This window comes from Buchnera aphidicola (Rhopalosiphum maidis) (assembly GCF_003671935.1).
In the GTDB taxonomy this organism is placed as follows: Bacteria; Pseudomonadota; Gammaproteobacteria; order Enterobacterales; family Enterobacteriaceae; genus Buchnera; species Buchnera aphidicola_AL.
The window spans coordinates 57,672-115,342 of the sequence record NZ_CP032759.1; the positions used below are offsets into that span (position 1 = coordinate 57,672).

Below are 57,671 nucleotides of genomic sequence, written 5' to 3' on the forward strand. Positions count from 1 at the left end.
GAAATACACCACGGTGTTAAAATTAAAAAATTATTCGAAAAATCAGATTGATTGGAACTTTTTAATAATTTAACAGGAGGATTTTTATCTTTTTGAAAAAAAGATTCATTAACAACATATACGCTATCCCCTCTCATTTTGGAACAACCTATTGCTTCGCATACTAAATTTTTAATCTTTTTTATTTGCTCTACATTTAAAGGAACTAATTTTCCATTTTTATCTTTAATAAAATTAACTATAACTGCAGCTGATAATCTTTTTACTTCTCCTATATTCATTTTAGTATGAGATAAACTATGATTTAATTCATAATTGATTGTATCATCATGACTAATAACAGAATTTGAATTTAAAACGTTGTTGTTTAAATCCTGATTATTTTTTAAAATAGATTTTTTAACTTTTTTATCGCCATACGCTTTAGTATTTAAGTTATTGTTTGAAAAAAAACTATTTTGAGAAAACAGTTTTTCTGGTTTGTTTTCTTCTGTTTTATTTTTTATTTCGTCATTAATAGTACTTTGACGAGATCGTATTGCTTGGTTTTTATAATCTGTATTAGGTGTATATTTTTCTTGTGTTTTTTCTTGAGAATTAAAATCTATTTGTGCAGTAACTTGAGCATAAACATTATTAAATCCTAATAAAGGTTCTAAAATGTTTTTAATTCTATTTCTATAACGAGACTCAATTTCTTCAGAATATTTTAATTTTAAATCATCAATTTGATTTAAACCTAATGATGAATTGTTTAATAATTTTCCAAACTGATCTACTATCGTTATGTTTTCTACAGATAAATCACATATACTGCTAGAGATAAGATGCAGTATAGCATTTACTTGGCTAGGATCTAATCCTCGATCAGATTTTAAATTTAAAATAACAGAAACTGATGGTTTTTTTTTATCTTCTAAAAAAAGAGAATTTTTTGGAAATGCTATATGTATTTTTGCATGTTTTACAATGTTAATTTTTTCTATACTACGAGCCAATTCCCCTTCTAAAGCACGTTGATAATTAATTTGCTCACCAAATTGACTAACTCCAAATCTTTCTTTATCTAAGATTTCATAACCCATATTTCTATGAGGAGAATTATTTTCAGAAAAACGTAAACGAAGTTCATAAACTTTGTTTTTTGGAACTAACAATTGAGTAGAATTTTCAGAGAATTTATAGGGTATTTTCATCTGATTTAATTGATCAATAATTACTTCTCCATCTTCTTTAGATAAATTGTTGTATAAAATTTGATAATCAGGAGATTTTCGCCATATAGAAATCGAAACAGTGGTAATTACAGCTAATACAAATAAAATAATTAAAACACGGGAATTTTTAAAAAAATAAGATAAAAAATTATTAAATTTTTTTTTCTCTTCTGAAACTGATTCTTCTATAGTACTGAAATTCATAACATCTTCCTAATCTAATAGTTAATCCTAACTATAATAATTGAATCAAAAATAATAAATTTCACTTGAAATAAAAACATTTCCTGATAAATTAAACATATATAAAACATTTATATTCATATTTGAAGATACAAAAATGCTTTAAAATTGTTAAAATTAAAAAAAAAATGCAGAGGAAGATATGTTTATTGATAGTATTGATAATCAAAATATTTATACAAAGATTAATTTTTTAGATACAAATAAACAAAAAAACAAAGAATCTAACAACTTTGTCAATTTTTTTAAAACAGCATTAGAAGAAATAAGCAACGTTCAAAATAACTCAAAAAAAAATATTAAAAAATTTCAATTAAATCATTCAGATATGTCTTTAAATGACATAATGATAAATCTACAAAAATCTTCTATTTCTATGGAATTAGCTATTCAAGTAAGAAATAGAATTATTTCAGCTTATAAAGAGATAATGAATCAACAAGTTTAACTTAAAAAATACTGTGCTAAATTTTGCACTATTTAGCACAGAATTTTAGATTTTTAATTTTCTGATATTAAAAAAACAAAAAAATTATAGTATTCAAAAAAATAATTTATTAAAAAGGAATATAATTCTTCAAAAAAATATATAATATTTTTTGGAGCTAGGCGGAATTGAACCGCCGACATCTTACATGCCATGCAAGCGCTCTACCTCTGAGCTATAGCCCCGAAAATATTACAATATAAAAACACATTAGTTCTGTCAATTTATTTTTCTATTAAAATGCATAATAAAAACTAAATAAAGTATTTTTTAAAAAAAAATTGAAAATATTAAAAATATAGTATATAAAAACTTAAACATAATCTTATTAAAAATAAGATGTGTCAAATTATTTATAACTAAATTTACAATAGATTTTAAATAAAAATAGTTTGTTAATTTTTTTAATTAATAGTTATTTTATTTTTCTAAATAATTTGTATTATTGATTTTTTCAATAAATAAAATTGCTCTTTTTAATCTTAATAAAGTCTTCTCTTTTCCAATTAAAAAAATTACAGAACTTATATTTGGTGAAGACATATTACCTGTTAATACAACACGTAATAACATACTTATATTTTTTAATTTAGTTTCAAGTTTGACAGATACATTATTAATCAACGTAGATAATTCTTCGTTATTCCAAACAGATATTTTTTTTATACTATTATATAAATATTTCAAACTCACATAATTTTCTGGAATTAAATATTGATCAGCAGCTAATTTTTCAAAATCTTCGAATTCTTCATAAAAATATTTAGAAGATTGAGCAATTTCTTTTAAGGTATAACAACGATTTCTTAATAAGATTAAAACAGATTCTAAATTAGGTCCATTTTTTATATTAATATTTTCATAATTTATGTGATATTGTAAAAGATTAGAAATATGACTCAACGGTAAATTATTAATATAATATTTATTTAACCAAAAAAGTTTTTTCATACTTACAGCACTAGAAGATTTACTAATTTTTTTTAAATTAAATAATTTTTTCATTTGTGAAACACTAAAAATCTCTTGATTACCGTAAGACCAACCCAAACGTATTATATAATTAAGTAAAGCTTCTGGCAAAAAACCATCTTTATAGTATTCTAAAATGTTTAAAGCATCGTTTCTTTTAGAAAATTTTTCCCCTTCTTCATTAAGAATCATTGAAACATGAGCATAAATAGGTATTTTAGCATTTAAGGATTTTAAAATATTTATTTGACGAGGAGTATTATTAATATGATCTTCACCACGAATAACATGAGTAATCTTCATATCTAAATCATCTATTACTACACAAAAGTTATACGTAGGAATTCCGTTAGAACGTTGAATGATCAGATCATCTAATTCTTCATTTTGAAAAGTAATCGTTCCTCTAATTTTATCTTCAAATATTACTTTACCAGAAATTGGATTTTTAAATCTTACTACATAATTTTTATTAAAAATATTTCTCTGATCTAAATTTCTACATGTTCCACTGTATCGTGGTTTTTCCCCTTTCGAAATTTGTTGCATTCGTTCATTTTCTAATTTTTTTGACGAACAAAAACATTTATAGGCTTTGCCTTCTTCTAACATAATTTTAATAACATCTTTATACCTTTCTAATCTTTTACTCTGAAAATAAGGGCCTTCATCCCAATTTAACCCCAACCATTCTAATCCATATAAAATAGATTTAACAGATTTTGAATCGTAACGTTCAAAATCTGTATCTTCTATACGAAGAACAAATCTTCCATTATAATGACGTGCAAACAACCAAGAATACAAAGCAGTACGAATGCTACCAATATGTAAATTTCCAGTAGGACTAGGCGCAAAACGAGTTTTTACTTTCATGTTTTCCTTAGCTAAAAATTTTTATTTAACTTATTCATACATTCTATATTTTTTTTAAATTTTATGAATTAATTTTATAAATATTAAATTATAGATAGTTATTTCATCACAACGATTAAATTTACAACAAACAAATACTCTTTTAAAAAAAAAGATTGACTCTATTTTTCTTACCTTTACAATAAAGCTATAAAAATAATTACAGGGTGATTAGCTCAGTTGGTAGAGCTCCTCCTTTACACGGAGGAAGTCGGCGGTTCGAGTCCGTCATCACCCACCAAAAAAAATCGGGTCGTTAGCTCAGTTGGTAGAGCAGTTGACTTTTAATCAATTGGTCGCAGGTTCAAATCCTGCACGACCCATAAAAATAAACTTAATTATTTAATTAATAAATTAAATTCCAACTCACTCATCATTTTAATTTTTAACTCAGTTGCTTTGAAAATTTTACGATCACCTGTCTTTTTTCCATAAATTAATAAATCAGTATTTTTAGAAACACTATTAGATAACTGAGCCCCTGATTCAATCAATATTTCTGATAACTCGCTACGTGAAAAAGAAATAAATTTTCCTGTTAAAACAATTCTTTTATTAAAAAAAAATTTATTTTTTACATCATGTTCTCTACTTTCAAAAAAGTCTATTTTTTTAGAAAGATTGTTAATTAATTCTCGATTTGAAACAATCGAAAAATAATTAAATATACTATTAGCAACTACTTTTCCTATACCATTTATAGATTCTAATTCCAATAGTTTTGCATTAACTATTTTATCTAATGTTTTAAAACTTATAGCTATTTTTTTTGCTATTACTTCACCTACCAGGGGAATTCCTAAAGCAAAAATTAAACGTTTTAAACTAGTTTTTTTTATTTTTAAAATAGCATTAATAATGTTTAAACTCTTTTTTTCTTTTATTTTTTCTAATTTTTGTAAATGAAATTTTGTAAGATAAAAAAAATCTATAGGATTTGTAACAATTTTTTTTTCGATTAATTTATCAATAATTTTTGGTCCTAGACCCGATATGTTTAATGCGTTTTTTGAAAAAAAATGATGTAATGCTTTTTTTTTCTGAGCGTTACATGTTAATCCAGCATGACAACGTATTATTTTATCTTCTTTATTTTCCATTAATTTTGAATTGCAAACTGGACAAAAAACAGGAAAAATTACTTTTTTTTGATTTTCTAAAGATTTTTTTTTAATAACACTAACAACTTTAGGTATGACATCACCAGAACGACGTATTAAAATAAAATCGTTAATACATAAATTTAACTTTTCAATTGAATTTTTATTATATAAAGAAGCTTTTCTAATAATAACTCCGGATATACAAATTGGATCAAAGTATGCTACTGGAGTAATTACTCCGGTTCTACCAACTTGAAATTTTACATCACGTAATCTAGTGATTTCTTCTCTAGAAGTAAATTTAAATGCAATTGCCCATCTAGGGAATTTATTATTAGAACCTATTTTTTTTTGTAATTCAATTGAATCTATTTTTACAACGATGCCATCTACATCAAAATTAAAAAAATGACGTTGTTCTTGAATTTTTTTATAAAAATTAAATATTTCCACGTGATTTGAACAAATTAACATTTCTTGATTAACTGGCAAACCCCATTTTGACAGTTGTATCAATCTTTTATAATGACTTTTAAAATGTTCCATTCCTTCAAATAAACCGCATCCATGACAAATAAAAATTAACTTTCTTTTAGCAGTTATTTTTGAATTAATTTGGCGTAAAGATCCAGCTGCTGCATTTCTAGGATTAGAAAAACATTTTTTTTTACTAATATAAAATTCTTTATTTAACGATAAAAAATCAGATTTTAACATAAAAACTTCACCTCGGACTTCTAACCTTTTAGGTATAGATAATCCTTTTAATTCTAATGGAACTGATTTTATAGTTTGTATATTATTTGTTATATTTTCTCCTATATAACCATCCCCACGAGTTGCAGCCCGAACTAAAATACCTTTTTCGTAAATTAAACTAACAGCTATACCATCAAATTTTAACTCACAACAAAAATTTATTGACTGATTTTTATCAAAAAATTTTTTAATTCTATTTTCAAATTCTAAAAATCCATCTATATCAAATGTGTTTTCTAAAGATAACATAGGAGAAAAATGTACTATTTTTTTAAATTTTTCAATTAAGTTTGAACCTACTCTTTGAGTAGGGGAATCAGAAGTAATAAATTCTTTATTTTTTAATTCTAAATTATACAATTGATTTAACAAATAATCATATTCAGCATCAGAAATAATAGGTTGATCTAAACTATGATAAAAATAGTCATATTTTAAAATTTTTTTACGTAATTTATCAATTTGCTTTTTAACTAGTTTCATAAGTATATTAGTTATCTAATTAACAAAAAATAAATATTTAATTATTACAAAATTTTTAAATTAATAATATTAATATTTTTTTATATAGTTTTTTATCATAATATAAAAAATTACCTCGATAAAATTATTTAAACTATTAAAATTATTTTTTTAAATACGTATTCAATTTTTATAAAAATTAATGTTTAAAATAAAATTAAAATTTTAAATTATTTATGTTTTATAAAATACATTATTCTGATAATTGTCAAAAAAAGTATAATAAAAAATATTTAATAAAATGTTAAAATTTTTTAAATAAAAAATTCAAATTTTGTTGAAAATAAAAATCGGCATTAAGGAAAAAAATGAATAAAATATATGAAGATAATTCTTTAACTATTGGAAATACACCACTTGTCCGTTTAAACAACATAGGAAATGGAAAAATTTTAGCAAAAATCGAATCTAGAAATCCAAGTTTTAGTGTGAAATGTAGAATTGGTGCTAATATGATATGGAATGCAGAAAAAAAAGGACAATTAAATAAAAATATAGAGTTAATTGAAGCAACTAGTGGTAATACAGGAATAGCTTTAGCATATGTCGCAGCAGCAAGAAATTATTTATTAACTCTTGTAATGCCTGATTCTATGTCTATAGAAAGAAGAAAATTACTACAATCTTTAGGTGCTAATTTAATACTAACAAATGGAAAATATGGTATGAAAGGTGCTATATCTAAAGCAAATGAAATTGTATCTTTAAATAAAAAACGCTATCTTTTATTAAAACAATTTGAAAATCCAGCTAATCCAGAAATACATCAAAGAACTACTGGCCCAGAAATCTGGAAAGACACTAAAGGAAATATAGACATACTAATTTCAGGCGTAGGTACAGGAGGAACAATTACAGGAATTACAAGATATATAAAAATAGAAAAAAGAAAAAAAGATTTAATTAGTGTTGCCGTTGAACCTTTAGAATCACCTGTAATTACACAATTTTTATCAGGAAAAGAAATGAAACCTGGATTACACAAAATACAAGGAATAGGAGCAGGTTTTATTCCTAAAAATTTAGATTTATCATTAATTGATAGAGTAATTACAGTATCGAGTGAAGAAGCAATACTCAGTGCTCAAAAAATAATGAAAAAAGAAGGAATATTATCAGGTATTTCTTCAGGTGCAGCTTTATCAGCCGCTCTAAAAATACAAAAAGAAAAGAATTTTGAAAATAAAATTATAGTAGTTATATTACCTTCTTCTGGAGAACGTTATTTAAGTACAGAATTGTTTTCTACATCGCCGCAAAATCGGCAAAATCATTAAAAATACAACTTCTTTAATAAAAAAGTTAAATTAATTTTTATTATAGAAGTTGTATTTTCATATTTTAAATTAAGAATTCATTTTAAAATATATTAAAAACTATTTTATAAATTTAATTTTATATAAGGAAAAGAAATGTTTCAAAAAGAAATTAAAATTAATGCATTACATGGTTTGCATACTCGACCTGCAGCGGAATTTGTAAAAGAAGCAAAAAATTTTATCTCTGATATTTACATTATCCATAACGGAAAATCCATTAATGCAAAAAGTTTATTTAAAATTCAAACATTAGGTTTAGTTAAAGACAGCGTCATTACATTATCTGCAGAAGGTGAAGATGAAAAACAAGCCATTGAATATCTATCTAAAATAATGACAGAACTAGAATAAATTATTATTGAAAATAATTTATAAAATTTATAAAAAATACCGGAGGTTTTATATTACTTCCGGATTTATTTTGCAAAAATAATATATTCGCCTGACATTCTATGCTTTCCCCCTCTAAACAAAAAAACTTTATAATTAAGGTAATGTTATGATTTCAGGCATTTTAGCATCACCGGGTATCGCTTTTGGCAATGTACTTTTGTTAAAAAATGAAGAGATTGTCATTAACCGGAAAATCATTTCTACTAAAAATATAAAAACAGAAATAAACAAATTTTTTGACGGTAGAAAAAAATCAGTAGAACAACTAACAGAAATAAAAATAGCAACAGGCGAAAAATTTGGCAAGAAAAAAGAAGGTATCTTCGAAGGTCACATAATGCTTCTCGAAGATGAAGAGTTAGAAAAAGAAATCATTGATTTAATTACAGAAAAAAAAATATCTGCTGCAGAAGCAACTAAATTTATTATTGAAGGACAAGCTAAAGCATTAGAAAAAATAAAAGATGAATATTTAAAAAATAGAGCAATTGATGTAAGAGATATTGGTTCTCGTTTACTAAAAAATATACTTAATATTAATATTGTTGATTTAAACAATATAAAAAATGAAGTTATTTTAATTTCAAAAGATCTTACTCCCTCAGAAACAGCGCAAATTAATTTAAAATATATTTTAGGATTTATTACAGATTTAGGTGGCCCAACATCACATACATCCATCATGGCAAGATCGCTTGAAATACCAGCTATTGTAGGTACTGTAAATATAACTAAAAAAGTAAAAAATAACGATTTTATTATTTTAGATTCCATTAATAACGAAATTATTATTAATCCATCTGATCGACTGATAAACGAAAAAAAACAAGTAGAAAAAAAGTATTTTTTTAAGAGAGAAAATTTAAAAAAATTAAAAAATTTATATGCAACTACTACTGATGGACGTAACATTAAAATTGGATCTAATATCGGTAATATTCAAGATGTTGATTCAGCAAAAAAAAATGGAGCCGAATGTATAGGTTTGTATAGAACAGAATTTTTATTTATGGGCAGGAATACACTTCCTACTGAAAATGAACAATTCCAAGCGTATAAAAAAGTTGCAGAATTAATGAAAGATAAAGCAGTTATTATCAGAACTATGGACATCGGTGGTGATAAAGACCTGCCATATATGAATCTACCAAAAGAAGAAAATCCTTTTCTAGGATGGAGAGCAATACGTATTTCAATAGATCGTAAAGACATTTTACATGCACAATTAAGAGCAATTCTTAGAGCTTCTGCGTTTGGAAAAATTTATATTTTATTTCCTATGATCATATCAGTAGAAGAAATTAGAATTTTAAAAATTGAAGTCCAAAAATTGAAAATTGAATTAAACAAAAATCATCTGATATTCGATAAAAATATTAAAATCGGAATCATGATAGAAACTCCTGCGTCAGCTATAATAGCAGAACATCTAATAAAAGAAGTTGATTTTTTTAGTATTGGCACTAATGATTTAACACAATATACCTTAGCTGTAGATAGAGGAAATGATTTAATTTCACATCTTTATAATCCTATAAGCCCCTCTGTTCTACAATTAATTAAAAAAGTTATCGATATATCGCATTTACATGGAAAATGGACAGGTATGTGTGGAGAACTAGCAGGAGATGAACGCGTTACAGCTCTTTTGTTAGGAATGGGTTTAGATGAATTTAGTATGAGTTCAACAAGTATTCCCAAAATTAAAGAAATTATTCGTAAAATATCTTTTTCAAAATCTCAAGAATTAGCTAAAAAGGTATTAAACGCAGCGACTACAAAAGAAATTTTAGATCTATTAAATAAATTTATTATTTAAGGAGAAATAAGAATTTTAAAAATACAAATTTAATTTATAGAAAGAATTAGGAGAAAAAAAATGAGTTTCTTATCTGATTTTTTTAATAAAAAAAAATCTAAATATTTAAAAAAAATAGATATTTTAGCACCTTTATCAGGCGATATAATAAATATTGAAGACGTGCCAGACGTTGTTTTTTCTAAAAAAATAGTAGGTGACGGAATAGCTATCAATCCTTCCGGAAATAAAATACTTTCGCCAATTAATGGTACAATTGGAAAAATATTAAACAGTATGCACGCTTTTTCAATTATTTCAGAAGACGGAGTAGAATTATTCGTACATTTTGGAATTGACACAGTAAAATTAAAAGGAGAAGGTTTTAAAAAAATAGCAAAAGATAATCAAAAAGTAAAAATAGGAGACACTATAATATTATTTGATTTAAATTTATTAAAAGAAAAAGCCCATTCTATTTTAACACCAGTTGTGATATCTAATATAGAAAAATTTAAAAAAATAGAAAAGTCATCAGGTAAAATTATTGCTGGAAAAACAGTTATTATGTCTTTATATAATTGATTTTTTAATGTAAAAAACGGTGCTATTATTTAGTACCGTTTTAAAATAAAGGTAAAAAAAAATGTTTTTTCTTCATAAGATAATTATTTCTATATTCATAGGAATAACACAAGGAATAGCAGAATTTTTTCCTATTTCATCTACAGGACATATGATTATTTTCATTCATTGGTTAAATGTAGAAAACAAAGAAACTCAAATGTTAGAAACATTTGTTCAACTTGGATCTACTTTAGCAGTTTTTTTATTTTTTTATAAAAAAATACTAAAATTATTAAAATTAAAAACAAAAAAAGAAAAAAATAAAACAAAGAAAATACATATTCTTCTTTCTATTTTACCAACTATTTTTTTAGGAATAATTTTTTACAATAAAATTAAATTATTATTTAATTATATTAATGTGATGTATGCATTAATATTAGGTGGTTTTTTCTTAATTATCTCTGAAAAATTTAAACCGAAAAAATCAAAAACTAATTCGATAAAAGATATAAATTTAATACAATCGTTAATTATTGGATTTTTTCAAACTTTATGTTTATACCCAGGATTTTCAAGATCTGGAGCTAGTATAGCAATATCTATGTTATTAGGTTTAAAACGTTCAGTTGCAATCAACTTTTCTTTTATTATTTCCATTCCATTAATAGCAGGAGCATCAATTTTAGATTTAATAAAAAATATTCAAAATATTAATGTGTTGAACATTTCGTATTTCTTAACTGGATTTATTGTATCTTTTCTTGTATCTTTTATATTTATGAAAAAATTAATTAAGATACTGAATAAAGTATCATTAACTTTTTTTGGAATTTATCGATTTCTAATAGCAGGATTAATTTATTTGATAAAATAAATAAAAAAATGTATTTTTTAAAAAAATTTTTTTCTTATACGCCATGATTCAAGTTTTTTAACTCTTAATTTATTTAATTCATTTCTAATTTTTAGACCTTTAAAACCTTGATTTAAAATTGTTTTCACAGAAATATCTTTGATAACAAAAAAACATTTTTTTAAAAAACCAGTTTTTAATTTAAAATTAAATGTTTTATTTTGATGATTCAATAAATTAAAATCACATAAAAACGACAATTTATAGACTCGATCTGGTTTTCTCCAAGCATCTATTCTTGAAAACATATCAACAATACTTTTAGAAGACTGATAGTGAATTGAACTAAAAAAAACGTAGAAACCAGTATTTAAAACAGCTAATTCTTGAATATTTAATGGAATATTAAAACGCTTACATAAATTCTTTACAATTACAGCAGAAGACTCATCATAATTTTTTTTTGTAGAAAAAAAACCTGTTTTTTGAGATAAAAATTGGCATAAATAAGAAAATTGTATAGAAACATCTTTAGTTAAAATAGATATTTTAGATAAACCCATTGAAAAAAAACAGCTATCGTATAAATCCATAAAAAATGGAGAAAAAAATGTTTTTCTTTCGTATAAAAAATATATTTCTGGAAAAATAGAATGTAATGCTTGACAAGCATGTAAAATTTGAAAATAAACATGAGGATTCGAGGTTTTGAAAGCTTTTTCAGTTTCATTCCAAATTCTATTTTTAGTCAAATATAAAAGTTCGTTTTTTTTTACCATTTTACACATTAAAATCATAGTTTTTTTATCAATATGAAAACCTAGGTGAACCAAGCTAGCTGCAAATCTTGCTGTACGTAAAACACGCAATGGATCTTCAGTAAAAGAATCTGAAACATGACGTAATAATCGGAGTTTTAAATCTTTTTTACCTTGAAAAGGATCGATATAATTACCATGCTCATCTTGAGCAATAGCATTAATTGTCAAATCACGTCTAATCAAATCTTCTTCTAACGTAACATTAGGATTAAACTCAGTATAAAAACCAGTATATCCTTTTCCGGATTTTCTTTCTTTTCTTGCTAACGCATATTCTTCATGTGTTTCTGGATGCAGAAAAACAGGAAAATCTTTTCCTACTTGTTGAAATTTTTTTTTTAATAAAATTTCCTTTGTACCTCCTACTACAACCCAATCTCTATCTTTAATAGGTAAATTTAATAAACTGTCACGAACCGCTCCTCCTACTAAATATATTTTCATAAAAATTTTCCCATACTAAAAAATAAAATTCTATTCTATAATAGAAAGAATAAAATATAATACATAATTATTTATAATTTTATAAAAATAAAATCTTGTAATAATTTTTTAGATAATATATAAAAAATTAAATAGTTTTTTAAGATGCAAATACTAAAAAATACTCAATTGTTTTTTTTAAATTATTTTATTCTAAAAATAAAAATTAACAATTTAATATAAAATTAAAGAGATTATCATGAAAAAAAAATTAATTAATTTTAAAAACGCGCTTGTTCTTGTTGTTGGAGATCTTATATTAGATTGCTATTGGTATAGTAAAAATTACTATGTATTATCAGAAGAATCACTACCAGTGGCACCAATTGAAAAAATAAAAAAACAACCAGGTGGTGCAGCGAACGTTGCTAAAAACATTGCAGAAATTGGTGGAAACTCTAAAATAATTGGTTTTATTGGTATGGATTATGAAGGAGAAACATTAAAAAAACTTCTTAATCATATCAGAATTTATCCTGATTTAATCAGTATAAAAAAAAATAAGACAATTACAAAAATCAGGATTTTATCAGAAAACAAACAATTAATTAGAATAGATTTTCAAGAAAAATACATTTCAAAAAAATTTAATGTATTATATGAAAAAATTATCAATTCATTAACATACTACAAAGTTTTAGTACTTTCAGATTATGCAAAAGGAACATTAGTTGATGTAAAAAAAATTATTAATTTAGCAAAAAAAATGTCTATTCCTATACTTATAGATCCAAAAGGATTAGATTTTAAAAAATATTCTGGTGCTACTTTATTAACACCCAATCTTTCTGAATTTGAAAAAATAGTAGGAAAATGTTACGAAGAAAAACAAATATTACAACGAGGCATTAAATTAGTATCTGAATTAAATCTATCAGCATTATTAGTGACTCGTTCAAAAAATGGTATGACTCTTTTTCAACCTGAAAAACAACCTATACATTTTCCAGCTATATCTAAAACAGCATCAGACGTAACAGGTGCAGGAGATACTGTGATTTCAATAATAGCTTCTTCCTTAGCGACAGGATATTCGTTAGAAGAAGCCTGTTTTTATGCAAATATCGGAGCTAGTATAGTAGTACAAAAAATAGGTACTGAAACATTAAAAATAAATGAATTAAATACAGTTTTAAATCTTTAATAAAAGATTTTAAAATTTGTCATACTTAATCAAATTTTTTCGCATTTCTTTTCTAAATCATATAATTAAAAATATCTTAAAAAATTTTATATCTAAATATTATTTGTAATACTTAGGTATAAAAAAGATACATAAATATCATTAAAAGCATACATTTCCACATTGCTCTTAAGTTTTATTCAATATATAATAAGATTATTTAAAATATTTCATTTAATAAAAGTTTAATTTCTAATAACCCCTAATTTTTTAAAAATTTTTATTTAATAATTTAAGAAGGTTTTCAAAATGAACCAAACACTGCTTTCTGAATTTGGAAACCCTATAGAACGTGTCGAAAAAGCTATATCTGCTTTACAATTAGGTGAAGGTATCATCATATTAGATGATGAAAAACGCGAAAATGAAGGAGATCTTGTTTTTTCATCTGAAAAGATGACAGTCGAACAAATGGCTTTAACAATTAGATATGGTAGTGGAATAGTATGCTTATGTATAACTGAATCTAAACGTAAAAAATTAAATTTACCTATGATGGTTAAACATAATACCAGTACTTATCGTACTGGATTTACAGTAACAATAGAAGCTTCAAAAGGCATTTCTACTGGTGTTTCAGCAAAAGACCGATTAACTACTATAAAAACTGCCACAGCAGATGACGCTAAGCCTAGTGACTTAAACAGACCAGGCCATGTATTTCCTCTCAGAGCAAATAGAGGTGGCATATTAGCAAGAGCAGGACACACAGAAGCAGCTATCGAAATAGTATCACTTGCAGGTTTTAAACCATATGGAGTAATTTGCGAGTTAACCAACAAAGATGGATCTATGTCTCGAACACCTGAAATTATAAAATTTTCAAAATCTAAAAAAATGAAAATATTAACTATTAAAGACTTAATTCTCTATATTAAAAATAAAAAATAAAAATTTTATCAAAAAAAACATCATTAAATTAATATTTGAGATAAGCTATCTATAGACCATTTTGGCTTAACAAGTATTTCTAATGAAGAAGTACGTGCTTCATTACAACGTAATAATCCAAGATAAGCAATCATTGCACCATTATCAGTACAAAATTGTAATTGAGAATAAAAAACTTTTCCATTAAAACATTTTTTCATCATATCTTGCGATCTTTTCCGTAATAAAGTATTCGCGCTAACTCCACCTGCTATAACTAAACGATTCCATCCTTTCTGAGATAATGCTTTTTTAGTTTTAATTAATAATATATCGATTACAGCATCTTCAAAAGCTCTTGCGATGTTGGCTTTTTGTTGCATGTTTAAAACACTATTTTTGATGACTTTAGAAGTGAAAGTTTTTAAACCTGAAAAGCTAAAATTTAAATTTGAATGATGTATCATAGGTCGAGGAAAATAAAAATGATTTTTTATCCCCTTAGCTGCTAAATTAGACAATTCACGTCCATTTGGATATTTTAATTCTAACATTTTTGATATTTTATCAAAAGCTTCACCTGCTGCGTCATCTAAAGAATTTCCTAATATTTCATATTTTCCTAATTTATAAGCAGCAATTATTTGTGTATGTTTTCCAGAAACTAATAATGCAATAAATGGAAATTCAATTGACTTATACTCTAACATTGGTGATAATAAGTGCGCTTCCATATGATTAACAGGTAAAACAGGAATATTTAAAGAAAAAGCTAAAGAACATGCAAATGTAGCACCGACTAATAAAGAACCAACTAAACCAGGTCCCGCAGTATATGCAATAAGATCAATTTCCTTCATAATATTTTTTTTTTTAAAAATTTTATCTAATAAAACAATTATTTTCCTTGTATGTTCACGAGATGCTAATTCTGGAATAATACCGCCATAATTAGCATGTATTTTTTTTTGACTATACAATTCATTGATCAATAAACCTTTAGAAAGATCATAAATAGCTATACCAGTATCATCGCAAGATGTTTCAATACCTAGAACTTTCATTTTTTTATAAACCTATAAAGTTAATTTAAAATTAAAATCATTAATTTTTCTAAAATTGTTATTATAAATAATTTATTTACTTAATTTATTTAAAAAAAATTTAAAAATCAAAATAAATAAAATAAAGTGATACTTTACAAAATAATCCTAATTAAGATAGGATCTATTCTATATTTAAAACATTAATTATTAATTTTTTATACTTATCAAAAATAAATAATAGAGGTAAAATTTGAATGCCAATAATAAAAGTACGTGAAAATGAACCCTTTGATGTAGCACTTCGCCGATTTAAACGATCTTGTGAAAAAGCTGGTATTTTAGCTGAAATTCGAAGAAGAGAATTTTACGAAAAACCCACTACTGAAAGAAAACGTGCTAAAGCTTCTGCTATTAAACGTCTTGCAAAAAAGCTTACACGAGAAAATGCAAGACGTATTCGTATGTATTAAAATATTTCTTAAAAACAAAAAAACTAAAAAACCGTTCTTTTTTAAGAACGGAATTTTATTCTACCATATAAAAATATATGTCCGGGAAAATACCTAAATATTTCATTAATGAATTATTATTTCGAACTAACATTGTTGAATTGATAGAAACACGAATAAAATTAAAAAAAAATGGCAAAAATTATCAAACTCATTGTCCTTTTCACAATGATAAAACTCCATCTTTTACTGTAAGTTATGAAAAACAATTCTATTATTGTTTTGGATGTAATGCACATGGAAATGCAATTGATTTTTTAATAAACTATGATAATTTAAATTTTGTAGAAAGTATTGAAGAACTTGCTACAATGCATAGTGTTGAAGTTCCATTTGATAAAAAAGGTATAATTGAAAAAAAGAATTATCTAAAAAAACAAAAATTGTATTTATTAATGAATAAAATATCTAAATTTTATCAAAAAAACATTATTTTTACTGATTCAGCAAATAAATATTTAATTAAAAGAGGAATTAATAAAAATATGATTAATATTTTTTGCATCGGATTTTCAAGTAATAAATGGAGTTTTTTTTCTAAAAAATTTAGTCTAAAAAAAGATTTTGAGCAAGATTTATTACATTATAAAATAATTTCTACTAATAAAAAAGGAGATGTATATGATCCTTTTCAAGGGCGCATAATTTTTCCTATACATGATCAACATGGAAGAATTACAAGTTTTGGCGGACGTTCTATAACAAATCACATTTTACCAAAATATCTTAATTCACATGAAACTGATATTTTTCATAAAGGAAAACAAATTTATGGATTGTATCAAGTTAAAAAAAAACACTCTAAACCGAAATATCTATTAGTTGTAGAAGGATATATAGATGTTATCATGTTAACACAATATAACATTGAATATGCAGTTTCATCATTAGGTACATCTATAACAAAAGAACATATACAGATACTTTTTCGTCACACTAATACAGTTATATATTGTTATGATGGTGACGATGCAGGAAGAAATGCTTCTTGGAGAGCTTTAAAAATTGCATTGCCATATATATCTGATAAAAAAAGTATAAAATTTATAATGTTACCTAAAAACGAAGATCCAGATACTATTATAAAAAAAGAAGGGAAAAAAAAATTTCAATTACGAATTGATAATGCTCTTACAATGTCAAAGTTTTTTTTTAAAAATATTTTAAAAAACGTTGACTTATCATCTAACGATGATAAATTTCACTTAAGCGTGCGTGCTCTACCTTTAATAAATTGCATATCTAGTGATACAATAAGAATTTACTTACGACAAATATTAGCTAGAATAATAGGGATTTTAGATGATTATCAATTTGAAAAATTTTTATACGAAAAAGAAAGAAAAAGTAAAAGTTTACAATTTCAAATTAAGTATACTCCTATGCGAACTCTTATAGGTTTACTTATTCAAAATCCTAATTTAGCAAAATTAGTACCTTCAACAAAAAAATTTGAAAATGAAAAAATAAAAGGACTTCCTATTTTTTTAGAAATTTTAAAAACATGTTCTAATAATCCAGATTTTAATACAGGTCAATTATTAGAGTTTTACAGACACAGTAAAATAATTAATATTTTAAAAATTTTATCTAAATGGGATCATATGATTATTAAAGAAAAAATTCAAAATATGTTTTTAGATTTATTAAAAAATACATATAGCAAAATTTTAGAAAAAAAACAAGAAAAATTAATTGCAAAAGAAAGAATTGAAGGACTAACAATAGACGAAAAAAAAGAAATTTGGTCTATTAATAAAATATTATCAAAAAAAAATAATTTTTTATATGACAAGTAAAAAACATTTAAAAATATTAATTAAAATTTTTTTAATACAAGTTAAAAAAAAAATAAATTTTTATTCATTATTGACTAAAAAAGTCAATTAATATTCATTATATCAACAAAATTTGGATATTTTCCTATGGAGCAAAACCCACAGTCACAACTTAAGCTGCTTGTTACACATGGTAAGGAGCAAGGGTATTTAACCTACGCCGAAGTTAACGATCATCTTCCAGAAGAAATTATTGATTCTGAACAAATCGATGACATCATTCAGATGATTAATGATATGGGAATTCAAGTTGTCGAAGAAGCGCCCGACGCAGACGATTTAATTTTAAATGAAATAAATACAGATACAGACGAAGACGCAGTTGAAGCAGCTACACAAGTTCTATCAAGTGTTGAATCCGAATTAGGAAGAACTACGGATCCAGTTCGCATGTACATGAGAGAAATGGGAACTGTTGAACTACTGACTAGAGAGGGAGAAATTGATATCGCTAAACGAATTGAAGAAGGAATTAATCAAGTTCAATCTTCTGTATCAGAATATCCAGAAGCTATTACTTATCTACTCGAACAATATGATCGAATTAAAACTGGTCAAATACGATTATCTGATATAATAACAGGCTTTGTAGATCCAAACGCAGAGGAAATTTTTTCTCATCCTACGTCAACAATTCAGATTGGTTCTGATATTTTGAAAGATATAACTGATGATAATAATGAAAACGAAGACGAAAACGAAGACGAAAACGAAGACGAAAACGAAGACGAAAACGAAGACGAAAACGAAGACGAAAACGAAGACGAAAACGAAGACGAAAATAGCATTGATCCAGAACTAGCTAACGAAAAATTCACAGAATTACGCAAACAATATACCAATACAAGCAATACAATTAAAAATAAAAATAGAAATCATAAAGATTCATTATTAGAAATTTATAATCTTTCAGAAATTTTTAAACAATTTAGGTTAGTTCCAAAACAATTTGATCATTTAGTTAATAACATGCGTAAAATGATGGATAGAGTTAGAATACAAGAAAAAATAATTATGAAACTATGTACTGAAGAATGTAATATTCCTAAAAAAATTTTTTTAAAGATTTTTTCAGGAAAAGAAACTGATGAAAACTGGTTTAAAAAAGAACAAAATTCAAATCAACCCTGGTCTGAAAAATTAGAAGAAATTAAAGAAAAAGTTTTTTCCAGTATGAAAAAATTAAGTCAAATAGAAAAGGAAACAGGTTTAACAATTGAGCAAGTTAAAGATATTAACAAAAGAATGTCTATTGGAGAAGCAAAAGCAAAAAGAGCAAAAAAAGAAATGGTAGAAGCTAACTTAAGATTAGTTATTTCTATTGCAAAAAAATATACCAACAGAGGACTACAATTTTTAGATTTAATTCAAGAAGGTAATATTGGGCTTATGAAAGCAGTGGACAAATTTGAATATCGTCGAGGATATAAGTTTTCAACTTATGCAACTTGGTGGATTAGACAAGCAATTACTCGTTCTATCGCAGACCAGGCACGAACTATTCGAATCCCTGTACATATGATAGAAACTATTAACAAACTTAACCGAATTTCTAGACAAATGTTGCAAGAAATAGGACGAGAACCAACTCCAGAAGAACTTTCTGAAAAAATGCTAATCCCTGAAGATAAAATTAGAAAAGTTTTAAAGATAGCTAAAGAACCTATATCTATGGAAACACCTATCGGAGATGACGATGATTCACATTTAGGAGATTTTATAGAAGACACAACATTAGAACTGCCACTTGATTCAGCAACATCTGAAAGTTTAAGGTCAGCAACACATGATGTTTTATCAGGTCTTACAGCTCGTGAAGCAAAAGTACTTCGCATGCGTTTTGGAATTGATATGAATACTGATCACACTTTAGAAGAAGTTGGAAAACAGTTTGATGTAACTCGAGAAAGAATAAGACAAATAGAAGCCAAGGCACTAAGAAAACTCCGTCATCCAAGTAGATCAGAAGTACTTCGCAGTTTTCTAGATGATTAGAATGAAAGATGTATATAATATTGTCGAAAATAAAACTTCTGTAGAAAAAATAGTAGCACATCAATTATATTTTTAAAAAAAACAGGAGTTTTAATTTCAAAAAAAATATATATTAAATACCTTCTCCATATTGAAAATATTCTAAATGATGTATTAAATTATTTTTTTCCTCTTGAAAAAAAATTTTTTTACCAGTTTTATTTTCGTTTATAATTTTAGCCGGAACACCAGCAACAGTAACAAATGGGGGGATATTTTTCAAAACTACAGATCCCGCTCCTACTTTTACTCCTTGACTAACTTCAATATTACCTAATATTTTTGCTCCAGCTCCTATAATAACTTTTTTTCTGATTGTAGGATGTCTATTTTTACTGCTGTTTTTACCTGTTCCACCTAAAGTTACTGAATGAAAAATAGAAACATCATTTTCTATGATTACACCTTCTCCAATAACAATACCAGTTGCATGATCAAGCATAATTCCAGAACCAATAGATGCAGCAGGATGAATATCTACTGAAAAAACAGTAGATATTCTACTTTGCAAATAGGTAGATAACTCATATTTTTTTGTATTCCAAAGATAATTGCTTAATCTATATGCCTCTAAAGCCTGAAAACCTTTTAAATATAAAAAAGGGGTTAAACAATTCTTTACAGCTGGATCCCGTTCTAATACTGCTTTTATATCTTTAACTACAGCATTAATTATGAATAAATTATTTGAATATATTTTTTTAAAAACACTATATATATTTTTTTTAGATATCATCGATGTTGATAATTTATTAGATAATATATAACTTAAAGAATGACTTAGTTTGTTATGATTTAATATACTTTCTTGACAAAACTTTGATAAGATTGGCTCTTTTTGCAATACACTTTGCGCTTCATATTTTATCATATTCCATAATTCTAAAACTTCTAAAGAACACATTCTTTTCTCCTTAGAAACAATATTTAAAGCAAATTACTTTTATATATAAAATTAAAAAAACTTAAAAGTTATCCTTTTCATTAGAATTATTTTTTTCATATTCTAAATTTTTATAAAAAATATCATCAAAATTAATAGGTGATAAATTTAATTGTGGAAAGCTACCATAAGAAACTAAACTAGATATACATGTTCTAGCATAAGGAAATAAAATATTTGGACAATAAGAGCCTAAACAATGTTTCAACTCTTGTTCATTTAAACAAGAAATAAAAAAAATACCTACCTGATGAACATCACATAAGAAAACTAAGTTTTCTTCACTTTTTACTATTACTCTTACTTGTAAAATCGTCTCAAAAATATTTGTTTTTAGTTTTTTAGAAACTGTACTCAAATTAAACTTTATCGTAGGATCCCATTTCTTATGGAAAATCTTCGGAGTATTTGGAGCTTCAAAAGAAGCATCTTTTATATAAATTCTTTGAATTTCAAAAGATTTCTCTTTTAATTGTTTTTCTGACATATAGAATCCATTAAAATTAATAAAATTTATAGTTTAAATATTAAAAAAAAAAATTGAATTTTTAATTCTTAATTTTAACAGTTTAATTTAGAAAACTATTTTTTTTATTAAAAGTAGTAGGTAAATTTTCTCTATTCCAAGCATCCATGCCATTTTTTAAAAAAAAAATTCTATCTAATCCATATTTAATAAATTTTTTAATATATTTATCATGATAATCTAATGAATCTATTATAAGAATAATCGGAATAGATTTAGATAAATTTAATTCTTTTATCTTGCTTGAACAAATATTTTTCAACGGAACATTAATAGCGTTTACAATATGACAAGAATTATATAATTCAACGGATCGCGTATCAATTACAATAGCATTTTTTTGATTTATTAATTTTATTGCATGAAAGTTATTAATGATTTTAGATTTTAAAAACATATTTTTAGTACTTAAAAAAATTATTAAAATAAGAAAAAAAAACCATATAAAACTAAGTACCAAGTTGTTAGAAATAAAAAATAATATATCTTTCATACAATAAAAATCCTATATTTCATAGTTTAAAAACATTTTATATAAAAATATAAAAAATATTTTAATTAAATAATCACTTTTTTATTATAAAATATTTAATCTTATCTTTTCTTTTATAATCTGTTTACGTATCTCATTTAGAGCCACTCCTCCTTTAGAAGATCTCTTTTCAAGACAGGATTCTAGAGTGATATTTTCATATATATCATCAGTAATAAGAGTACTATACTGTTGAAATACAGATAAATCTAAATTATTTAAAGATTTTTTTTCATTAATAGCTCGAAGAACTAATTGACCAGATACATTGTGTGCTTCACGAAAAGTCATACCTTTTTTTACTAAATAATCTGCAATTTCTGTTGCGTTGGAATAGCTTTTTTCTGCAGCTTTACGACATGATAGACGATTTAATTTTATATTTTTTAAAATCAAAGTAGCTATAGATAAAGAATCGTTCCAAGTTTTAAGAGAGTCAAAAAGACTTTCTTTGTCTTCTTGAAGATCTTTATTGTAGGATAAAGGAAGAGATTTTAAAACAACTAAAATAGATACTAGAGCACCATGAACACGACCACATTTAGAACGTATAATTTCTAATGCGTCTGGATTTTTTTTTTGAGGCATTAAAGATGAACCAGATGTAATGGAATCTGATAATTCAACAAAATTAGCTTCATTCGAATTAAAAAAAATCAAATCTTCTGAAAATCGAGACAAATGAGTCATACTAATTGAAGAAGCAGATAATAATTCTATAACGTAATCTCTATCAGAGACACTATCAAGTGCATTATTAGTCGCGGAATTAAAACCCATCGATATAGCCAGCTTTGTTCTATTAATATTCCACGCTGTTCCAGATAAAGCACCAGAACCTAATGGACTTACATCTAATCTTTTCAAGATATCTTTCAAACGACTAGCATCGCGTTTTAACATTTGTATATAAGCTAAACACCAATAAGAAAAGGTAATTGGTTGAGCACGTTGCAAATGAGTGTAACCGGGCATTATGGCATCATAATTTGATTCAGCTACAAAAACAAAATTTTTTTGTAAATTAATAATAGAATCTAATAAAACAAAAATTTTCTTTTTGCACCACAATTTTAAATCAGTTGTAATTTGATCATTTCTGCTTCGACCAGTGTGCAGTTTTTTACCTAATTCTCCTATTTTTTTAATAAGATTAGCCTCTATCCAACTATGAATATCTTCATAATCACTTTCAAGAACTTTTTTTGGATTGTTATAAATTTCTTTTTTTAAAAAAACTAATGCAGATTCTATTTTTTTTTGCTCTTCTTGCGTTAAAACACCAGCTTCAACAAGAGATTTAGACCAAGCAATAGATGCAAATATATCCTCTTTAGCTAAAATATAATCAAAATGTAAAGAACTATTAAATATTTTAAATTTTTTATTAGATTCGTCAAGGAACCTTCCACCCCAAAGCGACATATATTTTCTCTATAAGAATTATTAAAAAATTAATTAAAAATAAGAAATATTTATATTTTTTATTTTAACTTGTTTTGAGCACGTATTCTAGAAGAAAGAGAAAAAAGACGAATAAAACCTTCAGCATCAGAATGCTTATAAACTTCATCTTCACCAAAAGTTGCATATTCTTCAGAATACAAAGAATTTGAAGATTTTTTTTGTACAGGAATTACACTTCCTTTATATAATTTTAAAACAACTTCACCGTTTACTTCAGACGATAAAGCGTCTGCAGCAGCTTGTAATGATTCACGAATTGGAGTAAACCAACGTCCATCATAAATTACCGAAGACATCTCTAAACCAATTTTTTCTCTCCAGTTAAAACTTTCTCGATCAAACACTAATTGTTCAATTGCTCTAAGAGCCACACTAATAATAGTGCCACCTGGAGTTTCATAACAACCTCTAGATTTAATACCAATAAGTCTATTTTCAACAATATCTATTCTTCCTATAGCATGTTTAGAACCAATCTTATTTAATTTTTCTACACATTTTAAAGGAGTTAAAAATTCGTTGTTCACGCATATAACAGAACCTTTTTTTACTGTTAATAAAACGTATTCTGGTTGTTCTGGAGCATCTTCTGGCTCTACTGTCCAATTCCAACAATCTTTATTTGGTTTATTCCAAGGGTCTTCAAGTAAACCTCCTTCTGTGGAAATATGCCAAGCATTCTCATCTTTGCTGTAAATTTTTTCTAAAGTTGCTGATGTTGAAATATTTTTTTTGCGTAAATATTCTAGCAATGATTCTCTTGAATGCAGATTCCATTCACGCCACGGAGCAATTACCTTCATATGAGGTGCTAATGCTGCATAAGCTATCTCAAAACGAACTTGATCGTTACCTTTACCAGTAGCACCATGACATAAAATTTTTGCTTGAATACTGGAAGCAAATTCTACTTGTTTCTTAGCAATAATAGGTCTAGCCATTGCTGTACCTAATAAATAATTTCCTTCATATAAAGCACCTGTTTTTAAAACTGGATATACGTATTCTTTTATAAATTCTTCTTTTAAATCAAAAACACAGCAATCAATTGCACCAGATTGAAGTGCTTTTTTTTCAATACCTTTTAAATCTTCTTTGGATTGACCTATATCTGCTACAAATGCTACGACATCAACATGATAATTTTCCTTTAACCAAGGAATAATTGCCGAAGTATCTAAACCACCTGAATATGCTAAAACGACTTTTTTAAAGTTATTCATAATATTTTTAAAACCTATTATAATTAGACTATACTAAAACTCGAGTACCAATGTTTATACCATTAAATAATAATTTAAGTTCATCTGTCTTCTGCCAGCTAGCAATATCTATAGGACGCTGCAAAACGCGTGCTGCTTCTAAAGCTGCGTTAACTTTAACAATCATACCATTAGTAATAATACCCTGAGATATTAATTTTTTAGCTTGAGAGGAATTAATTTCTGGAATTCTTTGACCTTTACCATCTAATATTGAGCTTATGTCAGACAACAAAATTAAATTTGCTTCCAAGGTGGTAGCTAAAGCCGTAGCTGCCAAATCTGCATTAACATTCATTAATAAACCATTATCTGTAATACCTATAGAACTAATGATTGGTAAAATACCTTGCTCACATAATTTTGTTAAAAAAAGAGGAGAACCTGGTTTAGCTTTTCCTACATGACCTAATTTTTGATCTAATCTTTCTACATTTACACTTTTTCCATCTGCCAAACATAAACCAATAGCATTGATTTTATATTTTAATGCCCATGAAAGTAGAATTTTATTAGCTGTTCCTGCTAGAGCACCGGTAATAATATTAATATGTTCAGATTCAGTAATTCGCAAACCATTTTTTTTCTCAACAGGCAATGATAATCTATTCATCAGATTATCAATTAATCGCCCCCCTCCATGAATTATTAAAATATGTCGTTTATTAGATTTTTGATAATCAAGAAGCGCTTTAAACAAACGCATCATTGCATCATCACTTTCTAAAAGAACTCCACCTAATTTAATAACCAAAGGATTCATCATCAAAAAACACCTCATTTAAATAATTGATTCAATTTCGGAAAATCCAAAACGAATATTAAAACATTGTACGGCTTGTGCAGCTGCACCTTTCAATAAATTATCTTCAGCAGCTATAATAACAATATGTTTATCTTTAATTGCAAATCCGATATCACAAAAAGGTAACTTTACCACAGCTTTAATACTAGGAAAATTTTTTTGATATATTCGAATCAATGGTTTTTCTTTATAAACTGTATTATATAAATTATAAATATCTTGCAATCTAAAATCAGTTTTTAACTGACACGTAATAGTAGCAATAATTCCACGTGAAAAAGAACCTAAATGAGGAATAAAAATTACTGGAATACCTAAATGCTCTATAATTTCAGGAGTATGGCGATGAGTAAAAACATTATATGGATGCAAACTAACTTCACAAAAACTATTATTAATATTAGCTTTCCTACCAGCTCCACTGACACCGCTTATAGCATTAATAATAGGAATAAATTTTTTTTCTAAAAAATTTGCTTTTATAAGAGGTTTTAATGCTAATTGTATACATGTTGCATAACATCCTGGTAAAGCTACTAATTGAGATTTTTTAATTTCTTTCTGATTCCATTCAGGTAATCCATATACAGATTTTTTTAAAACATCTTGGTATTTATGAGAAAATCCATAATACTTTGAATAAATGTCAGTATCTTGAACTCGATAAGCACCAGACAAATCAAAAACAACGCAATTAAGAGATAAAAAAAAAGGCACAAGAGAGTGACTAACATTATGATCTGTAGCTAAAAAAACAGCATCAATATCTTTATCAATTAAAGTAGAACTACTAATTGCTTCAAACGGTAAATCTATAATATTTGTAAACTGTTGATGCAATTCTGAAAATAATTTACCTATACTCGAACTATTTTCTGAAACAAAAATTTTTTTAATTTTAGAAAACATATGACGGTTAATATAATTAACTAATTCTGCACCAGCATATCCACTAGCACCAACAATTAACACATTCAACATAGATTGATAAACCTTAAAAATAAAAATTTTAAAAAATTATTAACTTTTTAAAAAAATGTATTTTATTAATTATTAAATTTTATTGATATTTTTTATATTATAATTAAAATGAATTCTAAGTTATAAAAAAAAACTAATAAATTACTTAAATGATAAGAAAAATACCTTCTTTTATTAAAATATATGAATCATTAATTAAAATACCTACTATCAGTAGTCAAGATAAAAAACTTGATCAAAGTAATAAAATTTTAATTGATTTACTTTCTAATTATTTTTCTGAATTAAAATTTACAGTAAAAATACAAAATATCCCGAATACAAAAAAATTTAATATGTTAGCCTCTTTTGGTAATGGAAAGGGAGGTCTTTTGCTTTCTGGACATACAGATACTGTTGACTTTGACGCAAATTTATGGACGAAAGATCCTTTTAAATTAACTGAAAAAAACAATAAATTATATGGATTAGGTGCAGTAGACATGAAAGGTTTTTTTGCTTTTATACTGGACGTACTAAGCACAAAAAGCATAAAAAAAATCAAAAAACCAATTTATGTTCTTGCTACTGCAAACGAAGAAACTGATATGTCAGGAGCAAGATATTTTATCAAATCTACAAATATAAAACCAGACTGTATTGTCATTGGAGAACCAACATCTTTACAATTAGTCAAAGCACATAAGGGACATATCTCTTATTCTATTGATGTTATTGGTAAAACGGGTCATTCTAGCTCCCCTTCTAATGGTATTAACAGCATTGAAATTATGTATTTAATTATAAAGAAACTACTTAAATTAAAAGTATATTTAAGAAAAAAATATTTTCATAAAGAATTTTCTATTTCGTATCCCACTATGAATTTTTCTTCTATAAATGGAGGTAATGCAATTAATCGAATTTGTGCATTATGTAACTTAAAATTTGAAATACGACCTATACCTGGATTGACTTTAACACAAATTGAAATTTTAGTTCAAGAAGTCTTACAGAAGATTTTCAAAAAATGGCCTAATCGCATTTTTTTAAAAAATCTTTTTTTTTCTGTACCTCCATATGAATTTCCTAAAGAAAGTAAAATTATTAAAAAAATAGAAAATTCATGTCAATTAACTCCAATAACTGCTAATTATTGCACTGAAGCTCCTTTTCTTGAAAAAATTGCACCAACTTTAATATTAGGACCAGGATCTATTGAACAAGCGCATCATGCAGACGAATATTTAGACTGTTCTTTTATTAAACCCACTAAAAATATTATAAAAACACTAATAAAAAAATTTTGTTATTAAGTGCAAAAAAACTTTGAAAAATTAATTTTTAAAACCAAACATATGGCATATAGAATATACTACATCTGATTGATTTAAAGTATAAAAATGAAAATTGTTTATTCCTTCATCAGATAAAACTTTTATCATATCTATAACTATGCTCGCACCTATAATTTTCTGAGCTTTTAAATCGCCCTCTAATCCATGAAACATTTTAAACATCCATTTAGGAATACTAACATTCGTCATACTAGAAAACTTTTTTAGTTGCTCAAAATTATAAATTGGTAATATACCGGGTACAATTTCAATATTTATATTATTTTTTATACAATTATCTCGAAAACGTAAATAACTTTCAACATTAAAGAAAAATTGAGTAATTGCTCTATTTGCACCAGCATCAACTTTCTTTTTTAAATTCAAAATATCAGATTGAGCGTTTTTCGCTTCTGGATGTATTTCTGGATAAGCAGCTACAGAAATATCAAAATCAGCAATTTTCTTTAATAATAAAACTAAATCTAAAGCATATATTTTATGTTGATATAATTTTTTTGGAGCGTCGCCTCTTAAAGCAACTATACTTCGAATACCATTTTCCCAATAAAATTTTGCTATTTCTTTTAATTCATTTAACGTAGAGTCTACACAAGTAAGATGAGCAGCTGTTTTAACACCTGTTTTTTCATGTATTTCTTTTACAACGTTATAAGTTTTTTCTCGTTCTCCACTATTTGCTCCATAAGTGACAGAAAAAAAAAATGGTTTTAATTCACTTAATTTTAAAGCTGAAGATAATAATTTTTTTTCTGCATCTAAGCTTTTAGGAGGAAAAAATTCAAAAGAACATTGAACAGTATTATTTAAATTTTCTAATTTTTTCTTAATTATATCTTGATGATATTGATTTACAAAATTCATTATTAAAAGTTCCATTAAAATTTGATAGTTACAACTCAATGTTTTTGATATATTATACATCAAATTTATATTAACTTTTTTAGATTTTAAAGAATTATATTTTTATTTAAAAATTTAAAAAAAAAAACTACGTTAGTATTTAAAATTTTATGTACAAAAAAAAAACTCTTCTCAATCTTTAAAAGATTTAAATACATTTTCAATAGATGTAACAGCAAAAAAAATTATTTTTGTTAATACAATTCAATCATTAGTTGATATATGGCAAAAATGCAAAGAATCTAATATTCCTTATATAATTTTAGGTGAAGGAAGCAACGTACTATTTTTAGAAAATTATAAAGGGATAGTTATTATTAACCGCATAAAGGGAATAAAAATTCAAGAACAAAAAAACATTTGGCTATTACATGTTTTTTCAGGAGAAAAATGGCATGATTTAGTTAAATACACATTACGAATGGGCCTATTCGGATTAGAAAACTTAGCTTTAATTCCTGGTTCAGTAGGATCAGCAGCTATTCAAAATATTGGTGCTTATGGTTTAGAACTAAAAAATATATGTCAGTATGTAGACGTTATTTCTTTAGAAGAAAATAATATAATTAGATTGAAAAAAAAAATATGTAATTTTTCTTATCGAAGTAGTATTTTTAAATCCCAATACAATCATGGATACGCAATTGTTGCAGTTGGTATAAAAATACAAAAAAAATGGAAACCTATTATTTTTCCTGCTCTTTTAAAAAATAGAAAAATAATAAAAATAAACGCTTATAAAATATTTAATATAGTATGTCAAATAAGAAAAGAAAAACTACCTAACCCTAAAAGATTAGGAAATGCAGGTAGTTTTTTTAAAAATCCTATTATCGCACTTGAAAAAGCAAAAAAAATTTTATCTTCATACAATATTCCGTATTATTTTCAAAAAAATGGCTTTATAAAAATGTCTGCTGCTGCGTTAATTGAAAAATGTAATTTTAAAAATATGCAAATTGGTGATGCAGCAATTTATAAAAAACAAAAACTTATATTAATCAATCTAAAAAAAGCAAATTCAAAAGAAATTTTGAGATTAGCTCAAATAATACAAAGATGCATTTTAAAAAAATTTAAAATATACTTAGAACCTGAAATAGATTTTATTAATTCTTCAGGAAAGATAAAATTATTATAAAATATTTCAACGATTTTTATTTAAAGTATAAATTTAAATAAGATTTTATATAAATATATTTAACACTTATCATATTTACTTAAAATTATTTCTTAAAAAAACTTGCAATAAAAATCAAAAATAATATAATATAAGATTAAATTTATTAAAATATCTTTTAAATAAAAATTAAAGCCGGCTTAGCTCAGCAGGCAGAGCAACTGACTTGTAATCAGTAGGTCACCAGTTCGATTCCGGTAGCCGGCATAACTTAACAAGGTGGGGTTCCCGAGCGGCCAAAGGGAGCAGACTGTAAATCTGCCGTCTAAGACTTCGAAGGTTCGAATCCTTCTCCCACCAAAAAAATGCGGACATCGTATAATGGCTATTACCTCAGCCTTCCAAGCTGATGATGCGGGTTCGATTCCCGCTGACCGCTTAAAAAAATGTATTTTAAAGTTTTTTACGCTGATATGGCTCAGTAGGTAGAGCACACCCTTGGTAAGGGTGAGGTCCCCAGTTCAAACCTGGGTATCAGCATAAAACTTTATACTTTCTCAAAAATAAAGTATCACCTAAATTGCATACATTTGAAAAAATTACTTTTCAAAAAATTTTTTTAAATCATTAAACCAAAAAAATCTCACCTAAATACTTTAAGATTTTCTATATTTCTAAATTCACTTATACTAAAATCTCTCTATTACTAGATAGCTGAATTACTAGATAGCTGAATAGTTTTTTTTAAAAAAATATACAACAATATGTAAAAATATAGAATAATGTATACTACATACTAAAATAGTATGTAGTAATACGAATAAAAATAAATATTTTTTTATATATAAAACTTTAAAAAAGTTAACATATTTTTTCTATATTATTGTTTTATTTTTATAATTTTTAAGAGAAACTATGAACATTCGCATTCCTAATCAAAAAAAAGATAAACATTTAGAAAAAATAAAGTGGTTTTTTATAATTGTAATTTTTATTACATCTTTCTTTATCAATAATTTTTTTGATAAAGTAGGATTTTTTACTCGTACATTTATAGTCACTTTGTTAATTAGCTTTGCAATCAGTATTGCTGTATACACAAAAAAGATAAAAAAAATTTTTTTATATATTAAAGCGTCAAAGAATGAAATGAAAAAAATAACTTGGCCTCAATATAAAGAAACTTTATATACAACATTTATTATTATTTCTGTGACGATAGTAATATCTCTACTTTTATGGGGTCTTGATAGTATCATATTTCGTTTAATAGCATTTATTATTAGTTTAAGGTTTTAAAAATGCATGAGAGTCTAAAAAAAAAATGGTATGTATTACAAGCATTTTCTGGTTTTGAAGGTAAAGTAGCACAATCAATAAAAGAGCATGTTAAATTAAATAAAATGGATGATTTTTTTGGAGAAATCATGATTCCTTCAGAAGAAGTTATCGAAATACGAGGTGGACAACGTAGAAAAAGTGAATATAAATTTTTTCCAGGATATGTTTTAATTCACATGAATATGACAGATTCCACTTGGCATTTAATAAAAAATGTTCCTAGAGTATTAGGATTTATAGGAGGAAAATCAGATAAACCATCACCAATTAGTGATAAAGAAGTAGAAATTATCATTAATAGATTACGTCAAATTGGAGACAAACCAAGACCAAAAACTTTATTTGAACCAGGAGAAATGATTCGTGTTAACGACGGTCCATTTGCAGATTTTAATGGTGTTGTTGAAGAAGTAGATTATGAAAAAAGCAGATTAAAAGTATCTGTTTCTATTTTTGGTAGAGCAACTCCTGTAGAATTAGATTTTAGACAAGTTGAAAAAAATTAACATTCTTTAAAAGAGAAATTTAAAAATGGCAAAAAAAATACAATCTTACATAAAGCTTCAAGTTGCTGCAGGAATGGCTAATCCGAGTCCACCAATAGGACCTGCATTAGGACAAAAAGGAGTAAATATTATGGATTTTTGTAAATTATTTAACACAAAAACAGAAAATATAGAAAAAGGTTTACCAATACCAGTAATTATTACAGTATATTCTGATCGATCATTTACATTTATCACAAAAACACCTCCAGCATCTGTTTTATTAAAAAAAGCCGCTGGAATAAAATCAGGTTCTAGTAAACCAAAGACAGAAATAAAAGGAAAAATAACAAAATTACAAGTTGAAGAAATAGCAAATATTAAAAAAAATGATATGACTGGTTCAAATATTCACAGTATGATTCGATCTATTGAAGGAACAGCTAAATCTATGGGTTTAATTATTGAGGACTAAAATGAAAAAAATTAATAAACGCATGAAGAAAATTAAAAGTGAGATAAAGTTTGAAAAACTATATTATATTGACGAATTAATACAATTATTAAAAAAATCATCAAATGTAAATTTTACTGAGAGCATTGATGTTGCCATTAATTTAGGCATTAATCCGAAAAAATCAGATCAAAACATTCGTGGTTCAACTATATTACCTCATGGAATAGGACGTTGTATTAAAGTAGCTGTGTTCACTCAAGGAGATAACGTTACAATAGCAAAAAAAGCAGGTGCAGAATTTATAGGAATGGAAGATTTAGCTGAAAAAATAAAAAAAGAAGGTATTAAATTCCATACAGCTATTGCGTCACCAGATGCTATGAAAATTGTTACTCAATTAGGACATATATTAGGACCTAGAGGTTTAATGCCTAATCCAAAATTAGGTACCGTAACAACAAATATCGAAGAAGCAATTAAAAATGCTAAAACAGGACAAGTTTGTTATCGAAATGACAAAAATGGAATTATTCATGCTACGATCGGTCGAATCAACTTCGAAAAAAATCAAATAAAAGAAAACTTCAATGTTTTTTTAGAATCCATAAAAAAAGCAAAACCACCTCAATCAAAGGGAATATACATAAAAAAAATTGTTTTATCGAGTACTATGGGTATAGGATTAATGCTCGATCAATCTAGTTTATCTATATAATTAAATTTTTTTACTTTACGATAGAAAAAAATTTATTTATAATAATAGCCCCATTTTGAAAAATGCCACAATTAATTTTAATTGAGCATTTTTAAAACATCTAAATTTCAATATTATTATTCAATAAATTTTTAAAATCGTACTATACGATAATGCTAAAAAATTTTTAATAATTAACTAAAAATCTTTTCTCTCCATCAAATTACAGGAGAATACGATAAATGGCTTTAAATCTTAGTAAAAAAAAAACAATTGTTTCTAAAATAAATCAAATTTCTAATTTAGCATTGTCAGCAATAATCGCCAATTCTCAAGGTATATCTGTCAACAAAATCAATCAACTTCGAAAATCCGGCCGTGAAGTTGGCGTTGAAATGAGTATTGTTCGAAATACTCTTTTATCTTTAGCTATTAAAAATACTAATTTTGAATGTTTAAAAAAAAAATTAAAAGGTTCTACTTTCATTGCCTATTCTACAAAACATCCAGGCAGCGGTGCAAGATTATTTAAAGAATTTGAAAAAAAAAATAAACAATTTAAAATTACAGGAGCAGCTTTTGAAGGTAAATTATTATCTGAATTAGAAATCAATCAACTTGCAGATATGCCTACTTATGAAGAAGCAATAGGAAAACTTTTACTAATACTAAAAATATCGATTGCCGGTAAACTCATTTATACATTATCTGCTATAAAAGAGAAAAAAGAAACCTCTTAAAAAGAGGTTATTATTTTTGATGTATTACAAAACATCTAAAATAATTCTAATTGTCATTAGGAATGATTGCTATGTCTATTACTAAAGAACAAATTTTAGAAGCTGTATCAGAAATGTCTGTTATGAACGTTGTAGAACTTATCTCCGCAATGGAAAAAAAGTTTGGAGTTTCTGCAAACATGTCTATGAATTCTAATAACAATAATGAAAAAAGTATAGTTGAAGAAAAAACAGAATTCGATATTTTTCTAAAATCTATTGGTCCCAATAAAGTATCAGTAATAAAAAGTGTTCGCAGTGCAACTGGTTTAGGACTAAAAGAAGCTAAAGATTTAGTAGAATCCGCGCCAATAGTATTAAAAGAAAACATGAGTAAAAATGACGCAGAATCTCTTAAAAAAACTTTGGAAAATGCTGGAGCTGAAATCGAAATTAAATAAATATATCATATATTTTTATTTAGTAAACCTTCATATATGGCTGGTGTTTTTAACTCACCAGCCGTTTTGATATCAATAGTATTTGCATAATTTTTAAAAAATTGCAAAAAAAATCTATTAAAAATAAAAACTGTCTCTCCTTCAGACAGAAAGACAATTTTAGTCTTAATTTATCTGTCAGCGAGCTTAGGAACCCCATGGTTTACTCTTATACCGAAAAAAAAAGAATTCGTAAAGATTTTGGAAAACGTCCTCAAGTTTTGGATATACCATATCTTCTTTCGATTCAACTCGACTCTTTTAAAAAATTTATAAAAATAGATCCACAGGGTCAACATGGCTTAGAAGCAGCTTTTCGTTCTGTATTTCCTATATGTGGATATAATGGAAATTCTGAACTTCAATATGTAGGTTATCGTTTAGGTGACGCAATATTTGATGTCAAGGAATGTCAAATACGAGGTGCTACTTATTCAGCTCCTTTAAGAGTAAGGTTACGTCTTGTCATTTATGAACGTGATGTTCTAGAACCTACTGTTAAAGATATTAAAGAACAAGAAGTATACATGGGTGAAATACCATTAATGACTAATAATGGAACTTTTATAATTAATGGTACAGAAAGAGTAGTTGTATCTCAATTACATCGCAGTCCTGGGGTTTTTTTTGATAGTGATAAAGGAAAAACACACTCTTCAGGAAAAGTTTTATACAACGCACGTATCATTCCTTATCGAGGATCTTGGTTAGATTTTGAATTTGATCCAAAAGATAATTTATTTGTAAGAATTGATAGACGAAGAAAACTACCAGTAACTATTATTTTACGAGCACTTGACTACAATACAGAAGAAATATTAGATTTATTTTTTGAAAAAAATATTTTTAATATAAATAATAATAAAATTCAACTCGAACTAGTTTCAGAAAGACTACGCGGCGAAACCGCATCTTTTGATATTAAAAAAAATGGAAAAATATATGTAAAAAAAGGTCGTCGTATTACTGCAAGACATATTCAAGAATTAAAAAAAAATAAAATAAAGTCTATTACTGTTCCAGTAGAATACATTTTAGGAAGAATAGTATCTAAAAATTATTTAGATCCTAAAACAGGTGAAATAATTATTTTAGCTAATACAGAATTGTCTCTGGAAACATTAACTAAATTAAAAAACTCTAATTTCTCTTCTATTGAAACACTTTTTACTAACGATCTAGATCATGGTCCTTATATTTCTGAAACACTACGCATTGATTCCTCTAACGATCGAATGAGTGCATTAATGGAAATTTATAGAGTTATGAGACCTGGAGAACCACTGACAAAAGAAGCAACAGAAAATTTATTTGAGAATTTATTTTTTTCAGAAGATAGATACGATCTTTCTTCAGTAGGCCGAATGAAATTTAATCGATCTCTACTTCGCAAAAAAATTGAAGAAAAAGGTACTTTAAATAAAGAAGATATTATAGATGTAATAAAAAAACTAATTGATATTCGAAATGGAAAAGGAGAAGTAGACGATATTGATCACTTAGGTAATAGACGAATTAGATCAGTAGGAGAAATGGCAGAAAATCAATTTAGAATCGGTTTAGTAAGAGTAGAAAGAGCGGTTAAAGAAAGATTATCTGTAGGCGATTTAGATACTCTAATGCCACAAGATATGATTAATGCAAAACCAATATCTGCTGCTGTTAAAGAATTTTTTGGATCCAGTCAATTATCCCAGTTTATGGATCAAAACAACCCATTATCAGAAATTACACATAAAAGAAGAATTTCAGCATTAGGACTTGGTGGATTAACTAGGGAAAGAGCAGGATTTGAAGTTAGAGACGTTCATCCAACTCATTATGGACGAGTATGTCCTATAGAAACACCAGAAGGACCAAACATTGGATTAATAAATTCTTTATCAGTATATGCTAGAACAAACTCGTATGGTTTCTTAGAAACACCGTATCGAAAAGTACAAAATCGTTTAATTACTGATGAAATTCATTATTTATCGGCAATAGAAGAAGGCAATTATGTTATTGCACAAGCGAACACTAATATAGATAAAAACAATTATTTTATTGATGATTTAGTCACTTGTAGACATAAAGGAGAGTCTAGTTTATTTAACTGTAATCAAGTTGATTATATGGATGTATCTACTCAGCAAATTGTATCTGTTGGGGCTTCTTTAATTCCTTTTCTTGAACACGATGATGCAAATAGAGCATTAATGGGTGCCAATATGCAACGTCAAGCAGTTCCTACCCTAAAAACTGATAAACCTTTAATAGGAACTGGAATGGAAAGAGCAGTCGCAGTTGACTCAGGAGTTACAGTAGTAGCAAAAAGAGGAGGTATTATTCAATATGTAGATGCTTCTCGTATAATTATTAAAGTAAATGAAAAAGAAACGTATATAGGAGAAGCCGGAATAGATATTTATAATTTAACTAAATATACTCGTTCTAATCAAAACACCTGTATTAATCAAAAACCATGCGTAAAATTAAGAGAAAAAATTAATAAAGGTGATGTTTTAGCAGACGGACCATCAACGGATTTAGGAGAATTAGCATTAGGACAAAATATGCGAGTTGCTTTTATGCCATGGAATGGATACAACTTTGAAGATTCTATATTAGTCTCAGAGAAAGTTGTTCAAGAAGATCGATTTACAACAATTCATATTCAAGAACTATCCTGCATATCTAGAGATACTAAATTAGGGCCAGAAGAAATTAGTTCTGATATACCAAATGTAGGAGAAGCAGCACTATCTAAATTAGATGAATCAGGAATAGTTTATATCGGCGCAGAAGTTACTGGAGGAGATATACTGGTAGGAAAAGTAACTCCTAAAGGAGAAACACAACTGACACCAGAAGAAAAACTATTGCGTGCAATTTTTGGAGAAAAAGCTTCAGATGTAAAAGATTCTTCACTACGAGTTCCTAATGGAGTAGCAGGAACAGTCATTGATGTACAAGTTTTTACTAGAGATGGTGTAAAAAAAGATAAAAGAGCTCTAGAAATTGAAAATATGCAACTTAAAAAAGCAAAAAAAGATCTAACAGAAGAATTTAAAATATTTGAACTAAGCTTATTTTCAAGAATTAAAAAGACTCTTATTTCTTTTAATATTGAAGAAAATTATTTAAATAAATTACCCTATGAAAAATGGTTAAAAATAGATATTAAAGATCAAAATAAAAAAAAAGAAATAGAAAAACTTGTATACCAACACAATAAACTAAAAAAAGAATTTGAAAAAAAGATAGAAAACAAACGTCGTAAAATTACACAAGGAGATGATCTTTCACCAGGAGTACTAAAAATAGTAAAAGTATATTTAGCTGTAAAACGTCAAATACAACCTGGTGATAAAATGGCAGGACGACATGGAAACAAAGGGGTAATTTCAAAAATTAATCCTGTTGAAGATATGCCATATGATGAAAATGGTATACCAGTAGATATCGTTTTAAACCCTTTAGGGGTTCCATCTCGTATGAATATCGGACAAATATTAGAAACCCATTTAGGAATGGCTGCAAAAGGAATAGGTGATAAAATAAACAATATGCTCAAAAAGCAAGAAAAAGTGTCTAATTTAAGAAAATTTATTCAAAAAGCTTTTGATTTAGGAGAAAATCTGAGACAAAAAGTTAACTTAGACAATTTTTCAAATGAAGAAGTATTAGATTTGGCAAAAAATTTAAAAAAAGGAATGCCTATTTCAACTCCAGTATTTGATGGAGCACAAGAAAATGAAATTAAACAAATGTTAAAATTTTCTAATTTACCTACTTCTGGACAAATCTCACTTTTTGATGGAAGAACTGGAGAAAAATTTGAAAGACCTGTTACTGTTGGTTACATGTATATGCTGAAATTAAATCACTTAGTAGATGATAAAATGCACGCTCGTTCTACTGGTTCTTATAGTCTAGTTACTCAACAACCACTAGGAGGAAAAGCTCAATTTGGTGGCCAACGTTTTGGTGAAATGGAAGTTTGGGCTTTAGAAGCATATGGAGCTTCTTACACACTACAAGAAATGTTAACTGTAAAATCCGACGATGTTAACGGAAGAACTAAAATGTATAAAAATATTGTCGATGGTAATCATCAAATGGAGCCAGGAATGCCAGAATCATTTAACGTATTGCTAAAAGAAATTCGTTCATTAGGTATTAATATTGAATTAGAAAATGAATAAAATTTAAAGTAATATACAATAAAAAATTATAGATTTATCACCTTCAAAAGTTTCACTCCAACGAGAGCTCATGCGTGAAAGATTTACTAAAATTTTTAAAAGCCCAAACTAAAACTGAGGATTTTGATGCTATTAAAATTTCGCTAGCATCACCTGATATGATTAGATCTTGGTCATTTGGTGAAGTTAAAAAACCAGAAACTATTAATTATCGTACATTTAAACCTGAACGAGATGGCCTATTTTGTGCTCGTATTTTTGGTCCAGTAAAAGATTATGAATGTTTATGCGGAAAATACAAAAGATTAAAACATCGAGGTGTAATTTGTGAAAAATGCGGTGTTGAAGTTACACAAAGTAAAGTTAGACGTGAACGAATGGGTCATATAGAACTTTCTTCTCCTACAGCTCATATTTGGTTTTTAAAATCATTACCATCACGTATCGGTTTATTATTAGATATGCCTTTAAGAGATATTGAAAGAGTACTCTATTTTGAATCGTATGTTGTTGTCGAAACAGGTATGACAAATCTTGAAAAACGTCAAATATTAACTGAAGAACAATATCTAGATGCGTTAGAAGAATTCGGAGACGAATTTCAGGCAACAATGGGCGCAGAAGCGATTCAATATTTACTAAAAGATATAAATTTAGTGAAAGAATGTGAAAACTTGAGAATAGAGCTAAACGATACTAACTCTGAAACAAAGAGAAAAAAATTAACTAAAAGAATTAAATTATTAGAATCTTTTATACAATCTCATAATAAACCTGAATGGATGATTCTAACTGTTTTACCAGTTTTGCCACCAGATTTAAGACCATTAGTACCGTTAGATGGAGGAAGATTTGCAACATCTGACTTAAATGATTTATATCGTCGAGTCATTAATAGAAACAATAGATTAAAAAGATTATTAGATTTAGCTGCACCCGATATAATTGTTCGAAATGAAAAAAGAATGTTACAAGAAGCAATAGATGCATTATTAGATAATGGTAGAAGAGGAAGAGCAATTACAGGTTCAAATAAAAGACCACTTAAATCATTAGCAGATATGATTAAAGGGAAACAAGGTAGATTTCGACAAAATCTTCTTGGAAAACGTGTTGATTATTCAGGACGATCTGTTATTACGGTAGGACCTTATCTTCGTTTACATCAATGTGGTTTACCTAAAAAAATGGCATTAGAACTTTTTAAACCATTTATATATGGAAAATTAGAAGTTCGAGGATTGGCAACTACTATCAAAGCTGCAAAAAAAATGGTTGAAAGAGAAGAAGCAATAGTATGGGATATACTAGATGAAGTTATTCGAGAACATCCTGTGCTTTTGAATCGTGCTCCTACGTTACACAGATTAGGAATACAAGCATTTGAACCTGTTTTAATAGAAGGAAAAGCTATTCAATTACATCCGTTAGTATGTGCTGCTTATAATGCTGATTTCGATGGAGATCAGATGGCTGTTCATGTTCCTTTAACTCTAGAAGCTCAATTAGAAGCTAGAGCTTTAATGATGTCTACAAACAATATACTTTCCCCGGCGAACGGAGAACCAATTATCGTACCATCTCAAGATGTAGTCTTAGGACTTTATTACATGACTCGTGAAAAAATAAACGGGAAGGGAGAAGGAATGGTGTTAAATGGTTCTAATGAAGCAGAAAAAGTATATCGTTTAGGAATTGCAGAGCTGCATTCGTTAGTAAAGGTGCGCATAATAGAATATAAAAAAAATAAAGATCAAAGTTTTACTCCCATAAAAAAAATAATAAATACTACCATAGGACGATCTATTTTATGGATGATTGTTCCAAAAGGACTTCCATTTAGTATAGTTAATCAAACCTTAGGAAAAAAAGATATTTCTAAAATGTTGAATACTTGTTATCGTATTCTAGGTTTAAAACCTACTGTTTCTTTTGCAGATCAGATTATGTATACAGGTTTTGCTTATGCAGCGAGATCTGGAGCTTCAGTCGGCATTGATGACATGGTTATACCTGTAAAAAAATCAAATATTATTCATGAAGCAGAAATAGAAGTAGCTGAAATACAAGAACAATTTCAATCAGGATTAGTTACAGCTGGTGAAAGATATAATAAAGTTATTGACATTTGGGCAGCAGCTAATGAAAGAGTAGCTAAAGCAATGATGGAAAATTTATCTACAGAATCTGTGTTTAATAAAAAAGGTGAAGAACAGAAACAAATCTCTTTTAATAGTATATTTATGATGGCTGATTCGGGAGCTCGAGGATCTGCAGCGCAAATTCGTCAATTAGCAGGAATGCGAGGATTGATGGCAAAACCCGATGGATCAATCATTGAAACACCTATAACGGCTAATTTTAGAGAAGGTTTAAATGTATTACAATATTTTATTTCTACTCATGGAGCTAGAAAAGGTTTAGCTGACACAGCATTAAAAACAGCTAATTCTGGCTATTTAACACGTCGTTTAGTAGACGTTGCACAAGATTTAGTTGTAACGCAAAATGATTGTGGTACACATAAAGGAATTTTAATGACTCCTTTAATAGAAGGAGGAGATGTAAAAGAACCATTACGTGAACGTGTTTTAGGGCGTGTTACTGCAGAAAAAATATTAATTCCCAATACGGAAAATACATTAATTGAAAGAAATACTTTATTAAACGAGCAATGGTGTAATCTTTTAGAAAAAAATTCTATAGATAATGTAAAAGTAAGATCAGTAGTAAATTGTGAAACTGATTTTGGGGTTTGTGCTTACTGTTATGGCCGTGATTTGGCAAGAGGTAACTTGGTTAATAAAGGAGAAGCAATAGGAGTTATAGCTGCACAATCTATAGGAGAACCAGGGACACAATTAACGATGAGAACTTTCCATATTGGTGGTGCAGCGTCAAGAGCTGCTACTGAATCTAGTATTCAAATTAAAAACAAAGGTATTATTAATCTTAACAATGCGAAATCTGTTACTAATTCTTCAGGTAAAATAGTTATAACTTCGAGAAATGTAGAACTTAATATAATTGATAATTTTAGAAGAACTAAAGAAAGTTATAAAGTTCCTTATGGGGCCATTCTGGCTAAAGGACACGGTGAAGAAGTTAATTCAGGAGAAACAGTAGCAAAATGGGATCCGCATACTATACCTGTTATTACTGAAGTTAACGGATTTGTTCGATTTGTAGATATGATAGATGGTCAAAGCATTACAAGACAAGCTGATGAACTAACCGGACTATCTTCTATAGTTGTACTAGATCCAGCTGAAAGAATGACAATTGGGAAAGACTTAAGACCTTCATTAAAAATCGTTGATTGTTATGGAAATGATGTTCTAATTTCAGGAACAGAAATGCCAGCGCAGTATTTTTTACCTGGGAAAGCAATAGTGCAATTGAATGATGGAGTACAAATTAGTTCTGGTGACACTTTAGCGAGAGTACCACAAGAATCAGGAGGAACTAAAGATATAACTGGTGGATTACCAAGGGTTGCAGATTTATTTGAAGCTAGACGTCCAAAAGAATTAGCTATTTTAGCTGAAATAAGTGGAATTATATCTTTTGGAAAAGAAACAAAGGGTAAAAGAAGACTAATTATTACACCAGTAGACGGAAGTGATGCATACGAAGAAATGATTCCAAAATGGAGACAATTAAATGTTTTTGAAGGAGAAAGAGTAGAAAGAGGTGATGTTATATCAGATGGACCCGAATCTCCGCACGATATTCTTCGTTTAAGAGGAGTACAAGCTGTAACTAAATATATCGTAAATGAAGTTCAAGAAGTATACCGCTTGCAAGGTGTAAAAATAAACGATAAACACATTGAAGTCATAGTTAGACAAATGCTTCGAAAAGCTACTATAGTTAAATCAGGAAATTCAGAGTTTTTAGATGGAGAACAAGTAGAATTTTCTCGAATAAAAATTTCAAATCGTATTTTAAATACCCAAAACAAGATACCAGCTACTTTTTCAAGAGATTTATTAGGAATTACTAAAGCATCTCTGGCAACTGAATCGTTTATATCTGCTGCTTCCTTTCAAGAAACCACTAGAGTTTTAACAGAATCTGCAGTTGCAGGAAAAAAAGATGAATTACGAGGATTAAAAGAAAATGTTATTGTCGGGCGTTTAATACCTGCAGGTACTGGATATGCATATCATAAAGAACGTTTAAATCGTCGTCATACAATAAATACCAATCAAATAACACCAAATAATAGTTCCTCTTCTCAAGTAAGTGCAGAAGAAGCATCTGCCAGTTTATCAGAATTATTAAATTCCACTCTTATACAACATGATCATACATAAATAATTTTAAAATAATTATATTATGGCTGCTCTTAAAAGCAGCCAAGATATAAAAAAATAGTATTTTTATAATGCTAAAAATTTTTGAAAACTACAAAATTAATTTAATAGAAGATTCAAAAAAAATTAATTATTTATATTAAAAACTAATAATTCGATAAATTTTATCAAAAACAATCTAATAAATAGATTATCCTAAAAACACGGGTATATGCTTTATTTATACTATCTTTTTACTTCTTTTCAGATATATTATATATTTTAATTTCAATAATTAAATCTTTTTTTATTTTCAATCAATTTTTTACAAATGTAATATTAATTAACTATTTTAAAAAAAATTGAATTAAATAGATTTATTATCTTATTTATAAGATATACAAAAATTTGTATTAAAAAATAATTTATTTTAAATTCAAAAAATAAATTGTTTTTATTTAAATTTATAAAAATAATATTTAAATTAATTAATACTTTTTAAGTAAAAAAGGGAAAATAATGAATAAAACTCAGTTAATTAACATTATTTCTAAGCAATCTAATTTATCTAAAATACAGGTTAAATCTACTTTAGAAACAATATTATCAGCTATTATTGAATCTTTAAAAAAAGGCGAATCAGTACAAATAGTAGGTTTTGGTACTTTCAAAGTAAATTTAAGAGCATCTAGAACAGGAAGGAACCCGCAAACAGGAAAAGAAATTATTATTCCTGCAACAAAAGTACCAAGTTTTATATCTGGAAAAACATTAAAAAATGCAATTAAATAATTTGTACGATTAGAATATAAAAACAAGGGGCGTAACGCCCCTAATAATCAGACATATTGAAAAATAAAAATTTTTACATATTAACAATATTTAAATTTATACTAATTCACAGTCAGTATTTTTATAAAAAGAAAATAAATCATGTCATTAAATAAAATTATAAAAAATGCTTTAATTAGTTTATCAGATAAAACAAATCTTGTAGAAATATCAAAAATACTTTCAGAAAAAAAAATTAATTTATTTTCTACAGGAGGAACAGCTGAAGTTTTAAAAAAAAATAAAATACCTGTTATCGAAATATCAAATTACACAAATTTTCCTGAAATAATGGATGGACGACTTAAAACATTACATCCTAAAATAATGGGTGGTATTTTAGGTAGAAAAGAAAAAGATTATAACATTATGAAATTACACAATTTAATACCTATAGATATGGTAATTGTTAATTTTTATCCATTTGAAAAAATACAAAGTAAAAAAGAATGTTCTATAGAAGAAGTGATTGATAACATTGATATTGGTGGTCCAACACTTGTTCGCGCTGCAGCTAAAAATTATAAAGATGTTATAGTTATAGTAAATTTATCAGATTTTAAATCAGTTGTTAAATTAATTGATAATACTATAAGTTTAGAAAAAAGATTTGATTTAGCAACTAAAGCTTTTAAGTATACTTCACTGTATGAAGAAACAATTTTTAAATATTTTTTAAAAAAAAATTCTGATAAAGAACACTATCAAAACAATTCTTTTCCAAATGAAATTCAATTTAATTTTATAAAAAAACAAGACTTAAGATATGGAGAAAATCAACATCAAAAATCTTCTTTTTACATAGAAAAAGAAATATTAAAATCGGGAACAATTAGTTCATCACGTCAATTACAAGGTAAAAATCTATCTTATAATAATATAAGTGATGCTGACATAGCGTTAGAATGCGTAAAAGAATTTTCTAAACCAACATGTGTTATTGTCAAACACGGAAATCCTTGCGGAGTTGCAGAAAGCAATTCTCTTATAAAATCGTATTTATCTGCTTATAATGCCGATCCTATTTCAGCTTTTGGAGGAATAATTGCTTTTAATTTTATCTTAGATTTACAAACAACTCAAGAAATCATTAAAAAACAATTTGTTGAAGTTATTATTGCCCCTGAAGTAGATAAAATGGCTGAAAAAATACTACAAAATAAACAAAATATACGCTTGCTTGTTTGTGGAAAAATTGAAAAAAATAAAAAAGGTTTAGATTTTAAACGAATAACTAATGGATTACTTGTTCAAGAATATGATTTTAGTCAAATAAACATAAAAAATTTTAGTTTTGTTACAAATCGCTTACCTACTCAAAAGGAATTAGAAGACGCTATTTTTTCTTGGAAAGTAGCTAAATTTGTTAAATCAAATGCTATCGTCTACAGTTTTAATAAAACTACTATTGGAATAGGCGCAGGGCAAACAAGTAGGATCGATGCAACTAAATTAGCAAACCTAAAAGTAAAAGACCGAAATTATCATAGTACTATTGGAGCAACCATGGCGTCTGATGCTTTTTTCCCTTTTCGAGATGGAATAGATAATGCTGCTTTATGCGGTATCAGTTGTATTATTCAACCAGGTGGCTCTATTCGAGATAAAGAAGTAATTAAATCAGCAAATGAGCATAATATAAGTATGATTTTTACTAATAAACGACACTTTAAACATTAATAAAAACAGAAAAAATGTACACATTTTTTTATTTTTTTAAATTATTAATTTAATAGATATTTTAAATAACAAATATCATAAATAAATTTAAAAAAACTAAATTTATTAAATCATCATTTAGATTTTTATCTATAATAAAAATAATCTAAAAGATGATTTAATTGAATTTTATAAAAAAAATAATTTATTTAACTTATTTTTTTTGAATTTTATCTCTCATTTCTTTTGCAGCATAAACCATATTTTTTAATGCTAATAATGTTTCATTCCAATTGCGAGTTTTTAAGCCACAATCTGGATTTACCCAAATACGTTCTACTGGAATATAATCTATAGCTTTACTTAACAAAAAATTAATTGATTCAATATTAGGTATATTGGAAGAATGAATGTCATAAACTCCAGGACCAACTTCATTTGGATACTTAAATGTTTTAAATGATTCTAATAGTTCCATATCTGAACGAGCAGTTTCAATTGTAATTACATCAGCATCTAATAAAGCAATAGAATCCATAATATCATTAAATTCACAATAACACATATGCGTATGAATTTGTGTAGTATCTTTTACATCTGAAGAGGTTAAACGAAATGCATCTACTGCCCAAGATAAATATTCATTCCACAAACTTTTACGTAAAGGTAAACCTTCTCGTAAAGCAGGTTCATCAATTTGAATGATTTCTATTTTTTCTTTTTCTAAATCTAATACTTCATCTTGCAATGCTAATGCAATTTGTTTGGCAATGTTCTCTAATGAAATATCTTCTCTAGGAAAAGACCAAAATAAAATAGTTACCGGTCCTGTTAACATTCCTTTTACTGGTTTATTTGTTAAAGATTGAGCATATTTAGACCATTTTACAGTTATTGACTTTGAACGACTAATATCACCAATAATAATAGGAGGTTTAACGCAACGTGAACCATAACTTTGAACCCATCCATTATCTGTAAACACAAATCCATCTAAATTTTCACCAAAATACTCAACCATATCATTTCTTTCAGCTTCTCCATGAACTAAGACATCTATATCTAATTTTTCTTGTACTTTTATTACTTCTTTAATATGTTTTTTAATACCTATTTCATAATTAGTATCACTTATTAATCCTTCTTTATAATCGCGTCGTAGTTTTCTTATTTCAATTGTTTGAGGAAAAGATCCAATAGTCGTCGTAGGTAAAAGAGGTAAATTAAACTTATTTTTCTGTTTTTGAGATCGAACATCATAAGAATTAGAACGTTGAAAACTAGCATTGAAAAGTTTAGACAAGCGTTTTTGAACTTCAACTTTTTGCACTCTTTTAGAAAGAGTACGTTCATAAATAGGAGAACACCATTTTTCAATTGCATTAGTGTTGTTTTTATTTAATGCTTGAGTTAATAAAGATAATTCAGTACATTTTTGTACAGCGAAGGAAAACCATTGTTTAGATTCTTTATCTAGATTTTTTTCTTCTTTTAAATCAATAGGAGAATGCAATAAGGAACAGGATGAACCAATTAACAATTTTTCACGAAATTTTAAAATAGAAGAAATAGTTTTAAACCATTTTAGAAGATCAGCACGCCAAACGTTTCGACCATTAATTACTCCTAAAGATAAAATCCATTCCTTAGGTAATTTAGAATTAAAATCAAATAAATTATATTTTCCAAAAACCAAATCAATATGAATACCATAAATAGGTAAATTTCGAATATATTCTATATTATGTTCAACACCATCAAAATATGTTGTTAATAATATTTTAGTTTTTCCATGTAAATATTCGTAAGCATAAGAATAAGCTTTTTTCCATTTTTCTGGAAGATCTAAAACTAAAGCAGGCTCATCAATTTGAACAAAATCAATATTACGTTTTGATAGTTCACTTAAAACTTGTTTATATATTGGTAATATATTTTTAAGCAAATCTAAACGATTAAAATATTCTCCTTTTATTTTTCCTAACCAAAGATATGTAATTGGTCCTAAAATTACAGGTTTTACTTTATATCCCAACGATAAAGCTTCATCAGTTTCTTCTATAATTTGTTTCCACGAAAATTTTAATATTCTATTTTTATTAAATTCTGGTACTATGTAATGATAATTAGTATTAAACCATTTAGTCATTTCTGAAGCAGAAATATCTGGAGAAAAACCTCGTGCAATTCGAAATAAACAATCTAAATCAATTCCACTATTACTATCAACATTAAGATGCCTTTCAGGAATATTTCCTAACATCATACTAGTACTCAGTACATGGTCATACCAAGAAAAATCTCCAACTGGTATATAATCAACTCCTGCATCTTTTTGTTTTTTCCAATTTTCTCTTCTTAATCTAGAACCTACAGATAAAAAGTCTTCAAGTTGAAGATTACCAGACCAATAGTCTTCTTGAGCTTTTTTTAGTTCACGATTTAAACCTATTCTTGGAAATCCAAGAGTATGATTTAAAATAGTCATTTTTTTTCCTTGCTATTCGTAGTTAAATTAATAATTAATAAAATTTTATATATTGATTTATTTAAATCAGATATCTTATAATTCTAGTATTAAGTAAAATTCGCAAGCGCAAATAGTTAATTCTCGATATGAAGGAATCTCATGATCGAAATAAAACATCTTCGAACACTACAAGCTTTAAAAAATAGCGGTTCATTAAGTGCAGCTGCAATTCAATTGCATCAAACACAATCAGCAATTTCTCATCAATTTAATCAATTAGAAAAAAAATTAGGTTTCAAATTATTTATTAGGAAAAGTAACCCTATAAAATTTACAACACAAGGTGCAATTTTACTTCAATTATCAAAAGAAATACTACCAAAAATTCACAAAGCAACACAAAATTGTAAAAAAACTCATCAGATGTCTATCAGACTAGCAATTGAATGTCATAGTTGTATTCAATGGCTAACACCAGCATTAAAAATATTTAAAAAAAAATGGCCAGGAGTAAAAATAGATTTTTATTCAGATATGATTTTTAGTCCTCAACCATCTCTTCAACAAGGAAAATTAGATGTTGTATTAACTTCAGAAGTTTTACCAAAAAGTAATTTGTTCTATGTTCCTATGTTTGATTTCGAAGTGCGTTTAGTATTATCTCCTAATCATCCATTAGCTCAAAAAAAATACAATATTCTTCCGGAAGACTTAACAACTGAAACACTTATGATATATCCCGTTCAACGTGATAGATTAGATATATGGAAATTTTTTTTACAACCAGCAGGAATAATGCCAATTTTCAAAAATGTAAATAATACTTTACTTTTAATTCAAATGGTTTCAGCACAAATGGGTATTACTGCATTACCACATTGGGTAGTAGATACTTTTGAAAAACAAGGTTTAATAGTAACAAAAAAATTAGGAGATGGAATGTGGAAACGTTTATACGCAGCCATACGTGATGGTGAGCAAAAAGAATTAATTATACAAAATTTCGTTAATTCTATACGTTTACATGCTTGTACTCATTTAAAATTTATTCGTGACGCATTAAACCCTTGTTTTTTAAAAAAAATTAAAACTATTTAATAGATTCATTTTTATTTATAAAATTTTTATCTAAAAAAGCTGCAACACCATCATTTTCATTGCTTCCAATAACTTCAGCATATGGTAATATTTTTTTTAAACGCGAATCTGCATTTTTCATAATGCATGCTTTTCCAGAAATACTAAGCATGTCTTGATCATTCATTCCATCTCCAAAAGCAATAAACTCTTTCAAAGAAATTCCTAAAATACTAGATATTAACTTTAATCCATATCCTTTAGAAGCTTGTCTAGATACAACTTCTAAACAACCTAATGCAGAAAAATGAACATTGACTTGATCACCTACAGAAGAAGTAATTTCTTTTTCAAGATTATATAATTTTTTAAAATTATGACTTGTAAAAAACACTTTACTAATTTTATTAAAGTCAAATTTTTTTGGACAAAAGTATTTATATTTTAATGTTGAGAAGGAAGGACAAAAATTATTATTTATCTTATTATTGTTTATATACCATTGATTATTACGATATACTTGAGTAATAATATCTGCATCTAAATATTTTATTTTACATAATTTTAAGGCTATTTCATTATCTAAGTTATTTTCAAAAATTAATACATTATTTAAATCGTAAACTCGAGCTCCATTAGAGGTAATCATAAAAACTTTTATATTCAAAGCATCTCTAATTTCCATTATGTCAATATAATGACGACCTGAAGCAAAAATAAAATAAAAACCTTTTTCTATTAAAAATTTTATGATTTTTTCAGTATATTTTGTTATTTTATTTTGTGGTGAAAGTAAAGTACCATCTAAATCTACTGCAATAATTCGATACATAAAAAACCTTAATAAAAAAATATATACTTAATATATTGAAAATATATCATAAGAAATACAAAAGTTATTCAGAATCTTATAAAAATAAATAATTTAGATATAAATTTTATTCTTATAAAAAATGAAAAGAGATACCTAAATGTTAAAAAAAGAGACAAATGTAGTCATACTTGCCGCTGGAAAAGGAACAAGAATGAAATCTAGCTGCCCCAAGGTATTACATATATTAGGTGGAAAAACAATTTTAGAACATGTGATAAATATAGCAAAATCTGTTAAACCTAAAAAAATTATACTAGTTTATAACAATGAAGAAAAAGAAATAAAATCTAAAATTAATGATACTTCTATACACTGGGTCGTTCAAAAAGAACAAAAAGGAACAGGGGATGCTATACTAAAAGCATCTAAAAATTTTTCAGATAATGACGATATAATAGTTCTTTATGGAGATATGCCATATATTTCAATTGAGTCAATAAAAAAATTATTCAATTCCAAAAAAAAATCTAAAATTAGCTTATTAACTGCTTATACTAAAAATCCTAATGGATATGGACGAGTATTAAAAAAAAATGGCAAAGTTATTAAAATTATAGAAGAACTAGATGCAAATTTTCGCGAAAAAAAAATTAAAGAGGTCTATTCTGGAACATTTATAGCAAGTGGAAAAGATTTAAAAAGATGGCTAAATAAAATTAATAATAAAAATATTAAAAAAGAATTTTATGCAACTGATATTATTCATTTTGCTAATTTAGAAAAAAGTATCATTAAAACAGTACAAACTTTAAATTATCAAGAAATATTAGGTGTCAATAATAAACTACAATTATCTATTTTAGAAAAAATATTCCAAAAAAAACAAATAAATGATTTACTTCTTTCAGGTGTTACATTAAAAGATCCATATCATTTTATTTTAAGAGGAATATTGAAACATGGAAAAAACGTAGAAATAGATACTGGTGTTATATTAGAAGGAAATATTGTTTTAGGAAATAATGTCAAAATTGGAGCTGGATCTGTGATTAAAAATAGCTTTATTGATAATCAAACTGAAATTAAAGAATATACAGTTGTAGAAAACGTCAAAATAGGAAAAAAATGTATTATAGGTCCTTTTGCACATTTACGACCTAACACTATATTAGATAATCAAATTCATATAGGTAATTTTGTTGAAATTAAAGATAGTACTGTAAAGGAAAAATCTAAAATTAAACACCTGAGTTATTTCGGAAATGCCGAAATTGGCTCTCAAGTTAACGTCGGAGCAGGTAGTATTACATGCAATTACGATGGTGTAAATAAATTCAAAACTATTATTGGTGATAATGTTTTGATAGGTGCTAGTACACAATTAATTGCACCCATTAAAGTTACAAAAAATACAACTATTGCAGCAGGAACTACTTTAATTAAAGACGTAAATACACCGTGTTTAGTTTACAATAGTAAAGAACAAAAACAAAAAAAAAACTGGATACGTCCCAAAAAATTATAAAAAAACTAATCAATATAATTAAATAATTTATATTGTTTATTAAAAACTATTTTATACAAATATTACAAAGGTATATTTCTATGTGTGGTATTGTTGCTGCAGTAACACAACGCAATATAATTAATTTTCTTCTCGAAGGTATTAAAAAATTAGAATACCGAGGATACGACTCTTCAGGATTAGCTGTAATAAATGAAAATAACAATATTATTCGGATACGGTGTGTAGGTAAGGTAAATAATCTTTTGAACAAAGTAAAGAAAAAAAAACTATTTGGTAAAATTGGCCTAGCTCATACTAGATGGGCTACTCATGGAACAGTTTCAGAAAAAAACACACATCCTCATATATCTTCACATATTGTTGTAGTTCATAACGGTGTAATCGAAAATAATTTAAAATTACGGATTTTTTTAGAAAAAAAAGGTTATATATTTTATTCTGATACAGATACAGAAGTAGTCGCACACTTACTACACTGGGAACAAACTAAAACAGGAGAATCACTTCTAGAAGTTATACAACGCATCAAAAAAAAATTACACGGAAATTATAGTATGGTGATTATGGACGGAAATAATTCATCAAGATTAATAGCAGTTCGTTCTGGAAGTCCATTAGTTATTGGATTAGGTATAGAAGAAAATTTTATAGCTTCAGATCAAATTGCATTGTTAAATATCACAAAACGTTTTATATATTTAGAAGAAGGAGATGTTGCTGTTATTAAAAGTAAAAAAATAAATATTTTCGATAAAAATGGTTCTACAATTAAAAGAAAAGAAATTACATCTAATGTCAAATATAAACCAGTGAATAAAGGAAAATATAAACATTATATGGAAAAAGAAATATATGAACAACCTATTTCAGTTCGAAATACACTAAATAATCGTTTAAAAAAAGATGCAATTGATTTTTCAGAATTAGGAAATAAAGAAAAAACTTTTTTTTTAAATGCAGAGCATATTCAAATAGTAGCATGCGGTACATCTTACCACGCTGCAATGGTTTCTAGATATTGGTTTGAATCACTTGCTAATATTCCATGTGATGTTGAAATCGCTTCTGAATTTTCTTCACGAAAATTAGCAACTAGAAAAAAAAGTGTTTTTATTACCTTATCACAATCTGGTGAAACAGCAGATACACTAGCAGCACTAAGAATTTCAAAAAAATTAGGTTATTTAGGAAGTTTAACTATATGTAATATGAAAGGTTCATCTTTAGTTCAAGAATCTGATTGTTATTTATTAACTAAAGCAGGAATAGAAATAGGAGTAGCTTCAACAAAATCTTTCACTACACAGTTAACAGTCTTGTTAATGTTAGTAGCAAAAATTACAAAATTTAAAAATCAAAAAAATAATATTGAAAAAAAAATTGCGCAAACATTAAGTATTTTACCATTTAGAATAGAAGAAATTTTAAAAAAAAACACTCTAATTAAAACTCTAGCGAATAAATTATGCAATAAAAAAAATATATTGTTTCTTGGACGAGGAGATCAATATCCTATAGCTATGGAAGGAGCTTTAAAATTAAAAGAAATTTCTTATATTCATGCTGAAGCTTATCCTTCTGGAGAACTCAAGCACGGTCCTCTTGCATTAATCGATAAAAATATACCAGTTATTATTACAGCTCCAAAGAATTCATTATTTGAAAAAACAAAAAAAAACATTAAAGAAATATGTGCAAGAGGTGGTATAATCTACGTTTTTTCAGATCAAGATATTGATTTAGAGAAAAATATGACTATTATAAAAATTCCTTATTCAGAAGAAATAATAGCACCTATTTTATATATAATTCCATTGCAATTGCTTGCTTACTATATTGCTTTAAGTAAGGGAAAAAACATTGATCAACCAAGAAATCTTGCAAAATCAGTTACAGTAGAATAAAAATTTTTTTAATTTTTATTATCAATAACATAAAACTATGTTTTTTTTAAAAAAGAGTATGAGCTATCAATTTTAAAAACTTAATCTCATACTCTATGCAGGTGATTATCTAAAGTTACAAATTATTAATTTTTTAAATTTTTTATTATTAAATATAAAGTTAATTTTCTATAGCTATTTTCAATTTTTTCATAGCATTTTTTTCTAATTGTCGAACACGTTCAGCAGAAATTCCATAATTATTTGCAATTGTTTGCAAAGTATTTTTTTTCTTTTTATCTAACCAACGTGCGCAAATTATGTTTCGACTTCGCTCATCTAGCCTCAACAACGCATTGCTTAATTTACTTGTAGTATGTTTATCCCAATTATCTTGCTCTAACCCATGTGCAAAATTAGATTTTTTATCTTGTAAATAGAGTGTATTACCATTAATTTTCCCATCTTTTAAATCTTCTTCTGGAAATGGATTAAATGTTATATCTTGAGCTGACATTCTAGATTCCATTTCTCTAACATCTTCACTGCTTACACCTAATTCTCGAGCAACTATTTCAATTTCTTCTTCATTAAACCAGCCTAATCTTTTTTTATTTTTTCTTAAATTAAAAAATAATTTTCTTTGAGACTTAGTCGTTGCTACTTTTACAATTCGCCAATTACGTAATACATATTCATGTATTTCCGATTTAATCCAATGTACCGCAAAAGAAACGAGACGTACTCCTATTTCTGGATTAAATCTACGTACTGCTTTCATCAAACCTATATTACCTTCTTGTATTAAATCGGCTTGGAGCAAACCATATCCTGAATAATTACGTGAAATATGAATAACAAAACGAAGATGAGAAAGAATTAAAGTTTTTGCAGCATCTAAATCACCGTTATAACGTAAACGTTTAGTTAATGATTTTTCTTCTTCAATAGACAACATTGGCCATAGATTAGCTATTCTAATATAAGCATCTAAATTACCTAGTGCTGTTACAGATAAAATCTGTATTTTATTAGTCATTTTAATTCCCGCATTGACAAAATATATTTAATGAATTATGAATATGTGGGATTAGTTCATCATACTTGAATTAAAAACTAAAATCAAAATTTTATAAAAATCTTGAAAATCAAAAATAAAACTGTAACTTAATTATAAAAAAATAGGTAATTTAACTATTTAACAAAAATAGATTTAATAAAATTATTACTGTTAAAAACAACTAAATCTGTCATTTTTTCACCAATACCAACATAACGAATAGGAATTGAAAATTGATTTGCTAACGAAAAAATTACTCCTCCTTTTGCAGTTCCATCTAATTTAGTAATAACTAGTCCAGTTAACTGTATTGCTTTATGAAACATTTCTGTTTGCTTAATCGTATTTTGACCATTACAAGCGTCAATAACTAACATAATTTCATGTGGAGCAGATAAGTTTAATTTTTTAATAACTCTAACTATTTTTTTTAATTCTTCTAATAAATGTAATTTGTTATGTAATCTTCCAGCTGTATCAATAATTAAAACATCTATTTTTTTTGATATAGCAGATTTCAATGCATCAAATGCTACTGAAGCTGGATCAGAACCAGAAGATTGAGAAATAACAGGAATATTATTAATTTTTCCTAATATTTTCAATTGTTCTATACCAGCAGCACGAAATGTATCTGCTGCTGCTAACATTACAGATTTTCCTTCTAATTTATATTTTTTTGCTAATTTGGAAACTGTTGTTGTTTTTCCTGTTCCGTTTATTCCAACTACCAAAATCACAAAAGGAACATGATTAGATATTTCTAAAGGTTTTTCTACTTTTTTTAAAATAGAATACATGTTCTCTTTTAGAAGACAGTAAATTTTTTCAGCGTTTTTTAACTCTTTATACGTTGCATCATGAATTAATTTGTTAATAATTTGATCTGTAGTATTAACACCAATATCAGAAAGAAGCATAATTTCTTCTAATTCTTCAAAAAGAGCGTCATCTATCTTTTTTGACGAAAAGATACGATTGATGCTATCACCAAAAAATTGTTTAGTTTTATTTAAACTCTTTTTTAATCTAAAAAGAAAATCTATTTTTTTATTAGTAATATTTTCTGTGTTATCAGTGTTTTCTCTTTTTTCTAATAAAACATTTTCTTTTATTTCTTCTTGATTTTTTTTCTTTATCTTAGAATTTATCCAAGAAAAAAAACTATTTTTTTTATCAACATTCATTTTATTGCCCTTAATTTAAACAAATAATAATTATTTTATTTATAACTTAAAAAATTAAAAATTAAATATTTATTTAAATTATATTTAATAATAAAATAAATTATATTAAAAATATAAAAAATATAATAAAATGCACAACTTTTTTTTAAAAAACAACGGAAAAATTCATATTATTTCTGGAAAATTAAAAGGAAAAAAAATATTAATTAAAAACAATTTAAATATAAGACCAACAACTAATCGAATACGAGAAACACTTTTTAATTGGTTATCTAAGCATATTCAAAATGCTCGTTGTTTAGATTGTTTTGCAGGCAGTGGTGCACTAGGAATAGAAGCTTTATCTAGAGATGCAAAATTTGTAACTCTATTAGAAATAGAAAAAAAAACGATAATTTTATTAAAAGATAATATAAAAAGATTAAATATATCTAACTTAGAAGTTATACATACTAATGCTCTCAATTGGCTTAAAAAAAATAAGCAACCGTATGATATAATATTTATAGATCCACCATATAATCAAAAATTAATTGACCAAACTATTTTTTTATTAGAAAAAAAAAAATGGGTTAAGAAAAAATCATTAATTTATATAGAACAAGAAAAAAAAAATTCTTTTATTATATCTAAAAATTGGACTTTATATAAGAAAAAAACTACAAATAGAATAGCATGTTATCTTTATGTTTTTAATGTATAAAAGATAAAAATTATTTTAATAAAAGTAAATAGGACTAAATACTCATGAAAATTTTAGTTTCAAAAAATATAACTCTTAACTTATTTTGTAAAAATCCTACTCAAATTATAGACACAGAAAATAACGGTACTATAGCTGTATCAAAAAATAAAAAAATTTTATTTTATGCAATAACACCAAAAGTTTTACAAAAATTATTTGATATTGAAAAATATAATTCAAAAAATGAAACGAAAAAAAAAGTAATAGAAAAGTTCCCAATGCATTCTAATTGGGTGCCCGATAAAGATTTTATACGAAAAGCTGCATTATGGGGGATATCATTAGATGAAGAAGTTTCAAAATATGAACTTGCTTCTTTTATCTCTTATTGGGAAGCAGAAGGTTTTTTCTATCATCATATACAATGGCAACAAAAACTAGCTAGAAGTTTAGATCGTAGTCGATCTATGAACGTAATTAAACAAAAAAAAGATATTACTTATATACCAGTTCCTGATCAAAAAACACCTGATGGATTTAGAGGCAAATAATGACATTTTATACTGAATTTTTTAAACGTCTTCAACGTCTTATGCCTAATAATATTAAACCAAAATTTGAGAGTGATCAGGATTTGTTAGCTTGGAATCAAGAACAAGGTAGACTATCTTCTGAGTCTATATTACGTGAAAATAAAGCTATGAAAATGCAACGTGTTTTAGGAAGATCGGGAATACGTGAACTATATATGAACTGTTCTTTTGAAAACTATAAAATTGAACATGATGGACAAAGAAAGGTACTTAAAGCAGCAAAACGTTATGCTGAAGAATTTAATGAAAATATTGCAAGTTTTATTTTTTCGGGAAGACCAGGAACTGGAAAAAACCACTTAGCTTCTGCTATAGGTAATTATTTAATTTTGCATGGAAAGAGTATTTTAATTGTCACAGTAGCAGATTTGATGTCTAACATGAAAGGTACATTTAGTGGTACTAGCAATATCACTGAAGAAAATTTACTGCATAATCTCAGTAGCGTTGATTTATTAATGATTGACGAAATTGGTATGCAGACTGAATCTCGTTACGAAAAAGTAATCATAAATCAAATAGTTGATAGAAGATCTTCTTCTAAACGTTCTACTGGGATGTTATCTAATTTAGATCATAAGGGTATGAAAAGCTTATTAGGAGAAAGAGTCATTGACAGAATGCGTTTAGGTAACAGTTTATGGTTAACTTTTGAATGGGATAGCTATAGACAATATGTAAAGGGTAACGAATATTAATAATAATTAAAAATAAAACAATTTTTATTTAACTCTAGATACATATTCACCAGATCGAGTATCTACTTTAATCAGTGATCCAATTTGTATAAATAATGGAACTTTAACAATTGCACCTGTACTTAATTTAGCTAGTTTAGTAGTAGTATTTACTGTATCACTTTTTAAGGCGATTTCTGTATCTATAACTTTAAGTTCTACAAAAATATTAGGTGTAATAGAAATTGGTTGATTATTCCAAAAAGTAATAACGCATGTGTCTTGTTCTAATAACCATTTTTTATTAACACCAACAATTTTTTCATCTACTGATAATTCTTCAAATTTATCATTAATAAAATACCAAAAATAACCGTTATTATATAAATAAGATAATGTATATTCTGAAACATCAGCTATTTCTAAAGAATCTGTAGACTTAAAGGTTTTTTCTATTAATTGCTTTGTTAATAATTTTCTTAGCTTTACACGAACGAAAGCTTGACCTTTTCCAGGCTTAACAAATTCACTAGATTCTATTAAACAGGGTTCTTTTTCAAAAATAATTTTACGACCCGAACGAAAATTATTACTATGATATACTCTCATAAAAACCTCTACTTTTAATAAATTTATGAAAATTCAAAAAACGATAAAATTGAATAGAGAAAAAGATTCTTGGTTATATGAAATTTCAAATTCTATTATTGAACCC

At 26.5% G+C, this 57,671-nt stretch carries 48 protein-coding genes and 7 tRNA genes (2 of these 55 cut by a window edge); 36 read left to right on the plus strand and 19 right to left on the minus strand.

The annotated features are described in order from the left end of the window. Window positions 1–1,421 carry the 5' portion of a flagellar basal-body MS-ring/collar protein FliF gene (gene fliF, locus D8S97_RS00295; RefSeq protein ID WP_158360941.1) on the minus strand. It extends 271 nt beyond the left edge of the window, so the window shows 1,421 of its 1,692 coding nt (coding positions 1–1,421); its start codon is at window positions 1,419–1,421; the stop codon falls past the left edge of the window. A 181-nt stretch (window positions 1,422–1,602) separates the two neighbouring features. Here fliF and fliE point away from each other — a divergent pair, with 181 nt between their 5' ends. Beyond that, a complete protein-coding gene (gene fliE / locus D8S97_RS00300) occupies window positions 1,603–1,908 on the plus strand; it encodes a flagellar hook-basal body complex protein FliE (protein ID WP_158360942.1) in 306 nt (101 codons plus the stop codon). Window positions 1,909–2,060: 152 nt separating this feature from the next. Here the strand turns inward: fliE and D8S97_RS00305 are convergent. Further along, window positions 2,061–2,132: transfer RNA gene (locus tag D8S97_RS00305), tRNA-Ala, on the minus strand. Between the two features lie 235 nt (window positions 2,133–2,367). Then, window positions 2,368–3,795, minus strand: a complete 1,428-nt coding sequence (gene gltX / locus D8S97_RS00310; RefSeq protein ID WP_158360943.1) for a glutamate--tRNA ligase — start codon at window positions 3,793–3,795, stop codon at window positions 2,368–2,370. Window positions 3,796–3,999: 204 nt separating this feature from the next. Between gltX and D8S97_RS00315 the strand changes: the two genes are divergently transcribed. Next, a tRNA-Val gene (locus tag D8S97_RS00315) sits at window positions 4,000–4,075 on the plus strand. Between the two features lie 9 nt (window positions 4,076–4,084). Further along, a tRNA-Lys gene (locus D8S97_RS00320) sits at window positions 4,085–4,157 on the plus strand. A gap of 15 nt (window positions 4,158–4,172) precedes the next feature. Here the strand turns inward: D8S97_RS00320 and ligA are convergent. Further along, a complete protein-coding gene (ligA, locus tag D8S97_RS00325) occupies window positions 4,173–6,179 on the minus strand; it encodes an NAD-dependent DNA ligase LigA (protein ID WP_158360944.1) in 2,007 nt (668 codons plus the stop codon). Window positions 6,180–6,526: 347 nt separating this feature from the next. Here ligA and cysK point away from each other — a divergent pair, with 347 nt between their 5' ends. From cysK to D8S97_RS00350, 5 genes are all read left to right on the plus strand, one after another. Beyond that, on the plus strand, window positions 6,527–7,495 hold the full coding sequence (gene cysK / locus D8S97_RS00330; protein ID WP_158360945.1) for a cysteine synthase A: 969 nt from the start codon (window positions 6,527–6,529) through the stop codon (window positions 7,493–7,495). 135 nt (window positions 7,496–7,630) lie between these two features. Continuing rightward, window positions 7,631–7,888 carry an HPr family phosphocarrier protein gene (locus tag D8S97_RS00335; protein WP_158360946.1) on the plus strand — a complete coding sequence of 86 codons (258 nt, stop codon included), beginning with the start codon at window positions 7,631–7,633 and terminating at the stop codon, window positions 7,886–7,888. A 148-nt stretch (window positions 7,889–8,036) separates the two neighbouring features. Beyond that, on the plus strand, window positions 8,037–9,749 hold the full coding sequence (gene ptsI, locus D8S97_RS00340; protein WP_158360947.1) for a phosphoenolpyruvate-protein phosphotransferase PtsI: 1,713 nt from the start codon (window positions 8,037–8,039) through the stop codon (window positions 9,747–9,749). Between the two features lie 60 nt (window positions 9,750–9,809). Continuing rightward, complete coding sequence (crr, locus tag D8S97_RS00345) at window positions 9,810–10,313, plus strand: PTS glucose transporter subunit IIA (protein ID WP_158360948.1); 504 nt, start codon at window positions 9,810–9,812, stop codon at window positions 10,311–10,313. A 61-nt stretch (window positions 10,314–10,374) separates the two neighbouring features. Next, window positions 10,375–11,172 carry an undecaprenyl-diphosphate phosphatase gene (locus D8S97_RS00350; protein ID WP_158360949.1) on the plus strand — a complete coding sequence of 266 codons (798 nt, stop codon included), beginning with the start codon at window positions 10,375–10,377 and terminating at the stop codon, window positions 11,170–11,172. 17 nt (window positions 11,173–11,189) lie between these two features. On the opposite strand, the gene D8S97_RS00355 is transcribed toward D8S97_RS00350, so the two are convergent. Then, window positions 11,190–12,416, minus strand: coding sequence for a tRNA CCA-pyrophosphorylase (locus tag D8S97_RS00355; protein ID WP_158360950.1), 1,227 nt, complete (start codon window positions 12,414–12,416; stop codon window positions 11,190–11,192). 238 nt (window positions 12,417–12,654) lie between these two features. Here D8S97_RS00355 and rfaE1 point away from each other — a divergent pair, with 238 nt between their 5' ends. Then, the gene (gene rfaE1, locus D8S97_RS00360; RefSeq protein WP_158360951.1) at window positions 12,655–13,599 is read left to right on the plus strand and encodes a D-glycero-beta-D-manno-heptose-7-phosphate kinase; all 945 of its coding nucleotides are present in this window, start codon (window positions 12,655–12,657) and stop codon (window positions 13,597–13,599) included. Between the two features lie 288 nt (window positions 13,600–13,887). Next, window positions 13,888–14,529 (plus strand): 3,4-dihydroxy-2-butanone-4-phosphate synthase, encoded by a 642-nt coding sequence (gene ribB / locus D8S97_RS00365; RefSeq protein WP_158360952.1) that lies wholly within the window; start codon window positions 13,888–13,890, stop codon window positions 14,527–14,529. Between the two features lie 23 nt (window positions 14,530–14,552). Here the strand turns inward: ribB and tsaD are convergent, their stop codons facing one another. Further along, window positions 14,553–15,572, minus strand: a complete 1,020-nt coding sequence (tsaD, locus tag D8S97_RS00370; protein WP_158360953.1) for a tRNA (adenosine(37)-N6)-threonylcarbamoyltransferase complex transferase subunit TsaD — start codon at window positions 15,570–15,572, stop codon at window positions 14,553–14,555. 236 nt (window positions 15,573–15,808) lie between these two features. Here tsaD and rpsU point away from each other — a divergent pair, with 236 nt between their 5' ends. From rpsU to rpoD, 3 genes are all read left to right on the plus strand, one after another. Then, a complete protein-coding gene (gene rpsU / locus D8S97_RS00375) occupies window positions 15,809–16,024 on the plus strand; it encodes a 30S ribosomal protein S21 (RefSeq protein ID WP_011053591.1) in 216 nt (71 codons plus the stop codon). 77 nt (window positions 16,025–16,101) lie between these two features. Continuing rightward, a complete protein-coding gene (gene dnaG / locus D8S97_RS00380) occupies window positions 16,102–17,862 on the plus strand; it encodes a DNA primase (RefSeq protein WP_158360954.1) in 1,761 nt (586 codons plus the stop codon). A gap of 126 nt (window positions 17,863–17,988) precedes the next feature. Beyond that, window positions 17,989–19,896 (plus strand): RNA polymerase sigma factor RpoD, encoded by a 1,908-nt coding sequence (gene rpoD, locus D8S97_RS00385; protein ID WP_158360955.1) that lies wholly within the window; start codon window positions 17,989–17,991, stop codon window positions 19,894–19,896. Between the two features lie 112 nt (window positions 19,897–20,008). Here rpoD and cysE read toward each other — a convergent pair whose 3' ends face one another. The 7 genes from cysE to argC all read right to left on the minus strand — a co-directional run bounded on the left by cysE (window position 20,009) and on the right by argC (window position 26,451). Further along, window positions 20,009–20,839 (minus strand): serine O-acetyltransferase, encoded by an 831-nt coding sequence (gene cysE / locus D8S97_RS00390; RefSeq protein ID WP_158360956.1) that lies wholly within the window; start codon window positions 20,837–20,839, stop codon window positions 20,009–20,011. A 61-nt stretch (window positions 20,840–20,900) separates the two neighbouring features. Then, window positions 20,901–21,365 (minus strand): protein-export chaperone SecB, encoded by a 465-nt coding sequence (gene secB / locus D8S97_RS00395; RefSeq protein ID WP_158360957.1) that lies wholly within the window; start codon window positions 21,363–21,365, stop codon window positions 20,901–20,903. 82 nt (window positions 21,366–21,447) lie between these two features. Then, on the minus strand, window positions 21,448–21,897 hold the full coding sequence (locus D8S97_RS00400; RefSeq protein WP_158360958.1) for a rhodanese-like domain-containing protein: 450 nt from the start codon (window positions 21,895–21,897) through the stop codon (window positions 21,448–21,450). An 84-nt stretch (window positions 21,898–21,981) separates the two neighbouring features. Beyond that, entirely contained in the window at window positions 21,982–23,361 is a 1,380-nt protein-coding gene (gene argH / locus D8S97_RS00405) for an argininosuccinate lyase (RefSeq protein WP_158360959.1), read from the minus strand. 59 nt (window positions 23,362–23,420) lie between these two features. Next, entirely contained in the window at window positions 23,421–24,626 is a 1,206-nt protein-coding gene (locus D8S97_RS00410) for an argininosuccinate synthase (protein ID WP_158360960.1), read from the minus strand. 28 nt (window positions 24,627–24,654) lie between these two features. Continuing rightward, window positions 24,655–25,428, minus strand: coding sequence for an acetylglutamate kinase (gene argB / locus D8S97_RS00415; RefSeq protein ID WP_158361648.1), 774 nt, complete (start codon window positions 25,426–25,428; stop codon window positions 24,655–24,657). A gap of 18 nt (window positions 25,429–25,446) precedes the next feature. Continuing rightward, on the minus strand, window positions 25,447–26,451 hold the full coding sequence (gene argC, locus D8S97_RS00420) for an N-acetyl-gamma-glutamyl-phosphate reductase (protein ID WP_158360961.1): 1,005 nt from the start codon (window positions 26,449–26,451) through the stop codon (window positions 25,447–25,449). Between the two features lie 149 nt (window positions 26,452–26,600). On the opposite strand from argC, the gene argE reads away from it, so the two are divergent. After that, the gene (argE, locus tag D8S97_RS00425; protein ID WP_158360962.1) at window positions 26,601–27,746 is read left to right on the plus strand and encodes an acetylornithine deacetylase; all 1,146 of its coding nucleotides are present in this window, start codon (window positions 26,601–26,603) and stop codon (window positions 27,744–27,746) included. 21 nt (window positions 27,747–27,767) lie between these two features. Here argE and metF read toward each other — a convergent pair whose 3' ends face one another. Beyond that, the gene (gene metF / locus D8S97_RS00430; RefSeq protein WP_158361651.1) at window positions 27,768–28,652 is read right to left on the minus strand and encodes a methylenetetrahydrofolate reductase; all 885 of its coding nucleotides are present in this window, start codon (window positions 28,650–28,652) and stop codon (window positions 27,768–27,770) included. Window positions 28,653–28,854: 202 nt separating this feature from the next. On the opposite strand from metF, the gene murB reads away from it, so the two are divergent. From murB to purH, 15 genes are all read left to right on the plus strand, one after another. Beyond that, a complete protein-coding gene (gene murB / locus D8S97_RS00435) occupies window positions 28,855–29,832 on the plus strand; it encodes a UDP-N-acetylmuramate dehydrogenase (protein ID WP_158360963.1) in 978 nt (325 codons plus the stop codon). 173 nt (window positions 29,833–30,005) lie between these two features. Then, a tRNA-Thr gene (locus D8S97_RS00440) sits at window positions 30,006–30,078 on the plus strand. Between the two features lie 11 nt (window positions 30,079–30,089). Further along, a tRNA-Tyr gene (locus D8S97_RS00445) sits at window positions 30,090–30,171 on the plus strand. A 7-nt stretch (window positions 30,172–30,178) separates the two neighbouring features. Further along, window positions 30,179–30,250, plus strand: a tRNA-Gly gene (locus D8S97_RS00450). 28 nt (window positions 30,251–30,278) lie between these two features. Next, window positions 30,279–30,351: transfer RNA gene (locus tag D8S97_RS00455), tRNA-Thr, on the plus strand. A 375-nt stretch (window positions 30,352–30,726) separates the two neighbouring features. After that, the gene (gene secE / locus D8S97_RS00460) at window positions 30,727–31,110 is read left to right on the plus strand and encodes a preprotein translocase subunit SecE (protein ID WP_158360964.1); all 384 of its coding nucleotides are present in this window, start codon (window positions 30,727–30,729) and stop codon (window positions 31,108–31,110) included. 2 nt (window positions 31,111–31,112) lie between these two features. Further along, the gene (gene nusG, locus D8S97_RS00465) at window positions 31,113–31,658 is read left to right on the plus strand and encodes a transcription termination/antitermination protein NusG (RefSeq protein WP_158360965.1); all 546 of its coding nucleotides are present in this window, start codon (window positions 31,113–31,115) and stop codon (window positions 31,656–31,658) included. A gap of 25 nt (window positions 31,659–31,683) precedes the next feature. Further along, the gene (gene rplK / locus D8S97_RS00470) at window positions 31,684–32,112 is read left to right on the plus strand and encodes a 50S ribosomal protein L11 (RefSeq protein ID WP_158360966.1); all 429 of its coding nucleotides are present in this window, start codon (window positions 31,684–31,686) and stop codon (window positions 32,110–32,112) included. 1 nt (window position 32,113) lies between these two features. Then, window positions 32,114–32,809: a 50S ribosomal protein L1 gene (rplA, locus tag D8S97_RS00475; protein ID WP_158360967.1), complete on the plus strand. Its 696-nt coding sequence runs from the start codon at window positions 32,114–32,116 to the stop codon at window positions 32,807–32,809. 221 nt (window positions 32,810–33,030) lie between these two features. Continuing rightward, the gene (gene rplJ / locus D8S97_RS00480; protein ID WP_158360968.1) at window positions 33,031–33,528 is read left to right on the plus strand and encodes a 50S ribosomal protein L10; all 498 of its coding nucleotides are present in this window, start codon (window positions 33,031–33,033) and stop codon (window positions 33,526–33,528) included. A gap of 71 nt (window positions 33,529–33,599) precedes the next feature. Then, a complete protein-coding gene (gene rplL / locus D8S97_RS00485; protein WP_158360969.1) occupies window positions 33,600–33,968 on the plus strand; it encodes a 50S ribosomal protein L7/L12 in 369 nt (122 codons plus the stop codon). Between the two features lie 197 nt (window positions 33,969–34,165). Continuing rightward, entirely contained in the window at window positions 34,166–38,194 is a 4,029-nt protein-coding gene (gene rpoB, locus D8S97_RS00490; protein ID WP_158360970.1) for a DNA-directed RNA polymerase subunit beta, read from the plus strand. A gap of 74 nt (window positions 38,195–38,268) precedes the next feature. After that, complete coding sequence (gene rpoC, locus D8S97_RS00495) at window positions 38,269–42,513, plus strand: DNA-directed RNA polymerase subunit beta' (protein ID WP_158360971.1); 4,245 nt, start codon at window positions 38,269–38,271, stop codon at window positions 42,511–42,513. Between the two features lie 498 nt (window positions 42,514–43,011). Further along, on the plus strand, window positions 43,012–43,284 hold the full coding sequence (locus D8S97_RS00500; protein WP_158360972.1) for an HU family DNA-binding protein: 273 nt from the start codon (window positions 43,012–43,014) through the stop codon (window positions 43,282–43,284). A 141-nt stretch (window positions 43,285–43,425) separates the two neighbouring features. Next, complete coding sequence (purH, locus tag D8S97_RS00505; protein ID WP_158360973.1) at window positions 43,426–45,003, plus strand: bifunctional phosphoribosylaminoimidazolecarboxamide formyltransferase/IMP cyclohydrolase; 1,578 nt, start codon at window positions 43,426–43,428, stop codon at window positions 45,001–45,003. 193 nt (window positions 45,004–45,196) lie between these two features. On the opposite strand, the gene metE is transcribed toward purH, so the two are convergent. Next, window positions 45,197–47,470 (minus strand): 5-methyltetrahydropteroyltriglutamate--homocysteine S-methyltransferase, encoded by a 2,274-nt coding sequence (metE, locus tag D8S97_RS00510; protein ID WP_158360974.1) that lies wholly within the window; start codon window positions 47,468–47,470, stop codon window positions 45,197–45,199. A 141-nt stretch (window positions 47,471–47,611) separates the two neighbouring features. On the opposite strand from metE, the gene metR reads away from it, so the two are divergent. Next, window positions 47,612–48,550, plus strand: a complete 939-nt coding sequence (gene metR / locus D8S97_RS00515; protein ID WP_158360975.1) for an HTH-type transcriptional regulator MetR — start codon at window positions 47,612–47,614, stop codon at window positions 48,548–48,550. On the opposite strand, the gene D8S97_RS00520 is transcribed toward metR, so the two are convergent. After that, the gene (locus D8S97_RS00520) at window positions 48,543–49,361 is read right to left on the minus strand and encodes a Cof-type HAD-IIB family hydrolase (protein WP_158360976.1); all 819 of its coding nucleotides are present in this window, start codon (window positions 49,359–49,361) and stop codon (window positions 48,543–48,545) included. The two genes, metR and D8S97_RS00520, sit on opposite strands and share 8 nt — an antisense overlap. 139 nt (window positions 49,362–49,500) lie before the next feature. On the opposite strand from D8S97_RS00520, the gene glmU reads away from it, so the two are divergent. Together glmU and glmS are read left to right on the plus strand one after the other, a co-directional pair. Beyond that, window positions 49,501–50,868: a bifunctional UDP-N-acetylglucosamine diphosphorylase/glucosamine-1-phosphate N-acetyltransferase GlmU gene (glmU, locus tag D8S97_RS00525; RefSeq protein WP_158360977.1), complete on the plus strand. Its 1,368-nt coding sequence runs from the start codon at window positions 49,501–49,503 to the stop codon at window positions 50,866–50,868. A gap of 80 nt (window positions 50,869–50,948) precedes the next feature. Continuing rightward, the gene (gene glmS / locus D8S97_RS00530) at window positions 50,949–52,775 is read left to right on the plus strand and encodes a glutamine--fructose-6-phosphate transaminase (isomerizing) (RefSeq protein ID WP_158360978.1); all 1,827 of its coding nucleotides are present in this window, start codon (window positions 50,949–50,951) and stop codon (window positions 52,773–52,775) included. Between the two features lie 160 nt (window positions 52,776–52,935). Here the strand turns inward: glmS and rpoH are convergent, their stop codons facing one another. Continuing rightward, the gene (gene rpoH / locus D8S97_RS00535) at window positions 52,936–53,793 is read right to left on the minus strand and encodes an RNA polymerase sigma factor RpoH (RefSeq protein ID WP_158360979.1); all 858 of its coding nucleotides are present in this window, start codon (window positions 53,791–53,793) and stop codon (window positions 52,936–52,938) included. 155 nt (window positions 53,794–53,948) lie between these two features. After that, window positions 53,949–55,001: a signal recognition particle-docking protein FtsY gene (gene ftsY / locus D8S97_RS00540; protein WP_158360980.1), complete on the minus strand. Its 1,053-nt coding sequence runs from the start codon at window positions 54,999–55,001 to the stop codon at window positions 53,949–53,951. Between the two features lie 130 nt (window positions 55,002–55,131). On the opposite strand from ftsY, the gene rsmD reads away from it, so the two are divergent. From rsmD to dnaC, 3 genes are read left to right on the plus strand one after another with little or no spacing between them, the layout of a single operon-like run. Continuing rightward, complete coding sequence (gene rsmD / locus D8S97_RS00545; protein ID WP_158360981.1) at window positions 55,132–55,704, plus strand: 16S rRNA (guanine(966)-N(2))-methyltransferase RsmD; 573 nt, start codon at window positions 55,132–55,134, stop codon at window positions 55,702–55,704. A 44-nt stretch (window positions 55,705–55,748) separates the two neighbouring features. After that, window positions 55,749–56,237: a primosomal protein DnaT gene (gene dnaT, locus D8S97_RS00550; RefSeq protein WP_158360982.1), complete on the plus strand. Its 489-nt coding sequence runs from the start codon at window positions 55,749–55,751 to the stop codon at window positions 56,235–56,237. Continuing rightward, complete coding sequence (gene dnaC, locus D8S97_RS00555; RefSeq protein WP_158360983.1) at window positions 56,237–56,977, plus strand: DNA replication protein DnaC; 741 nt, start codon at window positions 56,237–56,239, stop codon at window positions 56,975–56,977. Before dnaT ends, dnaC begins: the two co-directional genes overlap by 1 nt. Before the next feature lie 24 nt (window positions 56,978–57,001). On the opposite strand, the gene efp is transcribed toward dnaC, so the two are convergent. Continuing rightward, window positions 57,002–57,565: an elongation factor P gene (gene efp, locus D8S97_RS00560; protein ID WP_158360984.1), complete on the minus strand. Its 564-nt coding sequence runs from the start codon at window positions 57,563–57,565 to the stop codon at window positions 57,002–57,004. A 25-nt stretch (window positions 57,566–57,590) separates the two neighbouring features. Here efp and epmB point away from each other — a divergent pair, with 25 nt between their 5' ends. Then, a protein-coding gene (epmB, locus tag D8S97_RS00565; protein WP_158360985.1) for an EF-P beta-lysylation protein EpmB crosses the window boundary here: on the plus strand, window positions 57,591–57,671 show its start. The gene runs 933 nt beyond the window's last position; 81 of the gene's 1,014 nt are visible here — the first part of the coding sequence; the start codon lies at window positions 57,591–57,593; its stop codon lies beyond the right edge, outside the window.

Coding starts and splice junctions, on each gene's coding strand:
- D8S97_RS00350 (WP_158360949.1), top strand. CDS start 10,375: ATGTTTTTTCTTCATAAGATAATTATTTCTATATTCATAGGAATAACA.
- rplK (WP_158360966.1), top strand. CDS start 31,684: ATGGCAAAAAAAATACAATCTTACATAAAGCTTCAAGTTGCTGCAGGA.
- D8S97_RS00500 (WP_158360972.1), top strand. CDS start 43,012: ATGAATAAAACTCAGTTAATTAACATTATTTCTAAGCAATCTAATTTA.
- rpoH (WP_158360979.1), bottom strand. CDS start 53,793: ATGACTAATAAAATACAGATTTTATCTGTAACAGCACTAGGTAATTTA.
- metE (WP_158360974.1), bottom strand. CDS start 47,470: ATGACTATTTTAAATCATACTCTTGGATTTCCAAGAATAGGTTTAAAT.
- gltX (WP_158360943.1), bottom strand. CDS start 3,795: ATGAAAGTAAAAACTCGTTTTGCGCCTAGTCCTACTGGAAATTTACAT.
- ftsY (WP_158360980.1), bottom strand. CDS start 55,001: ATGAATGTTGATAAAAAAAATAGTTTTTTTTCTTGGATAAATTCTAAG.
- metF (WP_158361651.1), bottom strand. CDS start 28,652: ATGAATTTTGTAAATCAATATCATCAAGATATAATTAAGAAAAAATTA.
- rplL (WP_158360969.1), top strand. CDS start 33,600: ATGTCTATTACTAAAGAACAAATTTTAGAAGCTGTATCAGAAATGTCT.
- dnaG (WP_158360954.1), top strand. CDS start 16,102: ATGTCCGGGAAAATACCTAAATATTTCATTAATGAATTATTATTTCGA.
- D8S97_RS00520 (WP_158360976.1), bottom strand. CDS start 49,361: ATGTATCGAATTATTGCAGTAGATTTAGATGGTACTTTACTTTCACCA.
- ptsI (WP_158360947.1), top strand. CDS start 8,037: ATGATTTCAGGCATTTTAGCATCACCGGGTATCGCTTTTGGCAATGTA.
- argC (WP_158360961.1), bottom strand. CDS start 26,451: ATGTTGAATGTGTTAATTGTTGGTGCTAGTGGATATGCTGGTGCAGAA.
- purH (WP_158360973.1), top strand. CDS start 43,426: ATGTCATTAAATAAAATTATAAAAAATGCTTTAATTAGTTTATCAGAT.
- D8S97_RS00410 (WP_158360960.1), bottom strand. CDS start 24,626: ATGAATAACTTTAAAAAAGTCGTTTTAGCATATTCAGGTGGTTTAGAT.
- rpoD (WP_158360955.1), top strand. CDS start 17,989: ATGGAGCAAAACCCACAGTCACAACTTAAGCTGCTTGTTACACATGGT.
- nusG (WP_158360965.1), top strand. CDS start 31,113: ATGCATGAGAGTCTAAAAAAAAAATGGTATGTATTACAAGCATTTTCT.
- efp (WP_158360984.1), bottom strand. CDS start 57,565: ATGAGAGTATATCATAGTAATAATTTTCGTTCGGGTCGTAAAATTATT.
- metR (WP_158360975.1), top strand. CDS start 47,612: ATGATCGAAATAAAACATCTTCGAACACTACAAGCTTTAAAAAATAGC.
- tsaD (WP_158360953.1), bottom strand. CDS start 15,572: ATGAAAGTTCTAGGTATTGAAACATCTTGCGATGATACTGGTATAGCT.
- ribB (WP_158360952.1), top strand. CDS start 13,888: ATGAACCAAACACTGCTTTCTGAATTTGGAAACCCTATAGAACGTGTC.
- rpsU (WP_011053591.1), top strand. CDS start 15,809: ATGCCAATAATAAAAGTACGTGAAAATGAACCCTTTGATGTAGCACTT.
- dnaT (WP_158360982.1), top strand. CDS start 55,749: ATGAAAATTTTAGTTTCAAAAAATATAACTCTTAACTTATTTTGTAAA.
- ligA (WP_158360944.1), bottom strand. CDS start 6,179: ATGAAACTAGTTAAAAAGCAAATTGATAAATTACGTAAAAAAATTTTA.
- glmS (WP_158360978.1), top strand. CDS start 50,949: ATGTGTGGTATTGTTGCTGCAGTAACACAACGCAATATAATTAATTTT.
- D8S97_RS00400 (WP_158360958.1), bottom strand. CDS start 21,897: ATGAAAGATATATTATTTTTTATTTCTAACAACTTGGTACTTAGTTTT.
- fliE (WP_158360942.1), top strand. CDS start 1,603: ATGTTTATTGATAGTATTGATAATCAAAATATTTATACAAAGATTAAT.
- argH (WP_158360959.1), bottom strand. CDS start 23,361: ATGTCGCTTTGGGGTGGAAGGTTCCTTGACGAATCTAATAAAAAATTT.
- cysE (WP_158360956.1), bottom strand. CDS start 20,839: ATGTGTTCTTTAGAAGTTTTAGAATTATGGAATATGATAAAATATGAA.
- crr (WP_158360948.1), top strand. CDS start 9,810: ATGAGTTTCTTATCTGATTTTTTTAATAAAAAAAAATCTAAATATTTA.
- rfaE1 (WP_158360951.1), top strand. CDS start 12,655: ATGAAAAAAAAATTAATTAATTTTAAAAACGCGCTTGTTCTTGTTGTT.
- rsmD (WP_158360981.1), top strand. CDS start 55,132: ATGCACAACTTTTTTTTAAAAAACAACGGAAAAATTCATATTATTTCT.
- rplJ (WP_158360968.1), top strand. CDS start 33,031: ATGGCTTTAAATCTTAGTAAAAAAAAAACAATTGTTTCTAAAATAAAT.
- D8S97_RS00335 (WP_158360946.1), top strand. CDS start 7,631: ATGTTTCAAAAAGAAATTAAAATTAATGCATTACATGGTTTGCATACT.
- dnaC (WP_158360983.1), top strand. CDS start 56,237: ATGACATTTTATACTGAATTTTTTAAACGTCTTCAACGTCTTATGCCT.
- argB (WP_158361648.1), bottom strand. CDS start 25,428: ATGAATCCTTTGGTTATTAAATTAGGTGGAGTTCTTTTAGAAAGTGAT.
- secE (WP_158360964.1), top strand. CDS start 30,727: ATGAACATTCGCATTCCTAATCAAAAAAAAGATAAACATTTAGAAAAA.
- rplA (WP_158360967.1), top strand. CDS start 32,114: ATGAAAAAAATTAATAAACGCATGAAGAAAATTAAAAGTGAGATAAAG.
- cysK (WP_158360945.1), top strand. CDS start 6,527: ATGAATAAAATATATGAAGATAATTCTTTAACTATTGGAAATACACCA.
- secB (WP_158360957.1), bottom strand. CDS start 21,365: ATGTCAGAAAAACAATTAAAAGAGAAATCTTTTGAAATTCAAAGAATT.
- glmU (WP_158360977.1), top strand. CDS start 49,501: ATGTTAAAAAAAGAGACAAATGTAGTCATACTTGCCGCTGGAAAAGGA.
- D8S97_RS00355 (WP_158360950.1), bottom strand. CDS start 12,416: ATGAAAATATATTTAGTAGGAGGAGCGGTTCGTGACAGTTTATTAAAT.
- argE (WP_158360962.1), top strand. CDS start 26,601: ATGATAAGAAAAATACCTTCTTTTATTAAAATATATGAATCATTAATT.
- rpoB (WP_158360970.1), top strand. CDS start 34,166: ATGGTTTACTCTTATACCGAAAAAAAAAGAATTCGTAAAGATTTTGGA.